The sequence below is a fragment of the Comamonas kerstersii genome (genome assembly GCF_008801935.1).
In the GTDB taxonomy this organism is placed as follows: domain Bacteria; phylum Pseudomonadota; class Gammaproteobacteria; order Burkholderiales; family Burkholderiaceae_C; genus Comamonas; species Comamonas kerstersii.
Map to the genome: position 1 here is coordinate 57,672 of NZ_VZOT01000004.1, position 54,881 is coordinate 112,552.

The window sequence follows — 54,881 nt, forward strand, 5'->3', positions numbered from 1 at the left end:
CCCGCGCTGTGGGCGGAGCTGGAACAGCACGAGGCCAGCTATGTCGGCTTGTTTGCCGCGCTGGGGTTCGAACTGCGCCTGGATGCCAGGGGCTTTGCCTGGTTTCACAACAGTGACGCCAACAGCAACATCGGCAAAATCAGCCGCCAGCTGGCCTTGCTGTTCATGGTGATCTTCGATGCCCAGGCCAACGCCGGCAAGGCCCTGCAGCGCTTTACCGATTGGCTGATCGACAGCGCCTGGCTGGCCGAGGTCTACAAGCAACAGCAAGACCTGCTGGATGCCGAGGGCCTCAACCCCGACGCCCTGGTGGAGCTGATGGGCCGCGCCTGCAACCTGGGCTTTGCTGTGGCTGAGCCGACCGGCTGGCGACTGCTGCCCGCTGTATGCCGCTACCTCGATCATTTCGAGGGCCTGGCGTTGACGGCCAAGACCGATGGCGACGAAACGAACGCGCCGACGGAGGAAGACTGGGCTGCGGATGCACCAGACGACGAGGAGAACACCTGATGCAGTACGGATTCCAACGTCTGGTCCTGCTGGGGAGTGCCGGCTACTCGCGTGCCGAGTTGCCGCTTGATGGCGCAGTCTCTTTGGTGGCACCCAACAACACCGGCAAGACCAGCCTGATCAATGCCCTGCAGTTTCTGCTGATCATCGACCGCCGCCGTATGGATTTTGGTGCGCACGATGTGGATAAGAGCCGGCGCTTCTATTTCCCCAACAACAGCGCCTATGTGCTGCTGGAGGTGTCGCTGCCGGAGTCCGGCACCGTCGTGCTGGGCTGCGTGGGCAAAGGGGTAAGCTTCGAGTACGAGTATTTCGCCTATGCCGGGCCGCTGAAGGTCGAGGAGTTCTGCCTGCCGGATGGCACCTTGGTGGCACAACCGCAACTGGCCAGCCATCTGGCCAGCTTTGGGCGCCGGGTGTTCAGCTACAGCAGCAGCGAATTTGCCGACATGGTCTATGGCGGGCGCAGCCGCAAGCTCGCCAGTCAGCAGGATTTCTGCGTTTTCCGCCTGGAGCACGCCAGCGATGCCAGCGTTTTTCAGCGGGTGCTGACCCGCACGCTGCGCCTGGACAAACTGCGCTCCAGCGAGGTCAAGGACTATCTGCTGCAGATTTTCCGGCGCGATCTGCCGGATGCCAGCATCGACTTCAAGGCGGAATGGGACAAGGCGTTTGCCGACCTCAACGCCGAACGCAGCCAGTACCTGGCCGCCGTGCGGCTGCAAGCCACCTTGAACGAACTGGAACAAAAGCAGGAAGCCCGCCTGGTGTTGCGCGGCAAATTGCTGTGCTGGCGCCCCTTGATCGACGCGGCACTGAGCCAGTGGCAGCAGCATTACGAGACCTGCCAGCTAGCTTTGCAGGATGAACTGGCGCAGTGCGATACCGAGCTGCAGCGCCTGCGCGAACAGGATATGCAGTCGGCTGGCGAGAAGAAAGAGTGCGAGTTGGAACAACAGCAGCTCCGCCAGCAAAGCGAACAGTTGCGCGCGTTGCAGCAGCGTTTTGCCTTGATCCCTGAACGCGCCCTGTTGGAGGCGCGCCGCCGCGAGCTGCAGGAACAACGGGATGCGCTGGTGGTACGGATCGGCCAGGCCCAGAGCCGCACGCCTGCGGCCATCGAGCGCGAGCTGGCCCGGATCGAACGGGAATCCGCGCAGCTGGCGCAGGAGTTGCGCACCCAGGGGCAGAACCTCTATCAGCAACTGGCCGGTGTCGTATCTGCGGAACAACTCAGTGCGCTGAACAAGATGCTGGCCAAGCCGGTACTGACTTTGGGCAGCGAAGACTTCCATCTCGATGGCAAGGCGCTGATTGCAGCCTTGGCCGATGCTGATGCCCGGCAACTCAACTTGCCTGGCCTGCAACTGCGGCTGGAAGCCCTGCCCGCGCAGTATCAGCAACGCACTCTGACGGAACTGGGCGAATTGCAGCAGGAGCTGCAGCAACAGCAGGCTCAGCTGCAAGAACAATTGGCCACCGCCCAAGCCCTGGAGAGGGTCAAGCAACAGCGCCAGGCATTGGAGCAGCAACTGACACAGCTGGATGCCGAACTGCGAGACTACGCGCACATGCAGGATCTGCAGCAGAGCGAGGCCGAGCGCAAGACGCGGCTGCAGACACTGGAGGACAGGCTCGCAGAACTCGGCTCCCATTTGGCCCAGTCGGCAGAGCGGCACCGCGCATTGGATCAGCAGCGTCAGCAGCGGCAGCAGGATTTGACGGCCTTGCAGCAGCAACACCGGCAGATCGAGCAACGCCGTTATCAGCGCATCGACCACGAAGGCCCCTTCACCTGGCTGGCCGACCTGCCGCACAGCCCTTGGTTGGCCCAGCCCGAGTTCGCGCTGGAACAGCTGGCCGAGCGCCTGCAGACCTATCAGGCAGACTGCCGCCAGTTGCTGGAGCTGGATGAGCAGATTCGCCATCTGCTGGGTGAAATCCATAGCGGCGGATTGACCAAGTATCAGTTTGTCGGAGAACCGGAAAGCGAGATTGTTCGTCTCGTTGAATTCGCCCATCACCTGCCGCAGGAAGCCGAAGCTCTGGAAAGGAAAGTACGCTCGGCGGTGGTGAATGTGGCCGCCTGCCTGCGCGAGCTGCGCGATGGCCTGTTTGCTTTCAAGCGCCGGATGCGCGAGTTCAATCGCAAGATCAGCGGTCGGCAACTTTCCGACCTGGCGGTGTTCAAGATCGAACCCGAGGACGAAACCATCCTGGTCGAAGCTATCGAGCTGCTGATCAATACCGCCGCCACGGTGGACAGTGGCGAAACCTTCGAGCTGTTCAACCAGCAGAGCGTCCTTGACGACGAGCAGCTCAATCGCGCCAAGACCCTGCTGATCGAAGAGGGCAATGCCCGCCACGGCTTGCGCGTGGCCGACCTGTTTCGCCTGCGCTTCTGGGTCGGCAAGGCCGATCGCGAGCCGGAAGCCTTCGACGACCTCGACAGTGCCGCCTCCAATGGCACCGTGCTGATGGCCAAACTGGTGACGGGGCTGGCGATGCTGCATCTGATGCAGGATCAGCGTCGCCCCATCCAGGGCATCTGCTACCTGGACGAAGCCCTGGCGCTGGACGCCCGCAATCAGCGCAGCCTGATCGACACGGCAGCGGAGTTCGGTTTCTCGCTGATTTTTGCCTCGCCCGCGCCGCTGACCACCGTGCGCTACTGCGTGCCGATTCACACGCGCAACGGCAGCAACCAGATCAGTCGCCATAGCTGGCAGATCATCGAACCGCTGGAGGCCTGACCATGGATCGAACCCTGCGCGCAGCCTTGCTCAAGCTGCATGGTCAGCCATACCTGCAGGCCAGCCAGTTCACCGCCGCTCAGCGCCGCGCGCTGGATTACTTTGCTCGGCAGACCGGAGCGGTGACCTGCCAGCGTCAGGGGCGCGGTGATGTTTACCGTGTCCGCGATCCGCGACTATTCAATACCCATCTGAGCGCACTCTCCCCACAGGTCGGGATGCTTACCACGGACGATCTGCCGCTGCGGGCGCAACACATCGCCCATGCCCGCGACAGCAAAGCGCGCAATCATCAGCATGAGTGTTACTACCCCTTGCTCAAGACTGTTGGCGAAAAGGTTTGCTGGCGGCAAGGCGAACACGGGAGCGAGCTGCCACTCAGCCGGCTGACCCACGACTTCGGAGCCGCCAGCCTGCGCATCGAAGCCGGCGATACCTGGCAAAGCGAGCAGCCACTCTGGCTGGTGGAGAACCAGGCGCTGTTTGACCGCACGGATTGGTTGCCGACCGGAACGCAGGCCACCCTGCTGTACTACGGTGGCCAGCTCGATGGCCGGCTTCTCGCCTGGCTGGGGCAGCGCCCGCGTGCCAGCCGTGTCATCCTGTTCCCGGACTATGACGGGGTGGGGTTGGCCAATTTCGCGCGACTCTTTGCACAGCTTGGTGATGCTTGCGAATGCTGGCTGATGCCCGACTGGCAAAGCAAACTGGCACGCTATGGCAGCCAGCGGCTATGGCAGGATACGTTTCGGGACTTCGCCAGTGCCGTTGCCCAGTTGCCCGACTATCTGAGCCCGTTAACCGCACAAATGCGCCAATCCGGGCTGGCACTCGAACAGGAAGCGGTCTGGCTACCTGTTCTGTAGATGTCCTTTAAGCAAGCTCGCAATGTCATCTGGGGACAGACCAGCCCCCAGGGCCCGCCTCAGGGCCTGCTCCAGTTGTTGCCAGCCCTGCGCTGAAGAGACATGACTGCCCACTGTTTCAGCTAGGCGAAAAATTAGCCCTTCCAGCAGTTCTTCGTCACCCACATCCGCTGCGGTCTGCTCCGCCAGGGCCAAGAGGACGTTGCGCGCAGATGCCAACGAGTCGATTGGTACCCCGGCCAATGCTGTAGGGGTGCTGATGACACGATCCACCCTGACGACTGTCGCCAAATCAAGGGCCTGATCGACGCCCGGCTCGATCTCCATGCGGATCAGCACATCGCCAGCCAACAGAAAGCGGGTCTTGATAAGCCCCGGCTGCTCATCCTGAAACAACCACACCGGCTGCGTGTTGGCCAGCAGCTTGCCTAGCACGAGCTTGCTGTCATCCAGTGCCCCACGATCCTGCCACTGGTGCAACACGTCGGTACGCAGGCGACCGCCTTCCACGCCGAGGTAGTGCAACAGGCCGACCAGTCGTTTGGCGGAGATCACCTGCTCCTTGCCGCGCAGCCAGACCGAGAGGTTAGCGGTGCGGATACCGGTGGCTTCGGCGATCCGCCCCAGCGTTTCTCCGCGCAGCCTTATCAAGGCGGCGGCAAGGGCTGGCAATTGTTCGGGGGCAAGGATTGGCATGTCGGGCTCTCTGAATTCACTGTAAATCACTATAAGACTTATCGACCAACAAGGCGAGCGTGCAGGTCTTGGCTGTTTGCACAAATCACTGTTATAGTAATTTATAGTTAAACCATTTGGGAGGCCATCATGCGCAAGCCAAAGCAAGCCCGTCCGTTGCGCCTGCGGGAATACGAAGCCGCCATTGCTGCACTCAAGGTGCAGCATCCCTGGCTTGCCCGGCAGATCGTCGAACCTGCGCCGGGGCATTTGGCCGTGGTAGCACATCTGTTTGCCCAAGTGGAATACCTGCTGCCACCCGCCGTGCTCGCCCGCAAGGGCTCACTGTCCGTGAGCTGCAATCGGGATCGCCTGGCCATCCATTACCAGCCGCCGCGACGCCACAGCGAACGCGCAGCAGCCGTGTTCGATCTGATTGCCCAAACGAAGCACCTTTCGCAGCAACAATGCCCCGTTTGCGGTGCACAAGTTATCGGGGACGGCATCCGCCCGCAGCGTTGCCCGCAACATGAAGGAATCCAGGGGCTGTTTGCCGAAGAAGTGCGCCGCAGCCGCCAACTCATCGTCGAACAGGGGGTACAGCAGGTGGTGCGCGATCTGGGCAAGGTGACGACCGAAGACGTGCGCGCTGCCACGGTGGTTGAAGATGAGCCCGTCCCGAGTGAAGCCGAAGCGGAGCAGGTTCAGGAGCAGCCGACAGAATCCGCTCAATCAGTACCCTTGCCGAGCATCGTCTTTCTTGATGAAGCAGGACTGGAGGCGTTTGTGAATCGCCACCGACCGAAAGGCGATGACAAGTTCAAGCGCGCGCAGGCGATGGCGGAGCGGATCAAGCGGGCAGGCCATGGTAGCCGCCAACTGGGCCTGCTGCCTCCGGACAGGAAAGCCCTTCTGGATGAGTTCGCGCTGGCTTTTCCAAACTTCCATGAACTGGCCGAGCTGCTACGTGACCACTTTGCCCTCTCCAGCCTGGGCGATGGCCGTGTATCCTGGCCTGCCGTGTTGCTGGTCGGCCCGGCGGGCATTGGCAAAACCGAGGCTGCACGCTGGCTGGCCGATCAGTTGTATTTGCCCTTTCGTGTATTTGATATGGCGAGTACGCAATCGAGTTCGCCGCTCGCAGGTTCCGAAGCCTTCTGGAGCAACTCCGAGCCAGGCCAGCTCTTTGAGCTGCTGGCCTACCAGCCACTGGCCAACCCGGTGGTGGTGCTCGATGAACTGGACAAGGCCAGCAACGGTCGACCGCAATACGATCCGCTGGCCGCGCTCTATACCTTGCTGGAACCGCGCAGTGCGCGGAATTTCATCGACCTGTCGATTCGTGATTTCTCCATCGATGCCAGTCATGTGAATTGGATGGCTACCGCGAATGAGCTGGAGGCAATTCCGGGGCCGCTGCGCTCACGGCTGACGGTGTTGCACATTCAACCGCCCAAGCCGGAGCAGGTCAGAAGCATTGCTCAGTCGATTTACAACCGTCTGCGCGACGAGGCGAGCTGGGGCAACGCCTTTGCCGAGAGGCTGGATGATGATGTCCTGTCCCGTCTGCAAGCCTTGCCGCCGCGCAGTGTGCGTCTGGTTCTTCAGCGCGCCTTAGGTTCGGCGGCTCGTGAAGGCCGGGGACGCGTGCAGGTGCAAGACATCCGATCAACTATCGAGGTAAGTCGCCGAGCTGTTGGTTTTGTCGGCGAAGGGTGGGGTTGAGGCTGCCCAATAAGGCCAGGGAGAAAATGATCATCGGTAAACCCAGCCTCATAGACAGGCGACCTCAATAAAGGGGCAAACTGTACAAGATGTGTTGCTGAAGACTCATTCAATCACACCAATCTGGATCTCAATGCGATTCTTGTCGGATGCAGGTCCGTACCATTCATGATAAACCTCGCGACTTTCATTGCTTGGCGTGAGGCCCGCATCCTCAATGCTGCGAAGCAACGTCTGGTATCCGTGGTTGAACAATCTATCCAGAGGACCTTCGAACATGAAGCAAGCGCAGCGAAAAGCCGACAGTTTCGGCAAATCATTGCCTTTCACAGGTAAACAAAAGGTCAGTTCAAATTCTGTATGAGCGTCCTGGGGCATTGAATGTGCAACAAAAATCGACGGCCCATTTACGACAAGTTGACGTGCTTGAGCCTCTGCACGCATGTTCTCGTATGCCTGTGCTGCCTGTTCGCCAATCTGTGGAATGGTCATGCGCACTGTGCGCTGCAATGCAGTGATTGCTTCTGTTGTATGAATGTTCATGATTCCCTCCTCGTTCGTCATGATGTCAAATTAATAGCCACTGCGCTTCGGTGGAATCCAAGCTGATATGTCATCAAGAGAAGGCGAGATGCTGCTTGAGAGACCATGGTCGACTTCAAGTGTTAACGCCCAAATGACCCATCCGGCAACCCAATCAACCTGCACGACTAGTTCAGAAAGATGCCCCCGAAAGCGAGCACAGAAAGCAAGATGGCGAAGACCACTACCCAGCGCCTTGGCCGAAATTCCGATAAACGCAATAAACTCCACAGTAACAGGCTCATCGATTTCCGGAGGGCTAGCATGATTAGGCCCGCCGCATGTATTCAAAGAGGTGATCGCCATAAGCCGTGCTGCCATTGCAGCCAAACGGTTCGGCAAATTCGTGCAGGACGATCAGGGAAGCGGCACGCTCATCCATCGGAAAGAACGCCCCCTGCGGCTCGCAGTACATCTCGAAGTCCCCTTGCTTCATGCCGCAGTGTTCGCAGTGATTCATCCAGTACGAGCTTTGCGTGGTCTTGCTGAAATCGACGCGGTAGTGCCGCGAGAATGCTTTGATGCGTGTCGCGACGGCGGGGAGAAGATCGGTGACGTAGTGAACAATGGTTGGCTCGTCATACCGATACCACGCATCTCGCTCATAATCCTCTTCGTCGGGTTCCAGCGTTTCATGCCCGGCAGGCAGGATGAAGCCGAACACGCTTGTGTGTTCGTTGCACTTCCAGCACGGCTTGGTGGTCTGGGCGATGAAATAGCTGCTAGAGCGCACGCTGATGTCCGGTTCGCTCGGCAACCAACGCTTGAACACGCCTGCATCCAAACCGTCTGGCACATACCAGAGTTTGCGCTCAGCGTCCCACCGTGCGCCAAGTCGCTTAGCCTCATTCTTCTCTGCGAAGGGTACCGTTAGGTCGATGCGCGGCATACAGCTTCCTTAATATAGTCCTTTGGCTTCCCAGCCTTAGCTCTCTAGCCTGATGGCGGATTGGACTCCTTGCACCAGCGCCGTCAGTTTGTTTCTCGTTGGCCTTAGGAATTACTACATGGTAACGAAGAGGATGCGGATGGAATAGCCAAGCAGGAGATGATCGAGGTTCAGTCTTGTCCTGCAAACCAAGCCGCCCCCGCAGCCAAGGCCGCTGATTCACTAGGATAAGTTGTCGATGGGCCGCTGATGATGCAGGGCTCGTTTTCGCCGTCGCCTTCCACCGTCCACAGCTCCCAAGTTCCGTCGTTTTTCCAGCTGGGGATGGCGGTATAGGGTTTGTCTTTCAGCGCAGCCAGCGCGGCATCCACTTCGGGGCGGATCTGCAGCTCACCCGAATAGATATAAGGTGTCGCGCAGCGGGCGTCAGATGGGTTCATGTTCCGTGCTCCAAAAAAGCGCCAGTAGTGCGCTCGCCTGCAAGTAAATACCGGGGTTGCGAGCTTCACTCGGGCCAGCAATGTTGAGAATAGCGATGGGATGGCTAACCAACCAGTCTTGCCATGCAGCCAACAGCTCTTCTGTAGGGGCATGCAAATCGCACAGCAGCAGCGGCTTGCCGTGTCCCGCCGCCAGATCGCGAGTGAGCAGGCTGCCACCTTCGAGCCTGTCCCGGTAAAGGATCAGTGTGGCATCCGCATCCAGCACATTGCGTTTGGTGCGCTGGCGATAGCCGATGGATTCGGTCTCCATCAACTGGTAGCGAGCATCCAGTACGCCAGCAGCGGCCCGTCGGCCTGCCGGGCACCAGCCGCCGTGCGGAATCTGCCGGGCAATGGCGAAATCCAGCGCTGCCCGGTCTACGCCGGTTTGGCCGCCGGAGATGATCATTAGAACGCCAATCAATCCAGACCCTTTGCTTCCCAGCCTTGGCTGGTCAGCTTGACGGCGTGCTTGGATTCCTTGTTGCCAACACCATCGAGAATGCTCTTGACCACCGGGAAAGCGGCTTGCACCTCGGGCTTCTTGGCCCAGTCGGCAAGGTTGTTGACCTTATAGGTGTAGGTGATGCCTGCCTCTTGGTAGTCACCGAGCTTCATCGGGCCTTCCCACTTCACCACCTTGTCGAGGCTCTTCTGTCCCCAGCACAGATCAGTCTGGGTCACCTTCTGGGAACCGTTCAAACCCCAACTGGTTGCTTCCTTCTCCCGGACAAAGGGTTTGGCGGCATCGGTCAGCGAACAACGCTGTCCCTTGTCCGCAGCTTCGCACTTCACCAGCCCGGCGGCCTCAAGCGCGGCCATCTGATTGGCTGTACCGCTTTGCATGGTCTTCTGAAGACGCATGTCCATTTCGGTGACCGCCACCGGGAAGTCGCGGTACTGGTTGAGGCACAACTGCCCCTTTTTCTCGAAATACTGGCTCAGCGCCGCACCGAAGTTCTTTTCGTTTGCATCGGTTTTGCTACCACAAGCGGCGAGCGTGACGGTGCCGAGTACGGCGAGGATGGCAAGCTGTTTGGACATAGGCATGAACTCCCTGTTCTTATTGGTGAATGTGAATGAAAATGGCATCAGGATAGATCCCAGACTTCGATGGTCAGCACCTTGTCGGGCGGACAGGCGGCGATCTTGTCGTGATGCAAGACGACGTCGCGAACCCGATTGACGGGCATCACATGGTCGTCGCCGATGACGGCAGGATCGTTGCGCGCTGGCGGGCCGTTCTCGATGATCGGCAGGACATCACTGGCCTTGGCCGTGTAACGGCTGGGATAGCCTCCCGACAGCAGTTGTACCGCCTTGCCCTCATCAACCAGCCGCTGCACCCAGCCATTTCCGCCGACACTGGTTTCCCAGTTCGCCAGCACCGCATCCCTTCGGCCAATGCCTGTATCCCGCTCCTCGGGGGTCTGGGCGGCAATGACGATCCACCATCCGATCATGTTTTCCTTCCTTCGTCTTCGATCACAACGGAGTTCGACTGGCAACAAACAACTCGACAGGCGTGATGCCACGCTCGACCAGTTCCAGCAGGGGGAGAGACGCGGCAAAGACTTCCATTGCAGGCCAGCGATTCGGCTGGCCTGTAGGGTTTTCTGGCTGCGGCAACCGTCCCTAGTTATGGGCATCGGGAGCTTCGAAGCCCGCCTCAACCGCCAATCTCAGCCAGTAGCCCTCAAATCGGGATGCATAACTCTGGTCGCCATCAACCCATGAGAGAACGGTCGCACGAACCTCGGCCTGTTCGCGAACGGCCCACTCGAAGAGAGCGAACGAGGCATGGCCGGGGCGATGCCGACGCAGATGCTCGCGAAATCGACGTTTGAGATTTACCGTCTGCCCGATGTAGCAGGCTTTTCGCTCGCCATTCCGGCTATGCGCCGTCAGCGCGTAAATCCAGTATCCGCGTGAACGGATGACCGGGACGGCGCCCGTGTCAATCGAACATTCCGGCCTTGTAGGAAATGCGCCGCTGGCAAACGCGAAACGAATCCGGAACCGCTTCCCATCAGGCCCAAGCAACCCGATGTAATCACGCCCATTCCTTGTCACCGTCAGGCCGAGAGCTTCTGCACGCTCAAGCAGTTCTTGCTTCGTGTTGATTTGCCCAGAGGAGATGGCGGCTTGCAACGTGGCTTTCATCGTCATGAAACACTTGCGGCCTCGTTTTCATCGCCGTAGTAGCTTTCGCCTGCCGCTTGCTCGTTCCGCCAATAGCGGATCGTCTCGTCGATGCTTGCCCTGTCGTGAGCCTCGATCTCCTCCCAGACACCATGCTGCTTCCAGTCATCGAAGGTCTGCTCATGCAGTTTTTCCGCGACCTCGGCAAGAGCCATGTTCGGATCAAACAGCTCTTCGTGGTCGATGCCCGGATTGAACCAGTCGTCAGGGTCGTATCCATTGGGCAGATCGCAAAAGCGCCACCATCCCCGATAGGTCTCAGGCGTGCGGCGGGCGCAGTCGGCAAGATACTCGGCCTCATCCTTGTCCGACCATTTACCCCGTTCAATCCGTGAGTCACGGTAGGCATCACGGTCATGGAAGAAGCATTCGTGCATTCTGGGATCGTGTTTCGCCCAGTCGTAAAAGTCACAGCCGATGCCCGACTGTCCCCACCGCATAACGGTTCGCACGACGGCAGACTTCGACGTGCCGAACACCCATTCGTATTCGCGCAAGAAGGTCTGTCCGCTGGTTACGCCTTTGCCCTCGCAGGCAAGTTCGAATTGGCCCTTGTGCTCCTCCCAGAATTGCTCAAGCTCATCAAGTGTCCGCAGGGTGGCAAACATGACGCCATCCTCAAGCAAGACGCGCTCGGGCAACTTTATGTCCACAGGCAACAGCGGCTTTTTCTTCGGCTTCATCGAACTGGCATCCCAAGTTGGGCAGAAGGGTAGTCAACGCTTGCCAGCGCCTCTTGCTCACGCACCAATGGCAGGTGATCACTCGGCACCGCCTCGGACGACACCCAGTCGGTTTCTCCAATCGCGAGGAAGCGGTCAATCGCAGCTTCGATAGCTGCTTGATTGATGACCTCCACATCCTGGACGATACGAAGGCCAATCCCGTAGGCGTAGCTCCAGTCGAGCTTGAACGATTCGTAGATCACAGGCGGCTCGTCGCGAATGATGGCTGTTTCCAGCAGGTCGATCTGCTCGGAGAGTGTCCGTCCGTCGAACTGTACGTACCGAACAGGTTCTCGCTTCACTATCCGATAGGTGAGGACCTTCCCCGTGCGCGAGACATCGGCTGGCTCGAAATCCAGCTTTGGTTCCCTGTCCAGGTCGGCGTCTCCCAGTGCTGCGTAGGCCCGCGAGGACGCCTCGTTGTGCGCGGCATCCCAGAACGCTTGCCGTGCCGTCACAATCTCGGCGTTCCAGATCGTGAATCGATCCATGCCGAGGAAGTAAAAGTCGAACCATTGGTTGTACAGATCGGGGCGGCCCGGCTCGTTTAGCACGAGATGGCTGGTGAATCGCCCGCCATATTCGGCGGCGTCGCGACGCATCTTACCTTTGAGGCGGATGACCTCATCGCTTCGCTTATGCCGTGGCAAAGAGCTGAAGGGAGGGCGTTGCTTTCGATGACGCAGGCTCATGCATCCATTCCCACTGTTGCAACCCATCCAGTTTGGGTTCTCAGGCATGCAAAATCATTATGTTAATGTTGCAACGCAGAGTTGTCACTCATTAGCAATAGGCGCCTTTCAACAGCTATTGCCCCACATTCTGCTCCTGCCAGACCTCCGTGCAGCTTACTAAAACCTCTGCGCTGGGCTGATCTGCCGATAGCTGGCCGATGCGCCCGCGCTGGCTGGCAAGCTTCAGTTGCTTGCGCACCTGTTCCAGGCTGCGCTTTTCGATCACTGCGGTATAGCTCGCACCCAATTCACCATCCGGGTCGATGAACAGCTCGATCCGCTTCACCGGCAGGCCGAATGCCGTGAAGCTGCGTGCCGGCGTCAGCGCCCAACTGCCGGGAGCATTGGGCGCAATGCCCTCCAGTACGCGCATCGTCAAGGCTTGGCGGCATTCCACGGCGGCGACAATGGCCGGCTCAATCCGCAACCAGCGGTCGATGTCTGCCGTATTGCCATCCATCAGCACCACCGGCATGGCCGCCAGCAGCAACGCCTTCATCCCTTGATGTTCCTGATCCAGAAGCGGCGGTCATCGACCGTGAAGTTGGGGTCGTAGCCGACCAGGGCCAGCAGCGAACCGACATAGTAAAGGCCGAACTGATTCATCAGCCAGCGCTCCATCGCCGGGTCGCCGGGTCGCCGGGCAACTTGCTGTACGGTGGGGTTGGGCCGTCGCTGCGAACCTGACCACTGGTTTTGCCGGAGATGGAAAAGCTCTTCTAGGTCAACACGAAGTTGTTCGACTGTTTCGGCAGCTCCGGCGCGCAAAGCGACAGATTGCTGAAGCGCTCTGAGCGCTTGGCGTCGTGCCAGAGCACTGCGTCAAAGCGAATGCAATCACTGGCTTTGAGCGTGAGGCTGCGGGTCAGCGTCATCTGATCAGCCGGAATTTGCAGATTGCTGATCACCACCTTGGGCCACTCCGGGGCGCGACCGACGGTAGAAAGATTCTGGCGCAAGGCGTTGTGCAGTGGAGTGCCCAGCAAGCTGTTGCGGCTTGCCGCGCTTGCGGGCGTAGCCGCTTGCGACAGACTGGTTCCAATGGACTGTCCCAGTCCGCTCAGTGAATCCAGCGCCCCCTGCATGTCGGTTGTGGCGCAGCCCGTCAATACAAAAGGCAGAAGCAGCAAGCTCCGGTAGTGTTTCATCGCAGTTCCTCGCGAGCTTATCCGTTGAAGAGGGCATTGAGCCGGGCACACCAGGTTTCCGCCGCCCGACGGCTCATGGGGAAACTGAGCACTGGTCGTTGCGGATCGGCAGTTTGCAGCTCGATGGCGAAGTTTTTGGCGCGTACCGTGCGCTCGAAGGTCGGCACGCTCATGCCGCTGGCGTTGACCTGACGGCTACCGCCGTTCATCTCCATGCTCTCGACCTCGCGCCAGGTCATCCGCCAGCCGAGCAGCCAGGAGAAGTCGTGCAGTTTGTATGCGTCATTGACCACATCGCAGGCCGCGATCTTGCGATTCCGGGAGTCAAAAACAAGGAATGCCGGCGCGGGATAACCCAGGAGATGTCCAGCATCGAATGACAGCCCCTGCTGGGCGTTGAGCTTGGCGACAAGGGCCTGGCAGCGGGCCTGCAGACGTGCCAGAAAGCGGAAGGACAGCGTGAAGATCGCCAGCGAAATCAGCAGATAGAGCATCAGCTCACTGGTCAACAGCCCCCAAAACGATGTCTGTGACAGGCGCGCAGGCCCCACGCCGACCATCGCCAGTACAAGAATCAGCGTAAGACCAGCGGCAGCAAGACCTGAAAGCCCAGCCACCGGAACTGCCAGCCCCGCCGCCGCTCCCATCCCCGCAGTCTTCCAGACGCTTGCCATACGTCATCACCTCCATTTTGTTACTCATAGAGGCCATTTTATGGCGCCTGCATTCAATTGTCACTCATAGTGCGGGTACTTATCGGGCGTAGCCCTATAGAGGGGGCACTCATAGAGTCATTTCTCTTTAAGAAGAGAGAAATATGGCCCTTGATCCCCGACTACGCTTCGGCCTGAAGCTGATAGAAATCAGAAAGACCAGAGGGTGGTCGCAAGAACGCCTGGCACTGGAAAGTGGCTTGGCGCGCAGCTATCTGGGGGGGGTTGAGCGTGGGCAACGCAACATCGCATTGCTGAACATCTTCAAGCTGGCCGAGGCGCTGGGGGTGGAGCCTTCAGTACTGCTGGAGGCACCGGCTGCCGGACAGGAGCCTGCACCGTAACATCGTAGCGTTACGATGGTCACTGCCTGATCGCTCGCGGCAGCTATCGCGGCCATGTGCTTTTAATGGCAAATAAAGTTCACTATAATGGAACTTATGAAATTTATTTGGCGTTAAGGGTCATAAAAGTGGCTTTTAATCTATCGACTTCCGCTGAAATCCTGCACGCGCTGGGTGTTCGTCTGCGCGAGCAGCGCCTTGCCCAATCGCTCACGCAGCGTGAACTGGCGCAAATGGCCGGACTGTCCCTGGGGGCGTTGCGCAAACTCGAAAGCGACGGCCAGTGCTCGCTGGAAACGCTGGTCCGCGTCGCGCAGGCGCTTGGCTTGCAGGAGGCGCTGGACGATCTCTTCGTGCTCAAACGGCAATCCATCGCCCAGATGGAACAAGTAGACCTTGTCAGCCGCCGCCAGCGTGCGCCGCGCAAGAGAACATCATGAAGCTGCTTACCGTGCATTATTGCGGCTGGGGAGAAGACTGGCCGTTGGGACGCCTGGCCGATGACGGTCAATCCCTGCTCTTCGAATATTCTCCCGAAGCCCTGTCTCAGGGCTTGGAACTGTCGCCCTTGCACCTCAAGCTGCGTGCGGATGCCTACGGAAGTTTTCCGACCCATTTGCATCGCCTTCCGGGCCTGATCGCCGACAGTCTGCCTGACGGCTGGGGTTTGCTGCTGATGGATCGCCTGTTCCGTCAACACGGCTTGCGTCATCCCGGGCCGCTCGACCGGCTGGCCTTCATTGGTGAGCGCGCCATGGGCGCGTTACGCTTCGTTCCGGCAAGCGACGCCGGCGCCCGGGAGCCCGACTGGTCCTTGCTGGCGCTGGCCGAACAAAGCCGTCTCGCGCTCGCGGGCGAGGCGGGGGCAGCCCTGCGCGAGCTTGCGCTCACCGGCGGCTCGCCGCAAGGGGCTCGCCCCAAGGCCTTGGTGCAGTACGACGCAGCGACCGGACAAGTCAGCACCCGTCCGGATGCGCCCGGCAGCCCCTGGCTGGTCAAGTTCCCGGCGCAGAACGAACACAAGGAGGTCTGCGTCATCGAGCAGCTCTATGCCGAGTTGGCTCGGGATTGCGGACTGGAAGTGCCCGAAAGTCGCTGGTTCGACCTTGGCCCTGAACTGGCCGCCTTTGGCGTCGCGCGCTTCGACCGGGAAGGTGGGCAACGTGTCCCGGTGCATAGTCTGGCTGGATTGTTGCAGGTGGATTTTCGCCTGCCCGGTGCCACCGACTACACCGCCTTCCTGCGGGCTACCCGTTTCCTGACGCGCGACGAGCGCGAAGTGGAGAAGGCCTACGCGCGAGCCGTCTTCAATGTGCTCTTCCACAACCGGGACGACCATCCCAAGAACTTCGCCTGGCGTCTCGGGCCTGACCGGCGCTGGCGTCTGGCTCCGGCATTCGACCTGACCTTCAGCGAAGGCCCGATGGGCCAGCATCACCTGGACGTTTGCGGCGAAGGTGCTGCCATCGAACGCCGGCATTTATTGCGTCTGGCGGAGGAAGGTGGCGTCCCAAGGAAACGGGCGGAAGAGGTCATCGAACGGATGTTGCTGCAGGCAAGCTCATTGGGTGAACGGTTGGAGCGTGCGCCGATCAGGCAGATGCTGGCGCAACAGATAAAATCCACCATTGATGCCTGCCGCTGGCGTCTGAAAAGCTGAATCCGAGCCGGCGCAGCGGCGACAGATCACGGTTGAACGTACTCAATGCTGAGTTTCTTGAGTACAAACATGAGTATGTTTTTTAATGGAGCAGCATGGTGAACTGTTTATTCAACGACTTGCAGTCACATTCGCTGTTCAACGTTTAACGTCTCAATTGAACGCCACTCCTACCCAGGCTTTGCATGCTGAACTGGTGGCCGTCCTTGTGGCGGTCAGCCAGGGCGCACCCCGTGTGCTGACGACGCAATGCGGGCAGGCGCTGCCAGCGGGCCCGTTCCAGATGGTGCACCGCTCGCTGCAGGCGGGCCTGCGTGCCTGGGTGGAAAGCCAGACCCAGCACTCGCTGGGCTATGTGGAGCAGCTCTATACCTTTGCCGACCGCGAGCGTGAAGAGGCTGCCCATGTGCTGTCCATCAGCTATCTGGGTTTGACCTGTGAGCCGGAACAAAGCCCGCAGGGCGCGACCAGCTGGCAGGACTGGTATAGCTTTTTTCCCTGGGAAGACTGGCGACAAGGTGCACCTGCAGTACTGCAAAGCTGCATATTGCCGCACCTGCAGGCGTGGGTGGATGAAGCACAAAATCAGGCTCTAAGGCAGACCAGGCAAGCGCGAGTAGCTATTAATTTTGGAATTAATGGCCAGGCCTGGAATGAAGAGCTGGTGCTGCAGCGCTATGAGCTGCTGTTTGAAGCAGGCTTGATTGAAGAAGCGGCACGCCGTGGCTTGCCCATGCGTGGTCAGGTGCCGGGCAAGGCCATGGCGCATGACCATCGCCGTATTCTGGCGACGGGCATGGCACGGCTGCGCGCCAAGATCAAATACCGTCCCGTGGTGTTTGAGCTGATGCCGCCGGAGTTCACCTTGCTGCAGCTGCAGCAGACGGTGGAGGCGCTGGCAGGCCGTGGCCTGCACAAGCAGAACTTCCGCCGCCTGATTGAGCAGCAGGCGCTGGTGGAAGAAACCGGGCAGATGGCGGCGGGCAGTGCAGGTCGGCCTGCCAAGCTGTTTCGCTTTCGCAGCGATGTGCTGCAGGAGCGTGCCACGGCTGGCACCAAGCTGCCGCTGGCGCGTGGTGCTTGACAAAAGCTTGTGCTCAAAATTAGCATAACTAGGCATGCTGCTTCATCTGCAGCATGTCTATTTTTTTGTCTGATAAATACTCAAAATGAGCATTAATAACCACCGTTTGCCTGTACCTGCGCTGCCCGATGTGATGCTGCAGCCGCTGGTACAGATGGCCTTGCTGGAAGACCTGGGCCGGGCAGGAGACTTGACGACGGACACCATCGTGCCTGCCGATGCGCAGGCCCAGCTGCGTCTGGTGGCACGCCAGGAAGGTGTGCTGGCCGGGCTGGATATGGCACGGCTGGCCTTTCAGGCGCTGGATCCGCAGGCACGCTTTGAAGTGCTGCTGTGTGATGGCGCGGATTTGCAGCCCGGTGCCGAGATTGCCCGCGTCAGTGGCAGTGCGCGCGCCATGCTGTCTGCCGAGCGTGTGGCGCTGAACTATCTGTGCCACCTGAGTGGCGTGGCGACGGCTACGGCCTCCATTGCCCGTGCGATTGCACCGTACGGCGCGCGCGTGACCTGCACACGCAAGACCATGCCCGGTCTGCGTGTGGTGCAGAAGTACGCCGTGCGCGTGGGCGGTGGCAGCAACCACCGCTTTGGTCTGGATGATGCTGTGCTCATCAAGGACAACCATATCGCGCTGGCCGGTGGCGTAGAGCAGGCCGTGCTGCGTGCACGGGCCGGCGTGGGGCATATGGTCAAGATCGAACTGGAGGTGGATACCCTGCAGCAGCTGGAAGTGGCGCTGCAGCTGGGTGTGGATGTAGTTCTGCTGGACAACATGAGCCTGGATGATTTGCGCACGGCTGTCGCCATGTGCAAGGGCCGTGCGATTACTGAGGCGTCCGGCCGTATCACACCAGAAACTGCACCCGCCGTGGCGGCGACGGGCGTGGACCAGATTGCCGTGGGCTGGTTGACGCACAGCGCCCGTGTACTCGACATCGGCTTGGATGCCTGACATGCGTCGCCTTATTCAACGTGCATGCGCTGTGGCGCTGCTTCTGGGGCTGGCAGCCTGTGGTAACCAGAAAGCAGGGGAGGGGCTGCAGACCTTCCAGCCCCAGCAGCCGCTGACCATTGTGGTGACTTTCCCGCCCGGTGGCGGCACAGACTGGCTGGCGCGCAAGCTTGGGGCTGAATTACAGCAGCAGCTGGGCGTGCCCGTGGTGGTGGACAACAAGCCCGGCGCCAGCGGCAATATTGGCGCTAAGATTGTGGCCGATGCCAAGCCGGACGGGCATACGCTGCTCATGGTCAACAGTTCGTTTGCCATCAACCCAGGGGTGTTCAGCAAGCTGGAGTTTGACCCGCGCAAGGACTTTGCAGGGGTGATGAATGTGGGCTTTGTGCCTTCGGTCATCGTCGTGCCTGCAGATTCAGCTTGGCAGAACCTTGCACAGGTACTGGCCGCTGCACAGCAGCAGGAGCCTGTGCCATTTGCCTCCTGCGGCAATGGAACGCCTCAGCATCTGGCCGGGGAAATGCTGGCCCAAGCGCGTCAGGTACCGCTGCAGCAGGTGCCTTACAAGGGCTGCGGCCCGGCGCTGGCGGCTGTGGCAGGCAGCCAGGTGCCCATGGCGATTATTACGGCCAGCAGCGCCGCGCCACTGGTGCAGTCTGGCAAGCTGCGCGCACTGGCGGTCACTTCGCCGCAGCGCTCACCCTTGCTGCCGGGGGTGGCCACAGTGGCGGAGCAGGGTGTGCCTGACTTTGCCGTCGACCAGTGGCATGGCCTGCTGGCACCTGTTGCAACGCCTGCCGCCACAGTGCAGCAGCTCAATCGTGCGCTGCGTGAGGTGCTGCGCAAGCCCGAGGTCGCACAGGCGATTGCGGCCCAGGGCTTTGCCATGGATGGTGGCAGTGCCGAGGATTTTCAACGCATGGTGCTCTCAGATATAGAGCGCTATGCGCAGGTGACACAAGCCATAGGGCTGAAAATTGATTAAAAGCTGCCCCAAGGGCTGCACGCAAAACGGCATCTTTGGATGCCGTTTTTTGTATCTGGGTGGAGGTAGCGATATACCAAGGTATATCGCCACGCTACCAAGAGCATCTGGTCGTCGGCAGGCGTGGCAGTGACAATACATGCAAGCACAGCACAGGCATGGGCTGTGATGCTTTTTTATTCAAGGAGTACTGAGGCATGGATCTGGAACCTGACCCTGAAAGGCGCATAAGCGCCGCTTCGATTGACCGTTTACCGATTGCAAATGGCGGTTTGTCTAGGATCTGATTCCGTGTCTTGACATGGGGCCTGGGCACGCTGCCCTGGAGGATTCCCATGAACTACCACCCCCTCACCCGTTCTCTGCGCGCAGCCCTGATGGACCGCAATGTCTGCCAGGTGCGTGCCTTGCTGGCCACCCATGGTCTGGTGGCGTTTTGCAACGCCCTGTCCGGCTGCTCTCCCCGTGTGATTGCCGATGTGCTGAGTCTGCTCAATGACAGCAGCCGTGAGGCCGTACTGCGTCATCTGCACAGCGCACAGCGTGCAAGCCTGAAGCCGCTGGGCATTGCGCTGCAGGCAGAGCAGGCAGCAGTTGCTCCCCAGCCTGCTTCTACCGCCAGGCCTGCCGCGCGTCTGCCTCTGCCCTGGGGTGGCCGTCGCCTGTTTGGCATGGCTTTGTAAGCCTTGGCTTCAGCCATTCGCTTGCACTTCATTTGGCGTTCCAGCCTGTACGGCTGAACGCCCCTCCTGATCTGTACACCACCATTGCCTGATGGAGCGCCTCCATCCGGGAAGAGGTGTCTGTGCACGCCTTCCTCCGAGGAGATTGCACCGTGAAATTCATGACCACATGGTTTGGTAATTTTCTGCGCCGCAGGCGCAGCAAAGGGCTGTTTTCGCGCAGCGCGCTGCCAAGCTTTACGCGCCGTGCGGATGGCAAGTCCGACATGGCTTCTGCGCAGGTGTCCGAGCATGTGAGCTGTGCACTGTGGCGTGCGGCCTGTGATGATGTGCCTGCTACTTTGGTTCGCCTGCGTTCATCCGAGTCAGGCTTGACGCAGCAGGAGGCCGAAGAGCGCCTGGAGCGTCATGGTCCGAATGAGGTGGACCATGAAAAGCCACTGGCTTGGTGGCAGCACCTGTGGCAGTGCTACAGCAACCCTTTCAACATTCTGCTGACCGTGCTGGCACTGGTCTCGGCTGCGGCCGATGACATGGAAGCCACCGTCGTGATCGGCTGCATGGTGCTGCTGTCTACGGTGATTCGCTTTGTGCAGGAAGGGCGCTCACACCGCAGCGCCGAGCGCCTGAAGGCCATGGTCAGCAGCACGGCCGCCGTGCTGCGCGTGGCGCAGGAGGGCACTGCCGCGCAGCAGATGGAAGTGCCCATGCGCGAACTGGTGCCGGGGGACCACATCGTGCTTTCCGCCGGTGACATGGTGCCTGCTGACTGTCGCGTGATCAGTGCCAAGGATTTGTTTGTGGCGCAGGCTGCCATGACCGGCGAATCGCTGCCCGTGGAAAAGTTTGCGGACCGCCAGCATTCGTCCGAAGGCATTCTGGAGCAGAGCAACCTGCTGTTCATGGGGACGAACATCGTCTCCGGCGTGGCAACGGCAGTGGTGATTTCCACCGGCAATGACACGTACTTTGGCACGCTGGCGCAGCGCACCATGGCAGCTGACCGGGTGCAGACATCGTTCCAGCTGGGAGTGAATAGCGTCTCATGGCTGTTGATCCGCTTTGCGCTGGTCATGGTGCCCATCGTGCTGCTGCTCAATGGCTTTACCAAGGGTGACTGGCCAGAGGCTTTCCTGTTCGCGCTGTCGGTGGCTGTGGGGCTGACGCCCGAGATGCTGCCCATGATTGTGACGTCCACCCTGGCCAAGGGCGCGGTCGTGCTCTCGCGCCAGAAGGTCATCGTCAAGCGGCTCGATGCGATTCAGAACTTTGGTGCCATGGATGTGCTGTGCACCGACAAGACTGGCACCCTGACGCAGGACAAGATTGTGCTGGAGCGCCATACCGATGTGCTGGGTGAAGCCTCACAGGACACCCTGCGCCTGGCCTGGCTCAACAGTTACTACCAGACGGGGTTGAAGAACCTGCTGGACCGTGCGGTGATTGAGCACATGGAGGCGACTCCTCAGGACAACTGGCAGGAGCAGTGGCAGAAGGTGGACGAGATTCCCTTTGACTTTGTGCGCCGCCGCATGTCCGTGATTGTGCGCCCCGTAGACAGCGACGAGCATGTACTGGTCTGCAAGGGGGCGGTGGAAGAAATTCTCTCTGCCTGCAGCCATGTCAGTCTGGGCATGGAAACGCTGCCGCTGGCCGAGGCACAACTGGCACGCGTGCGCAGCGTGACGCAGGAGCTGAACAACCAGGGCCTGCGTGTGGTGGCTGTTGCCAGCAAACGCATCCAGCGCCCGCAAGGTGCGCAGGCCTTCCCTTATGGCGTGACTGATGAGGCGGACCTGGTGCTGGTGGGCTATATCGCTTTTCTGGATCCACCCAAGGAGTCGACCGCTCCTGCCATTGAAGCGCTCAAGGCCCATGGCGTGGCCGTCAAAGTGCTCACAGGAGACAACGAACTGGTGGCAGCGCGTGTGTGTGAGCAGGTGGGTATTGACCCTGGTACCCCGCTGACCGGTGCACAGATTGAACGCATGAGCGACAGCGCATTGGCTGAAGCTGCACAAAAGCACCGCCTGTTTGCAAGGCTGACGCCGCTGCACAAGGAACGCCTGGTGCATGCACTGCGCAGCAAAGGCCATGTGGTGGGCTTTATGGGCGACGGTATCAACGATGCGCCTGCGCTGCGTGCGGCCGATATCGGTATCAGCGTGGACAGTGCCGTGGATATCGCGAAGGAAGCGGCCGACATCATCCTGCTGGAAAAGAGCCTGCTGGTGCTGGAAGAGGGGGTGATGCAAGGGCGTCGCACCTTCAGCAATATGCTCAAGTACATCCGCATGACGGCCAGCTCCAACTTCGGCAATGTGTTTTCGGTGCTCGTGGCCTCGGCTTTCCTGCCCTTCCTGCCCATGCTGCCGCTGCAGCTCTTGGTGCAGAACCTGCTCTACGATATCTCGCAGATTGCCATTCCCTTTGACAAAGTGGATGACGAGCTGGTGCGCGAGCCACTGCGCTGGAACCCGCAGGATATTGGCCGCTTCATGCTGTTCTTTGGGCCGCTGAGTTCGATTTTCGACATTGCCACCTTTGCCATGATGTGGTTCATCTTCCAGGCGAATACCGATGCACAGGCACCGTTGTTCCAGTCCGGCTGGTTTGTGGTGGGGCTGCTGACCCAGACGCTGATCGTGCACATGATCCGCACGCCCAAGATTCCGTTCCTGGAAAGCCGCAGTTCCTGGGCGCTGATGGTAATGACCATCATCATCATGGCCATCGGTGTATGGCTGCCCATGGGGCCGCTGGCTGGCTACTTTGGTCTGGTGCCACTGCCCGGCGCGTACTGGCCGCTGCTGGTCGCCATTCTGGTGGGATATGCCGCGCTGACGACCTTTGTGAAGCGCTATTACATCCGCCGATTTGGCTGGCAGTAAAAGCTGATGCAGCAAGCCCCCGGGCTCAACCCCCGGGGCTTTTTCTGCTGTGGGCTTACGGCAGCTGTCATATGTTTGTGAAACACTCTCACCATGTCATCACACATGCTGCAATGGACGACGTTTGATCTGGCTGCCTGGCTTAGCACCCTGGGCAGTCTCAGTCTTGCCTTTGTGCTTGGTGCACTGGTGGGGCTGGAGCGTCAGGTGCGTCAACGTACGGCGGGGCTACGCACCAACACACTGGTGGCCGTGGGCGCTGCGGTATTTGTAGATCTGGCCGTGCGCTTTTACAGCATGCATGGAGGCTCACCCAGTCCCATGCAGGTGATTGCGTATGTGGTCTCAGGCATCGGCTTTCTGGGTGCAGGTGCCATCATGAAAGAGGGGGCCAATGTCTCGGGGCTGAACACGGCGGCCACACTGTGGTGCTCTGCAGCCGTGGGCTGCTGCGCCGGAGCGAAGATGCTGCCGGAAGCTGTGCTGGCCACCTTGTTTGTACTGGCTGCCAACACTTTGCTGCGCCCCGTGGTCAACCGTATCAACCGCCAGCCCATGGGCGAGCTGTTTACGGAGGCCACCTATTCCGTGCATGTGGTCTGTCAGCGTGCTTTGCAGGCGGACTTGCGGGAAAAAGCCGTGGAATGGCTGGATGCAGCGCATTACCCCGTGCGAGATATTGAGCAGCATGCAGCAGACCATGGCGAAGTAGAAATTGAGCTGACGCTGTATGCCACTGCCGTGCACGTGGCTGAGCTGGAAGGCATTGTGCAGCGGCTGGAGCAGGAAGCAGGTGTCAGCCAGGCGTACTGGCAGGCGCGGGCACAGGAATAGAGAGGGTGGAATGAGGGCCGTATCCGTATCGCATATGCGCCAAGGTGCGTTGCTGGCTTGCATCGGGCTGGCCATGCTGCTGATTGCCTGGTGGGACACCTATATGGAACAGGCCGTGGCGGCCGCCGTGCTTTACATCATGGTGATCTTGGTGGCGCTGCGCTGGCTGCCTGCACGCAGCGTGGTGACGGTGACGCTGGTTGCCGTGGTGCTGACGGTGCTCAGCTATGCGTGGAGTGCAGGTGTTGCCAGTGAGGCGGGCTGGCAGGTCACAGAGGCAGGATGGATCAATGCCTGCATCAGTGTGCTGGCAATTGTGATTACGGCCTATCTTGGGCTGCGCATGCAGCAGGCGCGGACGGCGGAGCATGCCGCCCGTGAGCGGCTCGGGCGGCTGACCCGCATGGGAAATCTGGGCGCTTTAGGTGCAGCGATTGCGCATGAGGTGAACCAGCCGCTGAGCGCGATTGTGACCAGCGGTAATGCCTGCCAGCGCTGGCTCAACCGGCAGCCCCCGCAGCTGGAGCGCGCACACCAGGCTTTGCAGCGCATGCTGGATCAGGCAGAGCGTGCCAGCAATGTGATCAACCGGGTGCGTGGTATGGCGCGTGGTGAGGCACCGAATCTGGAGGCGGTAGATCTGGATGCAGTGGTTCCGAAAATGCTGCCATTGATTCAGGCGCGTCTGGCAGAGCGGCACCTGCAGGTGCGCTGGACGCCTCCCGTGGCACTGCCGCATGTGTGGGCTGACAGCCTGCAGCTGCAGCAGGTGCTGGGCAATCTGCTGCTCAACGCTGCCGATGCGGTGGAAGAAGCGGTACACCATTGGACTGTGCCCAGCGATCCCATTGCCGTGCAGGTGTCTGCGGCGGTGCTGCCTGCACAGCAGGTCCAGCTGACGGTGCAGGACTGTGGCATAGGATTGCCAGCAGCCATCGCCGAGCATGTGTTTGATGCTTTCTGGAGCACAAAGCCTCAGGGCATGGGGCTGGGCCTGAGTCTGTGCCGCAGCATGGTGGAATCCATGGGGGGGCGCATCTGGGCTGAGCCTCGCAACGATGGCACCACTGGCGCCATGTTTTTCATCACTTTGCCCCTTGCAGATACAGAGCATGCCATTGCCCAATCTTTCTGAGATGCCTGCCACAGCCACGGTGTTTGTGGTGGATGACGATGCGAGCGTACGCGCAGCGCTGGAGGACTTGCTGGAGTCCGTAGGTCTGCAGGTGTATGGTTTTGGCACGACGGCAGCGTTTGTACAGCACTGGCAGACACAGCCGCCGCAGGGGGCGGCCTGTCTGGTGCTGGATATCCGCATGCCGCAGCAAAGCGGGCTGGATTTTCAGCGCAGCATGCAGCTGCTGGGCATTGGCTTGCCCGTGATCTTTATCACCGGCCATGGAGATGTACCCATGAGCGTGCAGGCCATGAAAAATGGTGCCATTGAGTTTCTGACCAAACCGTTTCGTGACCAGGATCTGCTGGATGCGATCCAGCAGGCTGTAGCCCTGGATGAGCAGCGCTGTGCACAGCAGCAGTCTGATCAGGCCTTGCTGGCGCAGTGGCAGACGCTCACGGCAGGAGAGCAGGCCGTGGTGCGTGGTGTGGTGGCCGGGCAGTTGAACAAGCAGATTGCCGCCGACCTGGGTGTGAGCGAGATCACGGTCAAGGTGCGGCGCGGCAATGCCATGCGCAAGCTGCAGCTGCGTTCGGTGGCAGATGTGGTGCGCCTGTGGGACCGGTTGCAGGCACTGCAGACGGATGCCGGCAGCTCGGGGTCAACAATCAGTTAGGCAGGGCCCAGAGAATGGCCGTAGTCATCACCAGGTAGCGCAGAAATTTGCCTATGGCCATATAGAAGACACAGGGCCAGAAAGGCAGGCGCAGCCAGCCGGCCACGGCGCACAGGGGATCCCCCACAACAGGCAGCCAACTCAGCAGACAGGTCTTGGCACCCCAGCGGCGCAGCCAGATGCGTGCGCGGCGTTCGGTGCGGGTCAATTCACGGGGAGGTTTGTGGTTGGCAGGAACAGGGTGGCCTTGCCGGCGATGCTGACGTGCCGCTTTCCAGGCCTTGTGAGCGCCAAGCCCCATGAACCAGCTGATGGCGCCTCCAATGGTGTTGCCGGCCGTGGCTGTAAAAATGGCAGGCCAGAACAGTTCAGGGTTGAGGTGCAGCAGGCCAACGACTGCAGGCTCCGAGCCCATGGGCAGCAAGGTGGCAGACACGAGTGCCACCAGAAACAGGGTACTCAGACCGTACTGAGGCAGGGCCAGTGCATTGAACAGCGCTTGAATCCAGACATCCATGCACGCAAGTGTAGAGGTTGTTTCGCAGCACGCGCTGTACGCCGACAGCGCATGAAAGTTTCTGGTTACAGACGGGTGCAGGCCAGCCTCTACACTGGCAGCATGATCATCAAGTCTTGGAAGCAGAGTGTCTGTATCGGTCTTGGCATGGCATGGGGACTGGCTGCTGCAGTGCATGCCGAAAGCAGCCCGTTGCCTGAAATGACAGAGGCTTCAGAGCGTGCTTTTGAATGTGAGTCTTTGCTGACGGTTTCGCATGCCCGAGGGAGCCTGCAGCTGCTCAAGGTCTGGCTGCATTCCCAGGGCATGCATCTGGTGTTGCAGGGCTGCCCTTTTGTGCGCGTGGCCGAGGCACAGATGGCGCAGGTGCTGGATATACGTGTCGAAGTGCTGGACAGCGAGATTGCTGCCCGCTATGTACGCGGCCCTCTGGCAGACGGCGAGCCCGTGGACATGGGGGATGTGCATCTGGGAGAGCCAGAGCCTGAGGATGACATCTCACCGGATGTCGCTTTCAACCGCCAGTGGCTGGCAGCCGTCATGCAGCGTTACGGCTGGCGGGTGGTGCCGGGACAATGGTGGGCCTTTGTGCCTGCAGCGTCTCGCTAGATTGCATAGGCGATGCTGTTTACCTGATGCTTTGCTAGTGTCTTTGTAGCGTGGCAATGTGCTCAAAAAATGGGCAGGTAGAATGCAGGCCCTTTCCTTCCTGACAGTTCCCTTTCTCCCCTTTGGGCTTGCCTTCCATGTCTGCGCTACGCATCGGTCAGCACACGCTGACTAACAACCTGTTTGTTGCTCCCATGGCGGGCGTAACGGACCGGCCATTTCGTCAGCTGTGCAAGGCCCTGGGGGCAGGCTATGCGGTCAGTGAGATGGTGACATCGCGCAAAGACCTGTGGAACAGCCTCAAGACCAGCCGCCGAGCCAACCACGCGGGTGAGCCTGGCCCGATTGCCGTGCAGATTGCAGGCACGGATGCGCCCATGATGGCCGAAGCCGCTGTCTACAACATCGAGCGCGGGGCGCAGATCATCGACATCAACATGGGCTGCCCGGCCAAGAAGGTGTGCAACAAATGGGCAGGTTCTGCCCTGATGCAAAACGAGCCCCTGGCCGTGGAAATTGCCCAGGCCGTGGTAGAGGCTGCACGCCCCTACAACGTGCCCGTGACCTTGAAGATGCGCACCGGCTGGTGCGATGCCGAGAAAAACGCCGTCAAGCTGGCGACCCAGTTTGAGGAGGTGGGCATCCAGATGCTGACGGTGCATGGACGCACCCGTGAGCAGGGGTACAAAGGCTTTGCGGAATACGACACCATCGCCGCCGTCAAGCAGGCCGTGCAAGTGCCGGTAGTGGCCAATGGCGACATCACCAGCCCCGAAAAGGCGCGCGATGTGCTGGCCTACACCGGTGCGGATGCCGTGATGATTGGCCGTGCGGCGCAGGGCCGCCCATGGATTTTTCGCGAGATTGGTCACTTTCTGGCAACGGGCGAGCACATGGCGCCACCGCTGGTGTCAGAACTCCGGCAGCTGCTGCTGGAGCATCTGCAGGATCACTACGGCCTGTACGGTGAACTGACCGGGGTGCGCAGCGCGCGCAAGCATATTGCGTGGTATGTGCGTGCCTTGCCAGGAGGGGAAGCATTTCGCAAATACATCAACACCATCGAAGACTGCCAAGCGCAGTGGCAGGCCGTGGCCGATTACCTGGACCAGTTAGGCCTGCAGATGGAACGTCTGCCATATGCAACGAATGGGGCAGACGAGCAAGCAATTGAGGAATTGGCTGCATGAGCACCCAAGTACAGAACGACAATCAGAATATTGAGGAATGCATTCGCGCAAGTCTGGAAAACTACTTCCGTGATCTGGGCGGTGAGACCCCCTGCAATATGTATGACATGTTGCTGCGGCTGGTGGAAAAGCCGCTGCTGGATGTGGTCATGCAACATGCAGCCAACAACCAGTCCAAGGCATCCCAGTGGCTGGGCTTGAACCGCAACACCTTGCGCAAGAAGCTGCTGGATCACGGCATGCTCTGAGCGCTGAGGTATTCCTCTTCTGATAGCTGTCAGCGCTTGCAGGGTAAGCGCTGAGTCACGATTTCATCATTATTGAGTTGCACCATGAAAGCACTGCTCTCCGTCTCCGATAAGACCGGTATTGTTGAATTTGCCCAAGCCCTGCACGCGATGGGTATTCAGCTGCTCTCTACCGGCGGTACTGCCAAATTGCTGGCTGACAAGGGGCTGCCTGTTACTGAAGTAGCAGAAGTCACCCAGTTCCCAGAGATGCTGGACGGCCGCGTCAAGACCCTGCACCCCAAGGTACACGGCGGTCTGCTGGCCCGCCGCGATCTGCCTGAGCACATGGCTGCGCTCAAGGAACATGGCATCGAGACCATCGACCTGCTGGTGGTGAACCTCTACCCCTTCGAAGCCACGGTGGCCAAGGAAGGCTGCACACTGGCCGACGCCATCGAGAACATCGACATTGGCGGCCCCGCCATGGTGCGCTCCGCTGCCAAGAACTGGAAGGATGTGGGCGTGGTCACGGCTGCTGACCAGTACGAGAAGGTGCTGGCCGAACTGAAGGCCAACGGCAAGCTGTCCAACAAGCTGCGCTTTGAGCTGTCTGTGGCAGCCTTCAACCGCATCAGCCAGTACGACGGCGCAATCAGCAACTACCTGTCGAGCGTGAAGTTCGAAGAAGAAAAGCTGAGCGAAGAGTACGTGCCCGCACGTGCCGAGTTCCCCGGCCAGTTCAACGAGCAGTATGTGAAGGTCCAGGACCTGCGCTACGGCGAAAACAGCCACCAGCAAGCTGCTTGGTACCGCGATCTGGCGCCTGCTGCCGGTTCGCTGGCCACCGGCGTGCAGCTGCAGGGCAAGGAACTGAGCTACAACAACATTGCTGACGCCGATGCTGCGTGGGAATGCGTCAAGAGCTTTGAAGTGCCTGCCTGCGTGATCATCAAGCACGCCAACCCCTGCGGTGTGGCCATTGGTGCCAACCCCTTCGAGGCTTACTCCAAGGCCTTCCAGACCGACCCCACCAGCGCGTTTGGCGGCATCATTGCCTTCAACCGCCCTGTGGACAAGGCCGCAGCCGAAGCCGTGTCCAAGCAGTTCGTGGAAGTGCTGATGGCCCCTGACTTCACCGCCGAAGCGCTGGAAATCTTCAAGGCCAAGGTCAATGTGCGTCTGATGAAGATTGCACTGCCTGAGAACTATGGCGCTGTGCGCAACGCGCTGGAAACCAAGCGTGTGGGTTCCGGTCTGCTGCTGCAGTCTGCCGACAACCACGAGCTGCAACTGGCCGATCTGAAGGTCGTGACCATCAAGCAGCCTACCCCTGAAGAGCTGAACGACCTGCTGTTTGCCTGGAAGGTCGCCAAGTTCGTCAAGTCCAACGCCATCGTATTCTGCAAGAACGGCATGACCATGGGCGTGGGTGCTGGGCAGATGTCGCGTCTGGACTCGGCTCGCATTGCCTCCATCAAGGCAGAAGCCGCCAAGCTGAGCCTGCAAAACACGGTCGTCGCGTCGGATGCCTTCTTCCCCTTCCGCGACGGTCTGGACGTGGTGGTCGATGCCGGCGCAACCTGCGTGGCGCAGCCTGGTGGTTCCATGCGTGACCAAGAAGTGATTGATGCGGCGAACGAGCGTGGTGTGGCGATGGTGTTTACTGGCGTCCGCCACTTCCGCCACTAATATTGAATTGCTGATCTAACCCTTGATACTTCGTTGGGCCAGCTCGCCGTAGCGCTGCTACTGTCTTCGCTGGCCCGCCTCGTCTCAACCGCCCATCTGACGATGGGCTGGGCTACCTCAGCAATTCAAGCGTACAGCGCAAAGCCACTGCCACCATCAGGTTGAGCAAGGCGGCGCACACTCGGCATGGTGGTTTCGGCTCCATGCCGTTTGTTTTAGGTGAAAGGATTTTTTCATGGAGGACTACGACGATGTTCCCGTGCAGCGTCCCAAGTGGATTGGCTGGGTCATCATCATTGGCATGATTCTGGTGGTGCTGGGCCTGCTCAATCTGGGCGTGCGCCTGTACATCGGCACACCTTCGGACCAGGCAGCGACCAAGGTCGTGGGTGATGTGGCGCAGCAGCGCCCAGAGCTGGTGCAGGGCAAGGCCTGGATTGATGGCAGTGACTGCATGCGCTGCCATGGTGTGGATCGCAAGTTTGTCGGCCCCGGCTTTATGCAGGTGGCCGAGCGCTATCGCGAGCAGCCTGAGGTACAGGCCTATCTGGCGCGCAAGATTCGTGAGGGCAGCGTGGGGGTCTGGGGTAATGTGATCATGCCGCGCCACCCGCAGGTGACGCAGGAGCAGTCCGAAGGCATGGCCGCCTGGATCCTGGCGCTGCCGTCTCCAAAAGCTGAATAAGCTTATGAGCTTTGCGTCTTATGGCCCGAAAGCCTGGCTCCAGGTTTTCGGGCTTTTTTGCGTCATATCCGCTCTGCATGCATGTAATAAGCGCTTTGAGGACTGCATGGGCAGGCATCCTGAGTGGGTGTGGGCGCTAACTCGATTGGTCGGCGGTTGCAGGCAGTGTGCGCAATAAACAAGCGTTGCCTCGGGTGTAAATGCAGGCTTTGTGCGCTTGATGCGGGTAATCCCTATGCTCTCTTTTTTGAATCAAAGATGGCTGTCTGCGCTGAACGCGAGGACAGTGAAAAAGGGTTTGCATGCAGTGGTTACGAACCAAATCCGTCGCACAGGCACTGGCTGATGCGGACGAGCCAGGGCGCCAGCTCAAGCGCACGCTGGGTACTTTCGACTTGATCATCATGGGCCTGGCCGTGGCCGTGGGCGCGGGCATTTTCTCGGTGGGCGCACGTGCGGCAGGCACGTTTGCCGGGCCAGCCGTGATCTTTTCTTTCATCATCGCGGCGTTTACCTGCGCGCTGGCCATCATGTGCTATGCGGAGTTTGCGTCCAAGGTGCCTGTCACTGGCAGTGCCTACACCTATACCTATCTGACGCTGGGCGAGGGCCTAGCCTGGATCATTGGCTGGAATCTGCTGCTGGAGATGATCTCGGCCGGTGCAGTGATTGCCAAATACTGGGGCATCTATCTGTCCACCGTGTTTGCCACGGCAGGCTGGGATATTCCCTCCACGCTGCAGCTGGGCAGCCTGACGCTGAACTGGGGCCCCTTCCTGATCGTGACCGTGTTCACGCTGCTGCTGATCAAGGGCACCAAGGAATCCGCGCGTGTGAACAACATCCTCACCATGGTGAAGATTGCCATCACCCTGTTTGTGATTGTGGTGGGCTTTACCTATATGGACACCAGCCACTTCACGCCCTTTATTCCTCCGGCACAGGCGCCTGTGATTGCGCATGGCGTGACGGGCGATGTCTGGGGCCAGCCCATGCTGGCCTGGCTGTTTGGCGCGCAACCCAGCCAGTATGGCTGGCTGGGCGTGATTTCGGGGGCTGCGCTGGTGTTCTTTGCCTTCCTGGGCTTTGACATCGTGGCCACTTCCGCCGAAGAAGTGAAAGACCCGCAGCGCACCCTGCCACGTGGCATTCTGGGTGGTCTGGCGCTGGTGACGGTGCTCTACATTCTGGTGACGCTGGCGCTGACTGGCATGGTGCATTACAGCGAGCTGGCCAAGGCCGAGAACCCATCGCTGGCTACCGCCTTCATCGCCGTGGGGGCTGACTGGGCCGCGCAGATCATCGCCATTGGCGTGCTGGCAGGCATGACCACCGTGGTCATGGTGCTGCTCATGGGCAGTGCCCGTGTGCTGCTGGCGCTGTGCCGTGACGGTCTGCTGCCCCGCAGCTGGGGCGTGACTTCCAAGGTCAACAAGACGCCGGTGCGCCTGCAGATTGCCGTGGGTATCGTGGTGGCGCTGCTGGCGGGCTTTACCAATGTGGAAGCGCTGGAAGAGATGATCAACATCGGTACGCTGTCGGCCTTTGTGCTGGTCAGTGTGGGCGTGCTGGTGCTGCGCAAGAAGAACCCCAATGCGGGTGGCTATCGCGTGCCATTGGGCCCGGTGCTGCCTGTGGTGTCGGCCGTGTTGTGCGTGTACCTGATGATGAACCTGACCATCCTGACCTGGGTGCGCTTTCTGGCCTGGATGGGGCTGGGTGTAGCCATCTACATTGGCTACGGCATGCGCCATTCGCGCCTGGCCAAAGGCGAGTGAACTTCAAAAATCAAAGCGCTTTGCGCTTGATTTATAAGGATTTCAAAGTAAAAACTATCTGAAACCTTTGATTTTCAAGCGCTGGCAGCTATCAAAAAAGCCCTGCAGACATTGCCGCCTGCAGGGCTTTCTGTTGGGTGAAGCTGTGTGGCTTACAGCGTCTTGAACACTTCGCGCGCAGCTTCCACCGTGCGGTCAATGTCTTGCTCGCTGTGGGCCATGCTCACAAAACCGGCTTCGTACAGCGCAGGCGCAAAGTAGTGACCGCGCTCCAGCATGCCGTGGAAGAACTTGTTGAACATGGCACCGTCGGTCTTCATGACCTCGTGGTAGGTCTTGGGCAGCTCGGGCAGCAGGTAGAAGCCAAACAGGCCACCTTGCCAGTCGATGCTGAACGGAATACCGGCTTCATCCGCTTCGGCCTTGAGGCCCTGCATCAGGTGGCCGGTCTTGAGGTGCAGCTCGGCATGGAAGCCGGGGCGGCTGATCAGCTCCAGCGTTTTCAGACCGCAGGCCGTGGCAATAGGGTTGCCCGACAGCGTGCCAGCCTGATAGACCGGGCCCAGGGGCGAGAGCTTTTCCATGATCTCACGGCGGCCACCAAAGGCGGCCATGGGCATGCCGCCGCCAATGACCTTGCCCATCACGGTGATGTCGGGCTCAAAGCCTTCGATCTCCTTGGCATACAGGCTTTGCGCGCAGCCCAGAGCCACGCGGAAACCGGTCATGACTTCGTCATAGATCATCAGCGCGCCGTGCTCCTTGGTCAGCTCACGGATGCGGCGGGTGAATTCCACCGAGGCACGCACAAAGTTCATATTGCCCGCGATGGGCTCCATGATCACGCAGGCAATCTCGCTGCCCATCTTGGCAAAGGCTTCTTCGAGCTGGGCCACATCGTTGTATTCCAGCACGATGGTGTCCTTGACCACATCGGCAGGCACACCCGCTGAGGAGGACGAACCAAAGGTCGCCAGACCGGAGCCAGCTTTCACCAGCAGCGAATCCGCATGGCCGTGGTAGCAGCCGTTGAACTTGATGATCTTGCTGCGGCCGGTGTAGCCACGGGCCAGGCGCAGGGCGCTCATGCCCGCTTCCGTGCCGGAGGACACCATGCGCACCATTTCCATGGAAGGCACCAGCTCGCGAATCTTTTCGGCCAGCACCACTTCGCGTTCGGTGGGGGCGCCAAAGCTGAAGCCTTCCAGCACGGCGGCCTGCACGGCTGCCACGACTTCAGGGTGGCCGTGGCCCAGGATCATGGGGCCCCAGGAGCCGATGTAGTCCACAAACTGCTGGTCGTTCGTGTCCCAGAAGTAAGCGCCCTGTGCACGCTTGACGAAGCGAGGCGTGCCGCCCACGGCATTGAAGGCACGCACGGGGGAGTTCACGCCACCAGGGATCACGCCCTTGGCGCGCTCGAATAAAGCTTGATTCAGGTCAGTGTTTTGTGTCATGTAGAGGCATCACAAAGCCCTCGAGGGGCGGTTGGTTTTCTGCTTCAGGAGCGGCTGGCTGTGCTTCGGGCGCAGCCTCTGCTTCGGCAGCAGCAGCGGCTGCAGCGGCAACGGTGCCTTCTTCGGGCTGGGCCCAGAACATGCGGTCGGGGATGAGCTGGCCCATGCCAGGGCGAAAGCCCGCTCCCAGGCTGTGGTCCAGATACTCCAGCGCTTCCTGTGCAGCAGCTCCCAGTTCATTGCCAGCGGCCAGCAAGGCCGTCAGCGCTGCCGAAAGGGTATCACCTGCACCATGGAAGCTGCCATCAAACAGCTCAAACTTGCTGCTGCCAATAACGGTTTCGGTGGAGGCCAGCACGTTGTCCAGATGCTGCTCGGGTAGAGGAATGCCCGTGACCAGGACAAACGGTACATCGCGCGCTTCTGCGGCCTTGGCAATATCACGGGCCGTTGGTGGGCGGCTGTGGCTCCAGTCCGGCAGCAGCCAGCGGCTCAAGGTGCCGTAATTGCCGACCAGTACCGAGGTCTGCGGCATGACCAGCGCCTGAAAGGCGTCGAGATATTCTTCGAGACCGTCGCCCTGCCACCAGGACAGGTCCGGCATGTAGCTGATGATGGGAATGTCCGGGTAGTCGCTGGCCAGCTCGGCAATCGCTGCAAGGTTGGACGGGCTGCCCGCAAAACCCAGCTTGATGGCGCGCACGGGAATGTCCTCCAGCGCAGTGCGTGCCTGGTCGGTGACGAGCTCGTCATCCATGGCAGTGTGTGAAAACACATGGCTGGTATCGCGCACGATGACCCCGGTGGCAACGGCGACGGGGTGGCCGCCCACAGAGGCAATGGTGGTGATGTCCGCAGTCAGTCCGCCTGCGCCGCTGGGGTCGATGGCATTGAAGCACATCACGCACATGGGTTGGGCCAGCGTGGCGGAGGGAGTGTCGGGGGAGGGGGGCGCAGTGGGGACTGCAGGGGGCTGAAATGCCATGCGTTGTTCAATGACCTGCTCTTTGTCAAGAGGGGGCGGGTTGGTGCCTAAATACAATCATTGCATTCTATTGGAAGCGACTTTAAGCTGTTGCAGACCCTAAGACTTGGATGTGTTTGGTGGGTGATAGCTGCAAGATGGCGCCTCAGGTGCAAGGCAGCAAAGACCGGGAGGCGGTACAGCCGCCAGACATAAAAATGGTCGAAATGAGAGAGTTGGGCAGTGCCGGGAGGGCGCAGTCCGGGAGATTTCGGTGAACCCTGAGGGCATTTCAAATTGAGTACAGCCGGAGCATCTTTCAGAGTGTTGGTGGTGGATGACAGCAACACCATTCGTCGCAGTGCAGAGATTTTTCTCAAGCAGGGAGGGCATGAGGTCCTGCTTGCCGAAGATGGCTTTGATGCACTGGCCAAGGTGAATGATTTCAGGCCGCATCTGATCTTCTGCGACATCCTGATGCCCAAGCTCGATGGCTATCAGACCTGCGCCATCATCAAGCGCAACGCACATTTCGCAGACACGCCCGTGGTGATGCTTTCATCCAAGGATGGCGTGTTTGACAAGGCACGCGGGCGCATGGTCGGCTGCCAGGACTATCTCACCAAACCATTTACCAAGGAGCAGCTGCTCAAGGCTGTGCAGCAGCTTGGCAAGGTCGAATCGGTAGCAGGCTGAACAGAAAACAGACAGAGAGGAGAGGGAAATGTCTATCCAGAAAGTACTGGTCGTGGATGACTCCAAGACGGAGTTGATGTTTCTCACGGAGATATTGCACCAGCAGGGGTACCAGGTACGTACTGCAGAAAACGCCGAGCAGGCACTGACCAGGCTTGAAGAAGAAAAGCCGGATCTGATTCTGATGGACGTGGTCATGCCCGGTCAGAACGGTTTTCAGCTCACCCGTTCGCTGGCGCGCAACACCAAGTTTGCCGACGTGCCCATCATCATGTGCACCAGCAAGAACCAGGAAACCGACCGCGTCTGGGGGCTGCGTCAGGGTGCCAGTGACTACATCACCAAGCCCGTCAATCCGCAGGAGCTGCAGGCCAAGATTGCTGCGCTGTCCAGCGTCTGAAGTGAGCATCCATGGCAAACCGACAAGCGCTGCGTGAGCTTCAGGTACGTCTGGCCGAGCGCCTGCAAGCCGCGCGCAGCAACACATCCAAGGGTGCGAGCTGGCTGGCGGTGCAGGCCGGTTCGCGCAACTATCTGCTGCCGCTGGATCAGGCCGGTGAAATTTTTCCGTGGACTGCCACCATGAAGGTGCCCTATACCGCGCCCTGGTTCTGGGGTGTGGTCAATTTGCGTGGCAGTCTGGCTGGGGTGGTTGATTTGTGTGCCTTGCTCGGGCATCCGGTCGAGCGCACGGAGCAGTCGCTGCATGAGGTGAGCCTGCTGCTGATCAATCCCGGTCTGCAGGTCAATGCGGCGCTGGTGGTGGACCGGCTGCAGGGGCTGCGTGGTGCGGAAGATTTTGCTTCCATGCAGGAGCCTTCCTTGCAGGCCACGGCCCAAACACCATCCAGCTGCCTGGGCGCAGGCTATGTGGATCACACCGGCGCGGTGTGGCAGGTCCTGCAATTGCACGCCCTGGTGCAATCGCCGGAGTTTCTGAACATTCGTATGTGAATCTTTTGCTTCTTAGAGGTTGAGCATGTCTTTTGTCCAGCGAGTCAGCAAATTTTTTCGTCGCAAGCCTGAGGGCCAGGACGAAATGACAGTAGTGCAGCAGCAGGAGGCAACTGCGCAGCAGATGTCCGCAGAAGATGCCTGGCCCAGCGTGCAGGACACGGATGTGCTCGACGATGCACCGGTCGAGCAAAGTGAAATCCATCTGCCCTTGCTTGGCCCCGCACCAGCGGCTACCCACCAGCGGCGTCTGCTTACCATGCTGGCTCTGGGTGTGATTTTGCTGGCCCTGGTGGCAGGCTGGGTGCTGCAGCAGGCAGACCGTTCGGCCAAGCAGCTGGCGGCAACGGGTCAGTCGCTGATGCAGTCGCAGCGACTGGCGAAGTCTGTGACGCAGGCCTTGCTCGGCAAGGAGCCTGCCTTCTCTGAGCTGCAGGACAGTGCCAGCGTGCTGGGGCGCAATGTGCACGCGCTGACCCAGGGGGATGCTGAACTGGGTGTGCAAAGCCTGGATGCAGCCTATGAAGAAGATCTGGGCTCGGTCAGCAGGCTGGCCCAGCAGGCAGAGAAAAACGCCCGTGCGGTGCTCAATCAGCAAAAGACTCTGATGCAGGCCGGTGATGCGCTGCGCGCCATCAATCGCCAGTCTTCGGGCCTGCTGGAGCTGGCAGAAGCCGTGGCCACCACCAAGCTGCAAATTGGCGCCGCAGCGCCCGAAATTGCAGCAGCCAGCCAGCTGGTCATGCTGACGCAGCGCATTGGCAAGTCAGCCAACGAATTCCAGACCATTGATGGCGTGAGTCCCGAGGCAGTGTTTCTGCTGGGGCGCGACCTGAACTCCTTCAAGGAGCTGGCCGAAGGCCTGCTGCATGGCAATGCCGAACTGCGCCTGTCAGCAGCGCGTGATGCGCAGGTGCGTGAGCAGCTGACTGCCATGCTGGAAATGTATGAGCAGACACGTGAGGAAGCGGCTTCGATTCTGAGCAATCTGCAAGGCCTGGTAGCGGCGCGTGAAGCGCAGAATGCCATCATTGCTGACAGCGAACCGCTGCGTGCACAGCTGGAGCAACTGCAGAACAAGCTCTCGCAGCAAAGCGGTATTTCTGCAGGGCAGATGGCTCTGCTGGTGATGCTGGGTCTGTTTGTGCTGCTGTGCGGTATTGGTATCTCGCGCGTGCAGCTGCTGGACAGCCGTCAACGTCAGGAACTGGCCGAGCAGCAGCGCATGGATGCACGCCGTCAGGAGCAGGACGCCAAGCGCATCAATGATGCCAACCAGGCCGCGATCTTGCGCCTGATGAACGAACTGCAGAACGTGGCTGAAGGTGACCTGACCCAGGAAGCCACGGTGACGGAAGACATCACCGGCGCCATTGCTGACTCGGTGAACTACACGGTGGAAGAGCTGCGGCTGCTGGTGGGCAGTGTGCAGAACACGGCCCAGCGCGTGGCGCAGACTACGGCGCAGGTGGACAGTACTTCCTCACAACTGCTGGCCACATCGGCAGAGCAGCTGCGCGAAATCCGCGAAACCGGTCAGTCGATTCTGGACATGGCTGATCGCATTACCCAGGTGTCAGCACAGGCACAAGAATCTGCTGCGGTGGCGCGCCAGTCCAGACAGGCGGCTGAAGATGGCCAGCGTGCGGTGCAGAACACCATCAATGGCATGAACGCCATTCGCGATCAGATTCAGGAAACTTCCAAGCGCATCAAGCGACTTGGTGAGTCCTCGCAGGAAATTGGCGAAATCACTGAGCTGATTTCCGACATTACCGAGCAGACCAACGTGCTGGCTTTGAACGCCGCTATTCAGGCTGCATCGGCAGGTGAAGCAGGTCGAGGTTTCTCTGTGGTGGCGGAAGAAGTGCAGCGCCTGGCCGAACGCTCGGCGGACGCGACACGCCAGATCGCTGCGCTGGTGAAAACCATTCAGACCGACACCCTGGATGCGGTGGCCGCGATGGAGCGCTCTACCCAGGGCGTGGTGGAAGGCGCACGCCTGTCTGACTCTGCGGGCGCTGCGCTGGCAGAAATTGACGCGGTGTCACGCAAGCTGGCGGATCTGATTGAGCAGATCGCCCAGACCTCGCAGAACGAAGCGGCGCTGGCCGGTGAAGTGGCAGGCAATATTCAGCACATTTTTGCCGTGACCGAGCAGACCGGAAACAGTACCCGCACCACGGCAGAGCAGGTGCAGGAGCTGGCCAAGATGGCTGAGGAACTGCGCCAGTCCGTGTCCCGTTTCAAGATTGCCTGAACCATTGATGAGCCGCGCGCGTGTTGATCATCGGCAGGTTGAAGAAAGCCATGCCACCTGTTGCGCATGGAAAGGCGCTTGAGAAAGCCTATGTCAGATTGCCAGATGGATCGCGGTTGAAAGCCAAGGATAGATGATGTCAACCACTCGAGTCACAGCACCAGCAGCACAGCACTCCCTTGGGGAGCACGATTTAGGTCCATTGGCATGGGTGCTGGAGGAGGTCCGCAAGTCGCTGGACGGCGCCATCAAGGCCACACGACTTTTTGTCCGAGAAGCCGAGGCAGCGCGCGACTCGGACCTGGCAGTGCTGGACAGCAGCCCTTTGCGCATGGCCAAGCAGCATCTGCACCAGTCCTGCGGGGCTCTGGAAATGGTGGGCATGCCGCAGGCTGCATTGCTGCTGCGTTCCATGGAAGCAGCCGTGCAGCATTATGTGCAAAAACCAGCAAATTGCACGGAAGCCGTGGTCCAGACACTGGAAAAAGCCAGCTTTGCCTTGCTGGAGTTTCTGGAGACCGTGCTGGCTGGCAAACGGATTACGGCGGTGGCCCTGTTCCCCCAGTACCGTGATGTGCAGGCCCTGTTTGATGCCCAGGGCAAGGTGCATCCTGCCGACTTGTGGCCGATTGAGCGTCGTCTGCGTGATCCGGAACTCGGCGTGCAATGTGCACCGCTGGCGTATGACGCACAGCAGCGCAAGATTCTGGATGCGGCCGTGCTGCAGATCGTGCGTGGCGACGATATTGCGCAATCCAGCATGCGCGTGCGCGACGTCTGTCTGGGCTATGCCCAGGCGCAGACAGAAGCACCGATGCGCATTTTCTGGAAGGTAGCAGCAGCTTATTTCGATGCCATGGCCCATGGCCTGCTGAAGGTGGACATCTACTCCAAGCGCGTGGCATCGCGCGTGCTGATGGTGTCTGTGGCGCTGGCCAAGGGCGATCCAGTGGCTCCGGAGCGCTTGCTGCAGGACATGCTGTTTTTCTGCGCACAGGCCAGGACCTCGGCCGCGGGGGCGCAGGATGCCACGGTCTGGAAGACGGTCTATGACGCCTTCGGACTGCAGCGGCACACCCCCGTAGATTATGAGCAGGTGCGCTTCGGGCGCTTTGAGCCTACTGCGCTGGCGCAGGCACGCAAGCGGATTGCGGCCGCAGCAGAAATCTGGTCGGCACTGGCTGGTGGCAACGTGCAGAAGATCAAGCCTGCGGTGGATCAGTTCTCTCTGGTCTGTGATTCGCTGCAAAAGCTGATGCCCGGTGGGCAGGGGTTGGCCAAGGCGCTGACGCAGGTGCTCAGCAGTGTGGCCACACGCAACCAGCCGCCTTCACCTGAAGTGGGCATGGAAGTGGCAACAGCCGTGCTGTATCTGCAGGCAGCGTTGACCTCACTCGACATCAGTGATGAGGACATGTCCGCCCATGCAGCAACGCTGGCTCAGCGTCTGACATCGGTGCTGGCAGGTGCCGCATCTCAGCCGCTGGAGCCTTGGATGGAGCAGTTGTATCGTCAGGTGAGCGACCAGCAGACCATGGGCAGTGTGGTGGGGGAACTGCGTGGCACGCTGGCCGAAACCGAAAAGCTGCTCGACCGGTATTTCCGCAGTCCGGACGACAAGTCCATGCTCAGCGCCGTCGCCACCCATTTGTCGCAGATGCGTGGCGTGCTGTCGGTGCTGGGGCTGGAGCCAGCTTCCCAGGCCATGGTGTGCATGCGCCAGTATGTGGAGCGCCTGCAGACCGAAGACATGCCGGAAGACGAACAGCGCACGCTGTTCGACAAGATTGGCAACAGCCTGGGTGCATTGGGCTTTTTGATCGACATGCTGGGCTACCAACGCAATATTGCCCGCAAGCTGTACGAGTTTGACGAGCAGGATGGCGAGCTCAAGCTGCTCATGGGGCGTGTGCGCCTGCGTGCAGGTGATGAGACCGTGGCCAAGCCCGTTGAGGAAGTGCTGCAGGCACGTGTGCAGCAGATTGACCAGCCCATCATCCTCAAGCAGCCTGCTGCGCCCGCAGTGCAGGAAGTGCAGGCGGCGGAGGCAGCAGCTGAGTCAGCGCCTGTGCCTGCTGCGGAACCGGCGTCTGCACCCCAGCCAGCAGCGCCTGCATTGTCCATAGAGCCCGTCGTACAGGCAGACGCTGCGTCTGCAGCGCCGCTTGAAGTCGCACATGAAGACTCGGACGACGAACTGCTGGACATCTTCCTGGAAGAAGCGCGCGAGGTGGTGGGCAATGGCCGTGCAGCCCTGGAGCTGCTGGCCGAAGACCCAGCCAATATGAGCGAGCAGACGGTGCTGCGCCGTGCCTTCCACACCCTCAAGGGTAGCTCGCGCATGGTCGGGCTGGACGAATTTGGGCAGGCAGGCTGGGCCATGGAGCAGATGCTCAATGCATGGCTGGCCGAGCAAAAAGCCATGCCTGCGCCCATGCGCCAGCTGGCAGCTCAGGCGCTGGACGGATTTGAAGCCTGGGTGGCAGCCATTGAGGCCGGTGCTGCCCAGTCCTGGCAATCTGCGCCTTTCCGGGCCAGTGCAGATGCCATGCGGCTGGAAGGTCGCCTGATTGCGTTGGACATTCATGCTGCCAGCGGCCAGCAGGCAGCGGCACCGAGTGTGGTGCTGGAAGTTGCAGATGATGCGCAGGTGGACGCGCTTTCTGTGGCTGCGCTGGAAGACGTAGCCGAAGCAGCGCCTGCGGTGCACGAGGAAGCCAGCGAGTCAGCGCTGCAGCTCGATATCTCTGAGCTGTTGCTGCAGGACGAAGCCGCAGCACCCGCTCTGGAGCCGCAGAGCACCCAGGAGGCGGCTGCAGACATTCCGGTGGCGGAGGAAATCAGCTTTGACGAGTTTGATGCACTGCTCAAGGCCTCAGAGGATGGGCCGCAAAGCAGTGCGGAGCCTGCATCTGTGCAGCCGCAGGAGCCAGAGGCTGCCGAGGTGCCGCAGGTGCTGGAGCTGCCTGAACTGGAAGCACTACAGCTGCAGACGGACGCTGCTGAAACCATGCAGGCCATGCCAGCCGAGCAGGAAATGGAGCCTGAGGCCGAAGCAGTGCCTGTTGCACAGCAAGAGCAGGAAGCACCCGCTACACCTGCTGTGGAAATCAAGCAGATTGGTGATGTTGCCGTCTCGCTGCCGCTGTTCAATGTCTATCTGGGCGAGGCTGAAGAGTGGTCTGCCCGACTGCTGGCGGCCCTGACAGGCTGGCAGTCCGAACTGCACGAAGCGCAGCCAGACATGGTCAATGCCTGGGCGCATTCGCTGGCTGGCAGTTCCGCCACTGTAGGCTTTGCTGCACTGTCTGGCTTGGCGCGCAAACTCGAGCATGCTCTGCAGCATGTGGCACCACAGCCGCATGGCGTGGCCGAACAGGTGCAGGTGTTTGTGAGCGCTGCAGAGGAAATTCGCTCCATGCTGCACCAGTTTGCTGCTGGCGTGCTGCCGACTGCCTCCGAGCAGCTGCATGCGCAGCTGCAGCACATACTCGATAGCGCACTGCTCAGCCAGGCACCGGCACAAGTGCAGGCAGACGTGGAGGCGGCCGCTACGCCCACGGTTGCAGAGCAGCTGGCGACTGCACCTGAGCCAGAGCCTGTGGTTCCAGCCATGGAGCAGCAGCCCGTCGTGCATGCTGTGGCGCTGGATGATGACGAGATTGAAGCCGTTGATGCCATCGACCCCGACCTCTTCCCCATCTTTGAGGAAGAGGCCATGGAGCTGTTGCCCACCATCGGCGCAGCCATGCGTGAATGGAGCGCGCACCCGGCGCGTACAGAGGCACGCCATACCCTGCTGCGTGCCCTGCACACCTTCAAAGGCAGCTCACGCCTTGCAGGTGCCATGCGTCTGGGTGAAATGGCCCACCGCCTGGAGTCAGCGGTGGAGGCGCTGGATGCTGAGACCGCATCGGCTGAGCGGATCGACCCCCTGTTTGCGCGCCTGGATGCCATGGAAGCAGGCTTTCGGGCACTGTGCGCGCAAGGCGAAGCTGGAGGGGCAGAGCAGCTCAAGCAGCCTGTGCCCGTCGAGGTGGAGGAAGCATCACCACCTGCCACAGCGCAGCCGCAGTACACCGCATGGACAGACGCTACACCTGCAGGGGCAGCAGCACCCGCGGTGCAGGATGCGGCACGTGCAGCCAGCCAACAGACGGTGCGCGTGCGCTCGCAGCTGCTGGATCGCCTGATCAACGAAGCGGGTGAGGTGCTGATTGCGCGTTCGCGTCTGGATGTGCGCATGCATAGCATCAAGCATTCGCTGCAGGACCTGTCGGTCAATCTGGACAAGCTGCGCCAGCAGCTGCGTGATGTGGAGGTGCAGGCCGAGTCACAGATGCAGTCGCGCATGCAGCTGGCCAAGGAAGCCGGTGCAGACTTTGACCCGCTCGAGTTTGACCGTTTCACGCGTGTGCAGGAGCTCACGCGCATGATGGCCGAGTCGGTCAACGACGTGGCCACGGTGCAGCGCAGTCTGCAGCGGGATGTGGACGCGGCGGAAGACGATCTGATTGCCCAGGGCCGTCAGTCCCGTGAGCTGCAGCGTGACTTGCTGCGCACGCGCATGGTGGAGTTCGACGCTATCTCTGAGCGTCTGTATGCCGTGGTACGCCGCACGTCCAAGGAAACCGGCAAGCAGGTCAAGCTGGGCCTGACGGGTGGCACCATTGAAATGGACCGTGGCGTGCTCGAGCGCATGGTGCCTGCGTTTGAGCATTTGCTGCGCAACTGCGTGGACCACGGTATTGAAAAGCCCGAGCTGCGCACCGCAGCGGGCAAGCCTGCCAGCGGCACCATCAGCGTGCAGGTGCAGCAGGAAGGCAATGACGTAGCGGTGAGCTTCCACGATGACGGCGCAGGCCTGAATGTGGAGCGTATCCGCGACAAGGCACTGGCACAGGGGCTGATCACTGCTGATGAGGTGGTGGATGCCGCACGCGCAGCCCAGCTGATCTTCATGCCCGGCTTTACGACGGCGCAGCAGGTCACAGGCGTGTCGGGCCGTGGTATTGGCATGGATGTGGTGCGCTCCGAAGTGCAGGCGCTTGGTGGCCGTATTGAAACGCACACCCTGCCCGGCCAGGGCTCTGCCTTCCGGCTGGTGCTGCCACTGACCACGGCGGTGACGCAGGTTGTGATGCTACGTGCTGGTAGCTTCTCCGTAGGTGTGCCAGCCAGCCTGGTGGAAGTCGTGCGCCGTGTGAGCATGGCGGATCTGGAAGCCGCCTACCGCAGCGGCGAACTGATGGAAGGCGACGAGCGCATTCCGTTCTACTGGGCCGGTGCCGTTTGGAGCCAGTCACCCCGCAGTGTGGACGATGGCGCAGGCAAGACACGGCCTGTGGTGCTGATCCGAAGCGCCTCGCAGCGCATTGCATTGCACGTGGATGAAGTGCTGGGCCAGCAGGAAGTGGTGATCAAGCCGCTGGGCGCGCAAATGTCTCGCCTGCCTGGTCTGACTGGCATGTCGGTGCTGGCCTCTGGTGCTGTGGTGCTGATCTACAACCCTGTGGCGCTGACCACGGTGTACGGTGCGCAGATCCGTGAACTGGGCAAGGGCTTGCCCGCCGTGCTGGACGAGCAGACCGCCAAGCAGCTGCAGCGCGAAGCAGCGCCTGCCGAGCCCGTCACCGGCGTGCAGCCATCGAGCCAGGTGCCGCTGGTCATGGTGGTGGACGACTCCATCACCGTGCGCCGTGTGTCGCAGCGCCTGCTGCAGCGCGAAGGCTACCGCGTCATCACCGCCAACGATGGCCTGCAGGCGCTGGACAAGCTGCAGGGCGAAGAACTGCCCAGCGTGGTGCTGTCCGATATTGAAATGCCGCGCATGGACGGTTTTGATCTGCTGCGCAGCATCCGTGCTGCCGAGCGTCTGCAGCACCTGCCGGTGATCATGATTACCTCGCGTATTGCCCAGAAGCACCGTGACCATGCCATGGAGCTTGGTGCCAACCACTACCTGGGTAAGCCGTACTCAGACGACGAACTCATGGCGCTGGTGCACCACTATGCAGTGGGCAAGCCTTTGCCTGAGCCGCAGGAAGATGCTGTCGCTGTACGTAGCGAATAAGACTGCTCTTATAAAGAGAGCTGCTAGCGCTTGTTATTCAAGGATTTCAGATGGAAAGCATTCTGAAATCAAGTAATTTCAAGCGCTGGCAGCTCTCTTTTTTCTTGCTTTCAGGGCTGCAGGGGCTTGTGTGGCACTGCCAAATGGCGCATGGATCATCGCTAAAATACGCGGTTATGCCCGCTGAATCTGCGCCTATCAATTTGACGCACCACTTCCTGATTGCCATGCCCAATCTGGAGGATGAGTCCTTTTCCCGCAGCGTGGTGTATTTGTGTGAACACAACGAGCGCGGTGCGCTCGGTCTGATCATCAACAAGCCTTCCACGCTGAGTCTGCAATCCTTGCTGCGCAAGATCGATCTGCCCATGGGGCGAGAGGACCTGCAGGAAGACATGGTCTTCCGTGGTGGCCCTGTGCAGACCGATCGCGGCTTTGTACTGCACGACCCCATCATCATCGAAGGCGCGGAAGCCAACCAGTCTGCCTATGCCTCTACGCTGACCGTGCCTGGAGGGCTGGAGATGACCACCTCCAAGGACGTGCTGGAAGCCATTGCCAATGGCGCGGGCCCACGCCGCGTGCTGGTCACGCTGGGCTATGCCTCCTGGGGTGAAGGACAGCTGGAGTCCGAGCTGGGTGAAAACGCCTGGCTGACGGTGCACGCCGATCCCCAGGTGATCTTCGACACCCCCGCCGAAGAGCGCTACAACAAAGCCTTGAGCCTGCTGGGCCTGCAGCCCTGGATGCTCTCTCCCGAAGCAGGTCGCGCATGACCCCCGATACTTCCCTTCCACGGCCCGGCAATGCTGCTGACAAGGCCGTGGTCATTCCTGCGCATGTGCAGCAGTTACTGGCCTTTGACTTCGGCACCAAGCGCACGGGCTGCGCTTCGGGCAACCGTGTGTTTGGCGCAGCCAGTCCGCTGCCCACCATCAAGGCCGAAGGCGCAGATGCACGCTTTGCAGCCATTGAGAAACTGATCAAGGAGTGGCAGCCACAGGCGCTGGTCATTGGTGTGCCTTACCACCCGGATGGCGCACCGCACGAGAACACGGCCAAGGCGCTGAAGTTTGGCCGCCAGCTGCGCGGGCGCTTTAACCTGCCTGTTTATGAAGTGGATGAGCGCTACAGTACTACCGAAGCCCTGGCCGGTGGTGCCAAAGATGCCGATGCTGCGTCGGCATGCATCATCCTGGAGCAATTTTTGAGGAGCATTGCATGAGTCTTTCCGCTGGTTCTTTGGTGCTGGACGCCGAAGCCCTGTACCGTGAGCTGCTGCGCGGCGTGCGCAGTCTGATGGGACCGAACACCCAGTTGGCAGGCGTGGCCTCGGGTGGTGCCTGGCTGGCAGAACGACTGCACAAGGACCTGGGCCTGCCCGGCAAGCCCGGCGTGCTGTCCTCGGCCCTGCACCGCGATGACTTTGCTCAGCGTGGCATGGCGCAGAGCGTGCAGACACAGCTGGACTTTGATGTGAACGGCGCTGACATTCTGGTGCTGGACGATGTGCTCTACACCGGCCGCACCGTGCGTGCCATTTTGAACGAGCTGTACGACTATGGCCGCCCAGCAAGCGTGCGCCTGGCCGTGCTGGTGGACCGTGGTGGCCGTGAGCTACCAGTGGCCGCCGAATTTGCCGCCGCACGCGTGGCGCTGCCCGCCAGCCAGTCGCTGGCGCTGGCACGCACAGAAGACGGCACCTTCCAATTTGAAGTCAAAGAGGCATGAACGTGCTGTACAAGCGCAACAACCCCCAACTGAACAAGAACGGCGAGCTGATCCACCTGCTCTCCACGGAGGGATTGTCCAAAGACATCCTGACCCAAATTCTGGACACCGCTGAGAACTTCGTCAGCGTCAATGACCGTGAAGTCAAGAAAGTGCCGCTGCTGCGTGGCAAGAGCGTGTTCAATCTGTTCTTTGAAAACAGTACACGCACGCGCACCACGTTTGAGATCGCGGCCAAGCGCCTGTCGGCTGACGTGTTCAATCTGGACATTGCCCGCTCCTCGACCGCCAAGGGCGAGACCCTGCTGGACACCATCGACAACCTCTCGGCCATGGCGGCCGATATTTTTGTCGTGCGCCACAGCGAGTCCGGTGCGCCTTACCTGATTGCCCAGCACGTGGCACCCCATGTGCACGTGGTCAATGCCGGTGACGGCCGTCACGCACACCCCACACAGGGTCTGCTGGACATGTACACCATCCGTCACTACAAGAAGGACTTCTCCAACCTGCGCGTGGCCATCGTGGGCGATGTGCTGCACTCGCGCGTGGCGCGCTCTGACATCCATGCGCTGACCACGCTGGGCGCTGCTGAAGTGCGCGTGGTGGGGCCTCGTACCCTGGTGCCCTCCGACATGAGCAGCATGGGCGTGCGCGTCTTCCACAACCTGGAAGAAGGTATCAAGGACTGCGACGTCATCATCATGCTGCGTTTGCAGAACGAGCGCATGAGCGGCGCGCTGCTGCCTTCGAGCCAGGAATACTTCAAGAGCTTTGGCCTGACCGAAAAGCGCCTGGCACTGGCCAAGCCCGATGCCATCGTCATGCACCCTGGCCCCATCAACCGCGGCGTGGAGATTGACTCCGCCGTGGTCGATGGCCCGCAGGCCGTGATTCTGTCGCAGGTGACGTTTGGTATTGCCGTGCGTATGGCGGTCATGTCCATCGTCGCAGGCAACGAAGCGTAATTGTTTTGATAGCTACTAGCGCTTGCTGGATAAGCGCTAGAGGCCAATTTGGTATGTAACCATGAAAATCTTGATTCAAAACGGCCGCGTGATTGATCCGGCCCGTGGTTTTGACCAGGTATGTGATGTGGCCGTGGCTTCTGGCCGTGTGCTGGCCATTGGTCAGCTGCCTGCAGGCTTTGAAGCAGACCGTGTGATTGATGCTTCTGGCCAGTGGGTACTGCCCGGCCTGGTGGACCTGGCGGTGCGCCTGCGTGAACCCGGTCATGAGCACGAAGACATGCTGACGTCCGAAATGGCGGCCAGCGTGGCTGGTGGTGTGACCAGCCTTGTGTGCCTGCCTGATACCGACCCCGTGCTGGACGAGCAGGGACTGGTGGAAATGCTCAAGCTGCGTGCTGAAAAGCTGCACCAGTCGCGCGTCTTCCCCATGGGGGCGCTGACCAAGGGCCTCCAGGGTGAAGTGCTGACGGAAATGGCAGAGCTGTCTGATTCAGGCTGCGTGGCCTTTGGTCAGGCGGATACGCCCCTGTCCAGCATCACCACGCTCAGCCGTGCGCTGAGCTACGCCAACACCTTTGGCTATGCCGTGTGGCTGCGTCCCCAGGATAAGGACCTGGGCAAGGGCGTGGCTGCCAGCGGTGCGCTGGCCACACGCATGGGCTTGTCCGGCGTGCCTGTGGCGGCCGAGACCATTGCCCTGCACACGATTTTTGAGCTGATCCGTGGCTCGCAGACCCGCGTGCACCTGTGCCGTATTTCCAGCGCCGCTGGCGTGGAGCTGGTGCGCAAGGCCAAGGCCGAGGGCATGAATGTGACGGCAGACGTGTCCATCAACAGCCTGCATCTGACGGAAAATGACATCGGCTACTTTGAAAGCAGCGCACGCCTGATTCCCGTGCTGCGCCAGCAGCGCGACCGCGAGGCGCTGTCTGCTGCCCTGGCCGATGGCACGATTGATGCGCTGGTGTCTGACCACTGCCCGGTCGATGATGACGCCAAGGTGCTGCCTTTTGCAGAAGCAGAAGCCGGTGCCACCGGCGTGGAACTGCTGCTGTCGCTGGCTGTCAAATGGTCGCAAGACCAGAATGTGCCGCTGCTGCGTGCGCTGGAAGTGGTGACCGCTGCTCCTGCACGTCTGCTGGGCAGCGCGCTGGGAACCTTGCAGGCCAGCCTGGGTCAGCTGGTAGAAGGCGGCGTGGCCGACCTGTGCGTGGTCAACCCACAGCAGGCATGGACTGTCACGCCACAGGCCCTGGTCAGCCAGGGCAAGAGCACACCGTTCACTGGCTATGAAGTGCCTGCACGCGTGCAGCTGACCATGGTCAATGGCCATATCGCGTTTGAGCGCAACTAAGCCTTGATCGCACCACCGGCAGGCTTTGGCTTGCTGGTGGCTGTAGAGCCGTTGCGTGCGAGTGCGCAGCCGTGTGCTGAGGATGAACAAGAGGGTGTAACCGTAAACACAAAGTGGGAGAGCTTGATGGCAGGAACTCTGCGTGCAGTTGGACGTTTTTCGCGCATGCTGTGGCATGCACTCAAGGGTGTGCGCACCGCACGCCAGGGACTTGACCATCTGGATACGCAGCAACAGCAGCGCATGGTGGAAAACTGGGCACGAGAGTTTTTAAGCAGGGCAGGTATTGCGCTGCACATCGAGGGACAGCCTGTGGCACAGGGTCCTGTGCTGCTGGTGGCCAACCACCAGTCCTGGCTGGATATTCCCACTTTGCATGCGGCACGCCACTGCCGTTTTATCTCCAAGGCAGAGATTGCCAACTGGCCCATCGTCGGCCATCTGGCACGTGCGGCGGGCACGCTGTTTGTGCAGCGCAGCTCGCGCCGTGACACGCAGCGCACGGTGCAGAGCATGACGCAGGCGCTGCGCAACGGTGACATCCTCACCGTCTTCCCCGAAGGCACGACAGGCAATGGTCGTGAACTGCTGCCGTTTCACGGCAATATGCTGCAGGCTGCCATTGATGCCGATGCAGCCGTGCAGCCCGTAGCCATGACCTTTGTGGATGCACGCACGGGTGAGCGCTCCTTTGTGCCCTGCGAGGCCTATGAAGACGAGCCCATGCTGCGCAGCCTGTGGCGCACCATTCAGACCGAGCACCTAGTAGCAGTGGTCCGCTATGGCACACCAGAAAAAGCCAATGGCCGGGATCGCCGGGTATGGGCCCAGGATCTGCGTGACCGTGTCGAGGCGCTGCGCCAGCCATCGCTGGTGGCTGTAGCCCAGGCAAGCCCTGTTTCGAAGCCGCAGCAAGTTGCGGTCATGACAGATTGAAAGCTTTTATGTACAAATTCTGGATTCCTGCGGCAGCCTTGTTGGGTGTGACGGGCGTGGCCATGGCCGCCTATGCTTCGCATGGTTTGGGCTTTATTGCAGATGCTACGGTGCGAGAGGCCACACGCGCTTCGCTGCAGATGGCTGTACAGCAGCAGATGTTCCATGCGCTGGCCTTGCTGGGTGTGGGCATGCTGGCGCTTACAGGGCGCGGCAATCGCTGGATCTGTGCGTCTGGCGGGCTGTTTGTGCTGGGTGTGCTCTTGTTCAGTGGCTTGATCTATCTGCGCACACTGACTGGGGTTGAGGCTTTTCGTCCTTTGGTGCCCTGGGGTGGCAGCTGTCTGATGCTGGCCTGGCTGCTGCTGGGTATTGGCGGCTTCAAAGCCGCGCGCAGCGCATAGACTAGGCATCCTATGAGCGACATCACCATTTTTCACAACAACCGCTGCAGCAATTCGCGCGGCGCCCTGCAAATTCTGCGTGACAAGGGCATTGAGCCAAATATCGTGGATTACATCGCCACGCCGTTGACGGCGCCTGAGCTGTCGGAGCTGGTGGCTCACATTGGTGTTCCCGTGCGTGAGCTGCTGCGCAGCAAGGAAGCTGTGTTCAAGGAACTGGGGCTGGACAACCCAGCGGTGACGGATGAGCAGCTGATCATGGCTGTGGCCCAGCACCCGGTGCTGCTCAACCGCCCCATCGTCGTCACCCCCAAGGGGGCGGCACTGTGCCGTCCACCGGAGAAAGTGCTGGAGCTGCTGTGATGCCATCGGCCCCATCGGGGCCGCAGCGAGTCTGGGGTGTGATTCAGGCCTGTACTGTTTCGCTGAGCAGGGCGTCAACATTCGCATGTGCTGCCAGTGTCTGCGCGCAGGCATCGGCAGCTTCCATCCCCTTTTTGATGAAATGCTGGCGGAAGAAGCCTTGCAGGTCTTCCGAAGGCTGGAAATTGTAGGGCGTCAGTGCTACCGAGAAGACAGGCACGCCGGTGCCTAGCTGTACGCGCATCAGACCATCAACCACGGCGGTTGAGACAAACTCATGGTGGTAGATGCCACCATTCACAATCACGGCGCAGCCAATCACTGCGTCAAACTTGCCAGATTCGGCCAACTTCTTGACCATCAGCGGAATTTCAAAGGCACCGGGGACTTCAATCTGATGGATGCGGGCGGGCGCTACGCCGAGCGTCTGCAGCTGGCGTGCGCAGGCATCGCGGGCCTGGTGCACGACATCGCTGTGCCAGTTGGCGCTGATGATGGCGATGCGGGCCTGTTGCAAGGCTGCGTTGGAAGCAATGGTGTGGGTCATGGTCTGATTCATGGTCTGTGTCTGTACAAGAGAGAACAACAAATGAATCAGGGCGCGCGAAGGCAGACATAGCAGAAAGACCAGCGTGCATGCGCACACAGGCCTCTCGGCTGGGAGAGAACTATCTTCACGTTGCTCTTTCATCCGGACTTTGACCGTCGGCTCTGGAGTTACACCAGATCTGCTGACCCTGCATGGCTGGAGCCATCCAGGCGCTCGCGGGCTTGCAGTCAGGGCTGCTTACCGCCGGTGGGGAATTGCACCCCGCCCTGAGAACGTATGTGACCAGCTGAAGCAGCTGGTCACAGCACTGATTGTAGGCAGCGTACAAGCCACTGCCGGGCACGCAGGCAACAAAAAACCGCCAGCGCAGATGCGAAGGCGGTTTTTTTGTAAACGCAAGGACTGAATTACTTCAGTTTGGTTTCCTTGTACTCGACGTGCTTGCGAGCCTTGGGGTCGAACTTGATGATCGACATCTTTTCAGGCATCGTCTTCTTGTTCTTGGTCGTGGTGTAGAAGTGACCTGTGCCAGCAGTCGAAGCCAGCTTGATCTTTTCGCGTCCGCCTTTGGAAGCCATGTTGATTCTCCTTCAGTGGAAATTAAGCCTGGCCACGGGCGCGCATGTCTGCGAGCACGGAGTCGATGCCGTTCTTGTCGATCAGGCGCAGAGCAGCGCTAGAAACGCGCAGACGCACCCAGCGGTTTTCGCTCTCAACCCAGAAACGACGGTACTGCAGGTTAGGCAGGAAACGACGCTTGGTCTTGTTGTTGGCGTGGGAAACGTTGTTGCCCACCATGGGCTTCTTGCCCGTAACTTCACATACGCGTGCCATTTGGACACTCCGATATTTGAAACGGCCGCCGACTCCGGGGCTCTGTGTTGCGCAAAGCAATGTGTCGACAACCTCACCTCGCCAATTAATGGGTGGCGGTAACCCGATTTGTAGCACCGTGTGCCAGACGCTGGTGCGCCAAGGCCAAATGCAGCAAAGCCCGCGATTATACGGGCTTTGTCTAAATGGGCCTAAGGCTGCAGGGTATTACCTGTGCGCGGCCGTTTATTCCTGTTCCAGGAAGCGCTGGGCATCCAGTGCTGCCATGCAGCCCGTGCCTGCGCTGGTGATGGCCTGGCGGTAGACGCTGTCCTGCACGTCACCCGCAGCAAACACGCCGGGCACGCTGGTCTGTGTGGCAAAGCCCTTGTGACCGCCCTGGGTGACGATGTAGCCGTTTTCCATCTCCAGCTGACCCTTGAAGATCTCGGTGTTGGGCGAGTGGCCGATGGCGATGAAGCAGCCTTGCAGCGTGATGTCTTCGGTGTGGCCATCCTGCGTGTGCTTGATGCGCACGCCCGTCACGCCCGACTGGTCACCCAGCACTTCATCCAGTGTGAAGTGGGTCTTGAGCTCAATCTTGCCTTCCTTGACCTTGTCCATCATCTTGTCGACCAGGATGGGCTCGGCCGTGAACTTGTCGCGGCGGTGGATGACAGTGACCTTGGAGGCAATATTGGACAGGTACAGCGCCTCTTCCACGGCGGTGTTGCCGCCGCCGACCACGCACACGGGCTGGTCGCGGTAGAAGAAACCGTCGCAGGTCGCGCAGCCGGAAACGCCACGGCCCATGAAGGCTTCTTCGGAGGGCAGGCCCAGGTACTTGGCCGATGCGCCGGTGGCAATGATCAGGCTGTCACAGGTGTAGGTGCCGCTGTCGCCCTGCAGGGTGAAGGGGCGCTTGGACAGATCCACGCTGTGGATGTGGTCAAACACCAGCTGGGCCTTGAAGCGCTCGGCGTGCTCCATGAAGCGCTGCATCAGCTCAGGGCCTTGCACGCCGTTGACGTCGGCAGGCCAGTTGTCCACTTCGGTGGTGGTCATGAGCTGACCGCCTTGCGCCATGCCCGTGACCAGCATGGGGTTGAGGTTGGCACGCGCAGCGTAGATGGCAGCGGTGTAACCGGCAGGGCCGGAGCCCAGGATCAGAACTTTGGCGTGTTGGTTGGTGGACATGTTGCTTTTCGAAGAAGGTGCTGCGCACTTGGCGCAACACGGTTGAACACACGGGCCAGCCCAGATGCATGCCACAGTCATGGCTTGCATGGGATACGCTGGCATTGTAGAAAGCTGGCGGAGTCCCTGCGGCGCATGCCTGTAAACACAGGCTGCTTGCGACAGGGAACTGCCAGCCTGTTGAGCCAGGGCAAGCAGTGTGCGGACAGGCTTGTATAGCGTCACGTCTGTCAGACAGTGCCCTGTATGTTGCAAGTGCTTGCACTGGCGTTGCAACCGTTTGTGTAGTGGGCTGCGCGCCTAAGGTAAGCTCCCGCCTGCGTATGACTTATTCCTCGAATGCATTGAATGCCAATTCTTCACCATCTGCGCCCAGATATGGCTTGGCGCGGTTTGGTCATGAGATCTGCCTGATCGCAGGTGCTCTGGGATTGCTGTTCTGGCTGCTGGCCATGTTGAGCTATTCCGGCACCGATCCGGCATGGTCTACCTCGGGCAGCGGTGATGGCGGCATCGTCCATAACTGGCTGGGCCGCTCGGGCGCGCTGCTGGCGGATGCCTGCTATTTTGGTTTTGGCATGTCCGTGTGGTGGCTGCTGCTGATTGCGGGCTATACGCTGGGCAGTTCTGCCTTGCGCTGGGTGCGCGGGCAGAGCATGGAAATCACCTCTGTGCGTGAGCGCATGAAGTGGTGGGCCGGTGTGGGCTTGCTGCTGGCCGTGAGCTGCATGCTGGAGTGGTCGCGCCTGTACCGTTTTGAAGACCTGCTGCCCGGCCATGCCGGTGGCGTGCTTGGTTATGCGCTGGGCTTGGGGGCGGTGCGCTGGCTGGGCTTTACGGGCTCGGGCCTGATTGGCATTGTGCTGATGGTGCTGGCCCTGGCTCTGGTGTTCCGCTTTTCCTGGGGCAGCGTGGCAGAAAAGCTGGGCGCGGCCATTGAAGCGGCGGTGCGCCTGAACCAGCAAAAGCGCGAAAAGATCAAGGACACGGCCGAAGGCCGCAAGGCCGCGCGTGAGCGTGAAAAAGTGGTGGAAGAAGTGCGCCAGGAGCTGGATGACGTGCACCAGCACGAACCTGTGCTCATCATCACCCCCACGGCAGCGCCTGCAGTGCCCAGTGAGCGCGTGCTCAAGGAGCGCCAGAAGCCGCTGTTTCAGGACACGCAGATGCAGGACGGTCACCTACCGCAGATTGATCTGCTCGATGCCGCTCCGGTCAAGCAGGAAACCGTCGCTCCTGAGACGCTGGAGATGACCAGCCGCCTGATTGAGAAAAAGCTCAAGGACTTTGGCGTGGAAGTGCGCGTGGTGCAGGCCACGCCCGGCCCTGTGGTCACGCGCTACGAGATTGAACCGGCCACGGGCGTGAAGGGTTCGCAGATTGTGAATCTGGCCAAGGATCTGGCGCGCTCGCTGTCGCTGGTGTCTATCCGCGTGATCGAGACCATTCCCGGCAAGAACTACATGGCGCTGGAATTGCCCAATGCCAAGCGCCAGTCGATTCGCCTGTCGGAAGTGCTGGGCTCGCAGGTCTACCACGAGGCCAAGAGCCTGCTGACCATTGGCCTGGGCAAGGACATCGAAGGCAAACCCGTGGTGGCTGACCTGGCCAAGATGCCCCACGTGCTGGTGGCGGGCACGACCGGCTCCGGCAAGTCCGTGGGTATCAATGCCATGATTTTGTCGCTGCTGTACAAGGCAGACCCCAAGGAAGTGCGCCTGCTCATGATCGACCCCAAGATGCTGGAAATGTCGGTCTACGAAGGCATTCCGCACCTGCTGGCGCCTGTGGTGACCGATATGAAACAGGCTGCCAACGGCCTGAACTGGTGCGTGGCTGAGATGGAGCGCCGTTACAAGCTCATGTCCAAGCTGGGCGTGCGCAATCTGGCGGGCTACAACACCAAGATCAGCGAAGCCAAGGCCAAGGGCGAGAGCATTGGCAACCCCTTCAGCCTGACGCCAGAGCAGCCCGAGCCGCTGGACCGCCTGCCGCACATCGTCATCGTGATCGATGAGCTGGCAGACCTGATGATGGTGGTCGGCAAGAAGATTGAAGAGCTGATTGCCCGTCTGGCCCAGAAGGCGCGTGCAGCGGGTATCCACCTGATTCTGGCCACGCAGCGCCCCAGCGTGGACGTGATTACCGGCCTGATCAAGGCCAACATTCCGACACGTATTGCTTTTCAGGTTTCGTCCAAGATTGACAGCCGCACCGTGCTGGACCA

General features: G+C 60.4%; 57 protein-coding genes and 1 riboswitch (2 of these 58 cut by a window edge). Of the genes, 35 read left to right on the forward strand and 22 right to left on the reverse strand.

Annotated elements, in window-relative coordinates:
- The 3 genes in view from F7P80_RS07560 to F7P80_RS07570 are tightly spaced (at most 2 nt apart) and all read left to right on the forward strand, a layout consistent with a single transcriptional unit that may run on beyond the window.
- Positions 1–510, forward strand: the 3' portion of a protein-coding gene (locus tag F7P80_RS07560) for a condensin complex protein MksE (RefSeq protein ID WP_151043751.1). The gene continues 105 nt to the left of window position 1, outside the view; the window shows 510 of its 615 coding nt (coding positions 106–615); the start codon falls outside the window, past its left edge; the stop codon is at positions 508–510.
- Positions 510–3,263: a hypothetical protein gene (locus tag F7P80_RS07565; RefSeq protein ID WP_151044098.1), complete on the forward strand. Its 2,754-nt coding sequence runs from the start codon at positions 510–512 to the stop codon at positions 3,261–3,263. Before F7P80_RS07560 ends, F7P80_RS07565 begins: the two co-directional genes overlap by 1 nt.
- Positions 3,264–3,265: 2 nt before the next feature.
- Positions 3,266–4,129 carry a DUF7281 domain-containing protein gene (locus F7P80_RS07570; RefSeq protein ID WP_151043753.1) on the forward strand — a complete coding sequence of 288 codons (864 nt, stop codon included), beginning with the start codon at positions 3,266–3,268 and terminating at the stop codon, positions 4,127–4,129.
- On the opposite strand, the gene F7P80_RS07575 is transcribed toward F7P80_RS07570, so the two are convergent.
- On the reverse strand, positions 4,115–4,825 hold the full coding sequence (locus F7P80_RS07575) for a helix-turn-helix domain-containing protein (protein WP_151043755.1): 711 nt from the start codon (positions 4,823–4,825) through the stop codon (positions 4,115–4,117). The two genes, F7P80_RS07570 and F7P80_RS07575, sit on opposite strands and share 15 nt — an antisense overlap.
- Positions 4,826–4,954: 129 nt before the next feature.
- Between F7P80_RS07575 and F7P80_RS07580 the strand changes: the two genes are divergently transcribed.
- Positions 4,955–6,529, forward strand: coding sequence for an AAA family ATPase (locus tag F7P80_RS07580; RefSeq protein ID WP_151043757.1), 1,575 nt, complete (start codon positions 4,955–4,957; stop codon positions 6,527–6,529).
- A 105-nt stretch (positions 6,530–6,634) separates the two neighbouring features.
- Here the strand turns inward: F7P80_RS07580 and F7P80_RS07585 are convergent, their stop codons facing one another.
- The 14 genes from F7P80_RS07585 to F7P80_RS07645 form a co-directional block, all read right to left on the reverse strand.
- Complete coding sequence (locus F7P80_RS07585; RefSeq protein WP_054067593.1) at positions 6,635–7,072, reverse strand: GyrI-like domain-containing protein; 438 nt, start codon at positions 7,070–7,072, stop codon at positions 6,635–6,637.
- Between the two features lie 30 nt (positions 7,073–7,102).
- Complete coding sequence (locus tag F7P80_RS07590; RefSeq protein WP_130932701.1) at positions 7,103–7,417, reverse strand: hypothetical protein; 315 nt, start codon at positions 7,415–7,417, stop codon at positions 7,103–7,105.
- Entirely contained in the window at positions 7,380–8,000 is a 621-nt protein-coding gene (locus F7P80_RS07595; protein ID WP_054067583.1) for a DUF5710 domain-containing protein, read from the reverse strand. Before F7P80_RS07595 ends, F7P80_RS07590 begins: the two co-directional genes overlap by 38 nt.
- A gap of 170 nt (positions 8,001–8,170) precedes the next feature.
- A complete protein-coding gene (locus F7P80_RS07600) occupies positions 8,171–8,440 on the reverse strand; it encodes a hypothetical protein (protein WP_054067582.1) in 270 nt (89 codons plus the stop codon).
- Complete coding sequence (locus F7P80_RS07605) at positions 8,427–8,891, reverse strand: putative molybdenum carrier protein (protein ID WP_249041411.1); 465 nt, start codon at positions 8,889–8,891, stop codon at positions 8,427–8,429. Before F7P80_RS07605 ends, F7P80_RS07600 begins: the two co-directional genes overlap by 14 nt.
- A gap of 11 nt (positions 8,892–8,902) precedes the next feature.
- On the reverse strand, positions 8,903–9,526 hold the full coding sequence (locus F7P80_RS07610) for a hypothetical protein (RefSeq protein ID WP_151043759.1): 624 nt from the start codon (positions 9,524–9,526) through the stop codon (positions 8,903–8,905).
- 47 nt (positions 9,527–9,573) lie between these two features.
- Positions 9,574–9,945 carry a hypothetical protein gene (locus F7P80_RS07615; RefSeq protein WP_151043761.1) on the reverse strand — a complete coding sequence of 124 codons (372 nt, stop codon included), beginning with the start codon at positions 9,943–9,945 and terminating at the stop codon, positions 9,574–9,576.
- A 172-nt stretch (positions 9,946–10,117) separates the two neighbouring features.
- Positions 10,118–10,651, reverse strand: a complete 534-nt coding sequence (locus F7P80_RS07620; RefSeq protein WP_151043763.1) for a GIY-YIG nuclease family protein — start codon at positions 10,649–10,651, stop codon at positions 10,118–10,120.
- A complete protein-coding gene (locus F7P80_RS07625) occupies positions 10,648–11,367 on the reverse strand; it encodes a hypothetical protein (RefSeq protein ID WP_077345130.1) in 720 nt (239 codons plus the stop codon). The genes F7P80_RS07620 and F7P80_RS07625 overlap by 4 nt, the downstream gene beginning before the upstream one ends.
- Positions 11,364–12,101 carry a hypothetical protein gene (locus F7P80_RS07630; protein WP_205245384.1) on the reverse strand — a complete coding sequence of 246 codons (738 nt, stop codon included), beginning with the start codon at positions 12,099–12,101 and terminating at the stop codon, positions 11,364–11,366. The genes F7P80_RS07625 and F7P80_RS07630 overlap by 4 nt, the downstream gene beginning before the upstream one ends.
- A 115-nt stretch (positions 12,102–12,216) precedes the next feature.
- Complete coding sequence (locus tag F7P80_RS07635; protein ID WP_151043765.1) at positions 12,217–12,642, reverse strand: hypothetical protein; 426 nt, start codon at positions 12,640–12,642, stop codon at positions 12,217–12,219.
- Positions 12,639–12,764: a hypothetical protein gene (locus F7P80_RS17285; protein WP_282959023.1), complete on the reverse strand. Its 126-nt coding sequence runs from the start codon at positions 12,762–12,764 to the stop codon at positions 12,639–12,641. Before F7P80_RS17285 ends, F7P80_RS07635 begins: the two co-directional genes overlap by 4 nt.
- A gap of 98 nt (positions 12,765–12,862) precedes the next feature.
- Complete coding sequence (locus F7P80_RS07640; RefSeq protein ID WP_249041412.1) at positions 12,863–13,291, reverse strand: hypothetical protein; 429 nt, start codon at positions 13,289–13,291, stop codon at positions 12,863–12,865.
- A gap of 17 nt (positions 13,292–13,308) precedes the next feature.
- Positions 13,309–13,965 carry a hypothetical protein gene (locus F7P80_RS07645; RefSeq protein WP_151043767.1) on the reverse strand — a complete coding sequence of 219 codons (657 nt, stop codon included), beginning with the start codon at positions 13,963–13,965 and terminating at the stop codon, positions 13,309–13,311.
- A gap of 143 nt (positions 13,966–14,108) precedes the next feature.
- On the opposite strand from F7P80_RS07645, the gene F7P80_RS07650 reads away from it, so the two are divergent.
- From F7P80_RS07650 to F7P80_RS07700, 11 genes are all read left to right on the forward strand, one after another.
- On the forward strand, positions 14,109–14,348 hold the full coding sequence (locus F7P80_RS07650) for a helix-turn-helix domain-containing protein (RefSeq protein WP_011806687.1): 240 nt from the start codon (positions 14,109–14,111) through the stop codon (positions 14,346–14,348).
- Positions 14,349–14,413: 65 nt separating this feature from the next.
- Complete coding sequence (locus tag F7P80_RS07655) at positions 14,414–14,788, forward strand: helix-turn-helix domain-containing protein (protein ID WP_249041413.1); 375 nt, start codon at positions 14,414–14,416, stop codon at positions 14,786–14,788.
- Positions 14,785–16,008, forward strand: coding sequence for a type II toxin-antitoxin system HipA family toxin (locus F7P80_RS07660; protein WP_151043769.1), 1,224 nt, complete (start codon positions 14,785–14,787; stop codon positions 16,006–16,008). The genes F7P80_RS07655 and F7P80_RS07660 overlap by 4 nt, the downstream gene beginning before the upstream one ends.
- A gap of 157 nt (positions 16,009–16,165) precedes the next feature.
- Positions 16,166–17,092: an NUDIX hydrolase gene (locus F7P80_RS07665; protein ID WP_151043771.1), complete on the forward strand. Its 927-nt coding sequence runs from the start codon at positions 16,166–16,168 to the stop codon at positions 17,090–17,092.
- A gap of 85 nt (positions 17,093–17,177) precedes the next feature.
- The gene (gene nadC / locus F7P80_RS07670; protein WP_151043773.1) at positions 17,178–18,044 is read left to right on the forward strand and encodes a carboxylating nicotinate-nucleotide diphosphorylase; all 867 of its coding nucleotides are present in this window, start codon (positions 17,178–17,180) and stop codon (positions 18,042–18,044) included.
- A 1-nt stretch (position 18,045) separates the two neighbouring features.
- Positions 18,046–19,032 carry a tripartite tricarboxylate transporter substrate binding protein gene (locus tag F7P80_RS07675; protein WP_054067588.1) on the forward strand — a complete coding sequence of 329 codons (987 nt, stop codon included), beginning with the start codon at positions 18,046–18,048 and terminating at the stop codon, positions 19,030–19,032.
- Between the two features lie 335 nt (positions 19,033–19,367).
- Positions 19,368–19,715, forward strand: a complete 348-nt coding sequence (locus tag F7P80_RS07680; protein WP_058880075.1) for a hypothetical protein — start codon at positions 19,368–19,370, stop codon at positions 19,713–19,715.
- A 152-nt stretch (positions 19,716–19,867) separates the two neighbouring features.
- On the forward strand, positions 19,868–22,606 hold the full coding sequence (gene mgtA / locus F7P80_RS07685) for a magnesium-translocating P-type ATPase (protein WP_151043775.1): 2,739 nt from the start codon (positions 19,868–19,870) through the stop codon (positions 22,604–22,606).
- 93 nt (positions 22,607–22,699) lie between these two features.
- Positions 22,700–23,440, forward strand: coding sequence for an MgtC/SapB family protein (locus tag F7P80_RS07690; protein WP_417034257.1), 741 nt, complete (start codon positions 22,700–22,702; stop codon positions 23,438–23,440).
- Positions 23,441–23,450: 10 nt separating this feature from the next.
- Positions 23,451–24,575 (forward strand): sensor histidine kinase, encoded by a 1,125-nt coding sequence (locus tag F7P80_RS07695; RefSeq protein ID WP_151043777.1) that lies wholly within the window; start codon positions 23,451–23,453, stop codon positions 24,573–24,575.
- A complete protein-coding gene (locus tag F7P80_RS07700) occupies positions 24,553–25,233 on the forward strand; it encodes a response regulator transcription factor (RefSeq protein WP_151043779.1) in 681 nt (226 codons plus the stop codon). The genes F7P80_RS07695 and F7P80_RS07700 overlap by 23 nt, the downstream gene beginning before the upstream one ends.
- On the opposite strand, the gene F7P80_RS07705 is transcribed toward F7P80_RS07700, so the two are convergent.
- Positions 25,226–25,750 carry a YqaA family protein gene (locus F7P80_RS07705; protein ID WP_211372004.1) on the reverse strand — a complete coding sequence of 175 codons (525 nt, stop codon included), beginning with the start codon at positions 25,748–25,750 and terminating at the stop codon, positions 25,226–25,228. The two genes, F7P80_RS07700 and F7P80_RS07705, sit on opposite strands and share 8 nt — an antisense overlap.
- 102 nt (positions 25,751–25,852) lie before the next feature.
- Here F7P80_RS07705 and F7P80_RS07710 point away from each other — a divergent pair, with 102 nt between their 5' ends.
- From F7P80_RS07710 to F7P80_RS07735, 6 genes are all read left to right on the forward strand, one after another.
- Entirely contained in the window at positions 25,853–26,359 is a 507-nt protein-coding gene (locus F7P80_RS07710; RefSeq protein WP_151043781.1) for a M15 family metallopeptidase domain-containing protein, read from the forward strand.
- Between the two features lie 137 nt (positions 26,360–26,496).
- Positions 26,497–27,549, forward strand: coding sequence for a tRNA dihydrouridine synthase DusB (dusB, locus tag F7P80_RS07715; protein WP_151043783.1), 1,053 nt, complete (start codon positions 26,497–26,499; stop codon positions 27,547–27,549).
- Positions 27,546–27,797 (forward strand): Fis family transcriptional regulator, encoded by a 252-nt coding sequence (locus tag F7P80_RS07720; RefSeq protein ID WP_054067554.1) that lies wholly within the window; start codon positions 27,546–27,548, stop codon positions 27,795–27,797. The genes dusB and F7P80_RS07720 overlap by 4 nt, the downstream gene beginning before the upstream one ends.
- 84 nt (positions 27,798–27,881) lie before the next feature.
- Positions 27,882–29,468: a bifunctional phosphoribosylaminoimidazolecarboxamide formyltransferase/IMP cyclohydrolase gene (gene purH, locus F7P80_RS07725; protein WP_077345139.1), complete on the forward strand. Its 1,587-nt coding sequence runs from the start codon at positions 27,882–27,884 to the stop codon at positions 29,466–29,468.
- A 235-nt stretch (positions 29,469–29,703) separates the two neighbouring features.
- Positions 29,704–30,153 carry a c-type cytochrome gene (locus tag F7P80_RS07730; RefSeq protein ID WP_151043785.1) on the forward strand — a complete coding sequence of 150 codons (450 nt, stop codon included), beginning with the start codon at positions 29,704–29,706 and terminating at the stop codon, positions 30,151–30,153.
- 302 nt (positions 30,154–30,455) lie between these two features.
- Positions 30,456–31,931: an APC family permease gene (locus F7P80_RS07735; RefSeq protein WP_151043787.1), complete on the forward strand. Its 1,476-nt coding sequence runs from the start codon at positions 30,456–30,458 to the stop codon at positions 31,929–31,931.
- A 152-nt stretch (positions 31,932–32,083) separates the two neighbouring features.
- Here F7P80_RS07735 and hemL read toward each other — a convergent pair whose 3' ends face one another.
- Both hemL and thiD read right to left on the reverse strand, forming a co-directional pair.
- Entirely contained in the window at positions 32,084–33,388 is a 1,305-nt protein-coding gene (hemL, locus tag F7P80_RS07740) for a glutamate-1-semialdehyde 2,1-aminomutase (RefSeq protein WP_054067550.1), read from the reverse strand.
- Complete coding sequence (thiD, locus tag F7P80_RS07745; protein WP_151043789.1) at positions 33,372–34,373, reverse strand: bifunctional hydroxymethylpyrimidine kinase/phosphomethylpyrimidine kinase; 1,002 nt, start codon at positions 34,371–34,373, stop codon at positions 33,372–33,374. Before thiD ends, hemL begins: the two co-directional genes overlap by 17 nt.
- A gap of 276 nt (positions 34,374–34,649) precedes the next feature.
- On the opposite strand from thiD, the gene F7P80_RS07750 reads away from it, so the two are divergent.
- The 13 genes from F7P80_RS07750 (at position 34,650) to arsC (ending at position 50,094) form a co-directional block, all read left to right on the forward strand.
- Positions 34,650–35,048 (forward strand): response regulator, encoded by a 399-nt coding sequence (locus tag F7P80_RS07750; protein ID WP_151043791.1) that lies wholly within the window; start codon positions 34,650–34,652, stop codon positions 35,046–35,048.
- 28 nt (positions 35,049–35,076) lie between these two features.
- Positions 35,077–35,448: a response regulator gene (locus F7P80_RS07755; protein ID WP_151043793.1), complete on the forward strand. Its 372-nt coding sequence runs from the start codon at positions 35,077–35,079 to the stop codon at positions 35,446–35,448.
- 11 nt (positions 35,449–35,459) lie between these two features.
- Positions 35,460–36,002, forward strand: a complete 543-nt coding sequence (locus tag F7P80_RS07760) for a chemotaxis protein CheW (protein WP_151043795.1) — start codon at positions 35,460–35,462, stop codon at positions 36,000–36,002.
- 25 nt (positions 36,003–36,027) lie between these two features.
- Entirely contained in the window at positions 36,028–38,262 is a 2,235-nt protein-coding gene (locus F7P80_RS07765) for a methyl-accepting chemotaxis protein (protein ID WP_151043797.1), read from the forward strand.
- Positions 38,263–38,395: 133 nt separating this feature from the next.
- Positions 38,396–44,335: a hybrid sensor histidine kinase/response regulator gene (locus F7P80_RS07770; RefSeq protein ID WP_428840859.1), complete on the forward strand. Its 5,940-nt coding sequence runs from the start codon at positions 38,396–38,398 to the stop codon at positions 44,333–44,335.
- Between the two features lie 176 nt (positions 44,336–44,511).
- The gene (locus F7P80_RS07775) at positions 44,512–45,111 is read left to right on the forward strand and encodes a YqgE/AlgH family protein (protein ID WP_054067544.1); all 600 of its coding nucleotides are present in this window, start codon (positions 44,512–44,514) and stop codon (positions 45,109–45,111) included.
- On the forward strand, positions 45,108–45,560 hold the full coding sequence (ruvX, locus tag F7P80_RS07780) for a Holliday junction resolvase RuvX (protein ID WP_058880085.1): 453 nt from the start codon (positions 45,108–45,110) through the stop codon (positions 45,558–45,560). Before F7P80_RS07775 ends, ruvX begins: the two co-directional genes overlap by 4 nt.
- A complete protein-coding gene (gene pyrR / locus F7P80_RS07785) occupies positions 45,557–46,066 on the forward strand; it encodes a bifunctional pyr operon transcriptional regulator/uracil phosphoribosyltransferase PyrR (protein ID WP_054067542.1) in 510 nt (169 codons plus the stop codon). The genes ruvX and pyrR overlap by 4 nt, the downstream gene beginning before the upstream one ends.
- 2 nt (positions 46,067–46,068) lie before the next feature.
- Positions 46,069–47,034 (forward strand): aspartate carbamoyltransferase catalytic subunit, encoded by a 966-nt coding sequence (locus F7P80_RS07790; RefSeq protein WP_054067566.1) that lies wholly within the window; start codon positions 46,069–46,071, stop codon positions 47,032–47,034.
- Positions 47,035–47,095: 61 nt separating this feature from the next.
- A complete protein-coding gene (locus F7P80_RS07795) occupies positions 47,096–48,391 on the forward strand; it encodes a dihydroorotase (protein ID WP_151043801.1) in 1,296 nt (431 codons plus the stop codon).
- Positions 48,392–48,517: 126 nt separating this feature from the next.
- Positions 48,518–49,327 (forward strand): lysophospholipid acyltransferase family protein, encoded by an 810-nt coding sequence (locus F7P80_RS07800; RefSeq protein WP_151043803.1) that lies wholly within the window; start codon positions 48,518–48,520, stop codon positions 49,325–49,327.
- A gap of 8 nt (positions 49,328–49,335) precedes the next feature.
- Entirely contained in the window at positions 49,336–49,731 is a 396-nt protein-coding gene (locus F7P80_RS07805; RefSeq protein WP_054067540.1) for a DUF423 domain-containing protein, read from the forward strand.
- A 12-nt stretch (positions 49,732–49,743) separates the two neighbouring features.
- Positions 49,744–50,094 carry an arsenate reductase (glutaredoxin) gene (gene arsC, locus F7P80_RS07810; protein ID WP_054067539.1) on the forward strand — a complete coding sequence of 117 codons (351 nt, stop codon included), beginning with the start codon at positions 49,744–49,746 and terminating at the stop codon, positions 50,092–50,094.
- Positions 50,095–50,137: 43 nt separating this feature from the next.
- Here arsC and F7P80_RS07815 read toward each other — a convergent pair whose 3' ends face one another.
- From F7P80_RS07815 to trxB, 4 genes are all read right to left on the reverse strand, one after another.
- Entirely contained in the window at positions 50,138–50,653 is a 516-nt protein-coding gene (locus tag F7P80_RS07815; RefSeq protein ID WP_428840860.1) for a 6,7-dimethyl-8-ribityllumazine synthase, read from the reverse strand.
- 115 nt (positions 50,654–50,768) lie between these two features.
- Positions 50,769–50,922: riboswitch (FMN riboswitch) on the reverse strand.
- A gap of 129 nt (positions 50,923–51,051) precedes the next feature.
- The gene (gene rpmG, locus F7P80_RS07820; RefSeq protein ID WP_054067538.1) at positions 51,052–51,222 is read right to left on the reverse strand and encodes a 50S ribosomal protein L33; all 171 of its coding nucleotides are present in this window, start codon (positions 51,220–51,222) and stop codon (positions 51,052–51,054) included.
- Positions 51,223–51,244: 22 nt separating this feature from the next.
- The gene (gene rpmB / locus F7P80_RS07825) at positions 51,245–51,478 is read right to left on the reverse strand and encodes a 50S ribosomal protein L28 (protein ID WP_003058229.1); all 234 of its coding nucleotides are present in this window, start codon (positions 51,476–51,478) and stop codon (positions 51,245–51,247) included.
- Between the two features lie 225 nt (positions 51,479–51,703).
- Positions 51,704–52,654 carry a thioredoxin-disulfide reductase gene (gene trxB / locus F7P80_RS07830; protein ID WP_054067537.1) on the reverse strand — a complete coding sequence of 317 codons (951 nt, stop codon included), beginning with the start codon at positions 52,652–52,654 and terminating at the stop codon, positions 51,704–51,706.
- 323 nt (positions 52,655–52,977) lie between these two features.
- On the opposite strand from trxB, the gene F7P80_RS07835 reads away from it, so the two are divergent.
- On the forward strand, positions 52,978–54,881 hold the 5' portion of the coding sequence (locus F7P80_RS07835; protein ID WP_151043808.1) for a DNA translocase FtsK. It continues 421 nt past the right edge of the window; only the first 1,904 of its 2,325 coding nucleotides appear in the window; its start codon is at positions 52,978–52,980; its stop codon lies off the right edge, out of view.

What these genes read in the sequence shown, in the direction of transcription:
- F7P80_RS07595 (WP_054067583.1), bottom strand. Translation starts at nt 8,000, where the DNA reads ATGCCGCGCATCGACCTAACGGTACCCTTCGCAGAGAAGAATGAGGCT.
- F7P80_RS07570 (WP_151043753.1), top strand. Translation starts at nt 3,266, where the DNA reads ATGGATCGAACCCTGCGCGCAGCCTTGCTCAAGCTGCATGGTCAGCCA.
- hemL (WP_054067550.1), bottom strand. Translation starts at nt 33,388, where the DNA reads ATGACACAAAACACTGACCTGAATCAAGCTTTATTCGAGCGCGCCAAG.
- F7P80_RS07640 (WP_249041412.1), bottom strand. Translation starts at nt 13,291, where the DNA reads ATGAAACACTACCGGAGCTTGCTGCTTCTGCCTTTTGTATTGACGGGC.
- F7P80_RS07575 (WP_151043755.1), bottom strand. Translation starts at nt 4,825, where the DNA reads ATGCCAATCCTTGCCCCCGAACAATTGCCAGCCCTTGCCGCCGCCTTG.
- F7P80_RS07650 (WP_011806687.1), top strand. Translation starts at nt 14,109, where the DNA reads ATGGCCCTTGATCCCCGACTACGCTTCGGCCTGAAGCTGATAGAAATC.
- nadC (WP_151043773.1), top strand. Translation starts at nt 17,178, where the DNA reads ATGAGCATTAATAACCACCGTTTGCCTGTACCTGCGCTGCCCGATGTG.
- F7P80_RS07625 (WP_077345130.1), bottom strand. Translation starts at nt 11,367, where the DNA reads ATGAAGCCGAAGAAAAAGCCGCTGTTGCCTGTGGACATAAAGTTGCCC.
- rpmB (WP_003058229.1), bottom strand. Translation starts at nt 51,478, where the DNA reads ATGGCACGCGTATGTGAAGTTACGGGCAAGAAGCCCATGGTGGGCAAC.
- F7P80_RS07660 (WP_151043769.1), top strand. Translation starts at nt 14,785, where the DNA reads ATGAAGCTGCTTACCGTGCATTATTGCGGCTGGGGAGAAGACTGGCCG.
- F7P80_RS07805 (WP_054067540.1), top strand. Translation starts at nt 49,336, where the DNA reads ATGTACAAATTCTGGATTCCTGCGGCAGCCTTGTTGGGTGTGACGGGC.
- F7P80_RS07590 (WP_130932701.1), bottom strand. Translation starts at nt 7,417, where the DNA reads ATGGCGATCACCTCTTTGAATACATGCGGCGGGCCTAATCATGCTAGC.
- F7P80_RS07585 (WP_054067593.1), bottom strand. Translation starts at nt 7,072, where the DNA reads ATGAACATTCATACAACAGAAGCAATCACTGCATTGCAGCGCACAGTG.
- F7P80_RS17285 (WP_282959023.1), bottom strand. Translation starts at nt 12,764, where the DNA reads ATGGAGCGCTGGCTGATGAATCAGTTCGGCCTTTACTATGTCGGTTCG.
- rpmG (WP_054067538.1), bottom strand. Translation starts at nt 51,222, where the DNA reads ATGGCTTCCAAAGGCGGACGCGAAAAGATCAAGCTGGCTTCGACTGCT.
- F7P80_RS07605 (WP_249041411.1), bottom strand. Translation starts at nt 8,891, where the DNA reads ATGATCATCTCCGGCGGCCAAACCGGCGTAGACCGGGCAGCGCTGGAT.
- F7P80_RS07690 (WP_417034257.1), top strand. Translation starts at nt 22,700, where the DNA reads ATGTCATCACACATGCTGCAATGGACGACGTTTGATCTGGCTGCCTGG.
- F7P80_RS07565 (WP_151044098.1), top strand. Translation starts at nt 510, where the DNA reads ATGCAGTACGGATTCCAACGTCTGGTCCTGCTGGGGAGTGCCGGCTAC.
- F7P80_RS07655 (WP_249041413.1), top strand. Translation starts at nt 14,414, where the DNA reads ATGGCAAATAAAGTTCACTATAATGGAACTTATGAAATTTATTTGGCG.
- F7P80_RS07760 (WP_151043795.1), top strand. Translation starts at nt 35,460, where the DNA reads ATGGCAAACCGACAAGCGCTGCGTGAGCTTCAGGTACGTCTGGCCGAG.
- F7P80_RS07800 (WP_151043803.1), top strand. Translation starts at nt 48,518, where the DNA reads ATGGCAGGAACTCTGCGTGCAGTTGGACGTTTTTCGCGCATGCTGTGG.
- F7P80_RS07675 (WP_054067588.1), top strand. Translation starts at nt 18,046, where the DNA reads ATGCGTCGCCTTATTCAACGTGCATGCGCTGTGGCGCTGCTTCTGGGG.
- F7P80_RS07705 (WP_211372004.1), bottom strand. Translation starts at nt 25,750, where the DNA reads ATGGATGTCTGGATTCAAGCGCTGTTCAATGCACTGGCCCTGCCTCAG.
- F7P80_RS07645 (WP_151043767.1), bottom strand. Translation starts at nt 13,965, where the DNA reads ATGGCAAGCGTCTGGAAGACTGCGGGGATGGGAGCGGCGGCGGGGCTG.
- F7P80_RS07720 (WP_054067554.1), top strand. Translation starts at nt 27,546, where the DNA reads ATGAGCACCCAAGTACAGAACGACAATCAGAATATTGAGGAATGCATT.
- F7P80_RS07600 (WP_054067582.1), bottom strand. Translation starts at nt 8,440, where the DNA reads ATGAACCCATCTGACGCCCGCTGCGCGACACCTTATATCTATTCGGGT.
- F7P80_RS07735 (WP_151043787.1), top strand. Translation starts at nt 30,456, where the DNA reads ATGCAGTGGTTACGAACCAAATCCGTCGCACAGGCACTGGCTGATGCG.
- trxB (WP_054067537.1), bottom strand. Translation starts at nt 52,654, where the DNA reads ATGTCCACCAACCAACACGCCAAAGTTCTGATCCTGGGCTCCGGCCCT.
- F7P80_RS07620 (WP_151043763.1), bottom strand. Translation starts at nt 10,651, where the DNA reads ATGACGATGAAAGCCACGTTGCAAGCCGCCATCTCCTCTGGGCAAATC.
- arsC (WP_054067539.1), top strand. Translation starts at nt 49,744, where the DNA reads ATGAGCGACATCACCATTTTTCACAACAACCGCTGCAGCAATTCGCGC.
- pyrR (WP_054067542.1), top strand. Translation starts at nt 45,557, where the DNA reads ATGAGTCTTTCCGCTGGTTCTTTGGTGCTGGACGCCGAAGCCCTGTAC.
- F7P80_RS07730 (WP_151043785.1), top strand. Translation starts at nt 29,704, where the DNA reads ATGGAGGACTACGACGATGTTCCCGTGCAGCGTCCCAAGTGGATTGGC.
- F7P80_RS07710 (WP_151043781.1), top strand. Translation starts at nt 25,853, where the DNA reads ATGATCATCAAGTCTTGGAAGCAGAGTGTCTGTATCGGTCTTGGCATG.
- F7P80_RS07755 (WP_151043793.1), top strand. Translation starts at nt 35,077, where the DNA reads ATGTCTATCCAGAAAGTACTGGTCGTGGATGACTCCAAGACGGAGTTG.
- F7P80_RS07700 (WP_151043779.1), top strand. Translation starts at nt 24,553, where the DNA reads ATGCCATTGCCCAATCTTTCTGAGATGCCTGCCACAGCCACGGTGTTT.
- dusB (WP_151043783.1), top strand. Translation starts at nt 26,497, where the DNA reads ATGTCTGCGCTACGCATCGGTCAGCACACGCTGACTAACAACCTGTTT.
- F7P80_RS07795 (WP_151043801.1), top strand. Translation starts at nt 47,096, where the DNA reads ATGAAAATCTTGATTCAAAACGGCCGCGTGATTGATCCGGCCCGTGGT.
- thiD (WP_151043789.1), bottom strand. Translation starts at nt 34,373, where the DNA reads ATGGCATTTCAGCCCCCTGCAGTCCCCACTGCGCCCCCCTCCCCCGAC.
- F7P80_RS07635 (WP_151043765.1), bottom strand. Translation starts at nt 12,642, where the DNA reads ATGAAGGCGTTGCTGCTGGCGGCCATGCCGGTGGTGCTGATGGATGGC.
- F7P80_RS07770 (WP_428840859.1), top strand. Translation starts at nt 38,396, where the DNA reads ATGATGTCAACCACTCGAGTCACAGCACCAGCAGCACAGCACTCCCTT.
- F7P80_RS07695 (WP_151043777.1), top strand. Translation starts at nt 23,451, where the DNA reads ATGAGGGCCGTATCCGTATCGCATATGCGCCAAGGTGCGTTGCTGGCT.
- ruvX (WP_058880085.1), top strand. Translation starts at nt 45,108, where the DNA reads ATGACCCCCGATACTTCCCTTCCACGGCCCGGCAATGCTGCTGACAAG.
- F7P80_RS07680 (WP_058880075.1), top strand. Translation starts at nt 19,368, where the DNA reads ATGAACTACCACCCCCTCACCCGTTCTCTGCGCGCAGCCCTGATGGAC.
- F7P80_RS07815 (WP_428840860.1), bottom strand. Translation starts at nt 50,653, where the DNA reads ATGAATCAGACCATGACCCACACCATTGCTTCCAACGCAGCCTTGCAA.
- F7P80_RS07615 (WP_151043761.1), bottom strand. Translation starts at nt 9,945, where the DNA reads ATGATCGGATGGTGGATCGTCATTGCCGCCCAGACCCCCGAGGAGCGG.
- F7P80_RS07765 (WP_151043797.1), top strand. Translation starts at nt 36,028, where the DNA reads ATGTCTTTTGTCCAGCGAGTCAGCAAATTTTTTCGTCGCAAGCCTGAG.
- F7P80_RS07775 (WP_054067544.1), top strand. Translation starts at nt 44,512, where the DNA reads ATGCCCGCTGAATCTGCGCCTATCAATTTGACGCACCACTTCCTGATT.
- purH (WP_077345139.1), top strand. Translation starts at nt 27,882, where the DNA reads ATGAAAGCACTGCTCTCCGTCTCCGATAAGACCGGTATTGTTGAATTT.
- F7P80_RS07580 (WP_151043757.1), top strand. Translation starts at nt 4,955, where the DNA reads ATGCGCAAGCCAAAGCAAGCCCGTCCGTTGCGCCTGCGGGAATACGAA.
- F7P80_RS07630 (WP_205245384.1), bottom strand. Translation starts at nt 12,101, where the DNA reads ATGAGCCTGCGTCATCGAAAGCAACGCCCTCCCTTCAGCTCTTTGCCA.
- F7P80_RS07610 (WP_151043759.1), bottom strand. Translation starts at nt 9,526, where the DNA reads ATGTCCAAACAGCTTGCCATCCTCGCCGTACTCGGCACCGTCACGCTC.